Below are 55,623 nucleotides of genomic sequence, written 5' to 3'. Positions count from 1 at the left end.
AGGACGGCCGGTGGTTGCCGCAGGCGCAGTCGTCCGGGTGCATCGTCACGCTGTCGCCGAGGCGGTAACGGATCAGCGGCTGCACGCGGTTCGCCAGATTGGTCAGCAGCACGGAGTCCGACGCGGTGCCGACCGGGACGGGCTGGTCGTGGGCGTCGATGGGCTCCATCCGCACCCAGTCGTCGTTGAGGTGCAGGCGGCCATGCGGACACTCGAAGGCGATGGCCAGGCACTCCGACGCACCGTAGTCGTTGACCACCGGCGCACCGAAGACCGACTCGATCCAGTCGCGGGTACTCGCGGCCAGCCCTTCACCACCGGACCACAGCGCCAGCGGCATCAGACGCAGCCGGCCCGCTTCCTGCTGCCGTGCCAGCTCGACCAGCATGCTCGGGTAGCTGGCGATGAAGGCCGGGCGCCACGCCTGCAGTTCGTCGCAGAGTTGCCCGATCGGCGCCGTGACGGAAAACGCCCGCGACTCGCTGCCCGCCACCGGGTTGAAGCGGCACTGGCGCTTCCAGAACGACACCCCCGCGTAATGCCCATCCAGCGCGGACACCAGCGCGCTGCGCGGCCGCATGCCCCACGGCCCCATCGCCCCGGTCGCCGCCAGCGCCCACCAGCGGTGGGTGGCAAAGCGGCGGTCCATCCGGCTTTCCAGCAGCGTCGAATACACCGACAGTGCGGCACTGTCCTGGAGGAAGATCCCCGGCTCGCCGCTGGTGCCGGAGCTGGTCCAGACCGCGTAGCGGCGCAGAAAATCCGACCCGATCTTGCCGGTATCGGCCAGGAAGGACTGAACGCCCTCGCGCGTGATCGCCGGGTCGGTGACCCAGTCATCGAAATGCTGCATGAGCTGCGGCTTCGTGACCGGCGGCAGATCGGCCCATGCCCGGGGCGCATCGCCGGCAGCGACGCCGTGGTGCTGCCGGTAGAACGCACTGCGGGCATATGCGTGGTCGAGCAGCGAACGCTGCCGCTGTTCGACCACGCTCGGCTCGGCCGCGCGGGCGCCCGAACTGGCGCCGCCCCAGGGATTTCGGGCGGTCCACGGAGCGATCCAGCCCGCCCAGGGTTCGTCTTGCTGCAGTGCCATGCTTGTCTCCTTGACACGGTCCGATCGACCTGTGTCCACATCGTCGTGCCCATCATGGACGAAACGGCTGACAGGGATCAGACAAGCCGGCACTTCCTGCCGGGTCTGCGGGTCAGGACCAGGCGCTGGTGATCACGGGCAACAAGGCCGTTCGGTAGGTGTCCGGCAAGACAGTGGTGCCACTGGACGGTGCGTCGAACGCAGCCATCGCGGTGATGAGGGCATCCACCCGGGAGTTCAGCAGCACGTGCCCGTCGACGGTCCGGAATTTCTCGACCTGGCTGGCAGGACCGGTGTCCCAGTCCATCACGTAGACCCGGTCCCAGCTGCCGATGACGCTGACTTCGAGGAAACCGTCGAGGCGCTTGAACCAGAGCTGGTCGATGCCGATGCCAGCGCCGAATTCGACCGTGTCCTGGTTCCCGGCGGTCTCGTCGTAGTCCCAGATGACGTCCAGGCTCGTGCCGCGGCCCACACGGTAGACGTCGTTGCCAGCGCCGCCCGCCATCGAGTCGGCGCCAGTGCCACCGATGATGGTGTCGTTGCCGGCAGAGCCGATGATCAGGTCGGTGCCGCCGCTGCCGTCGATGACGACGCGGCTGCCGAGGATGCTTGTGCCGCTGAAGTCGAGCACGTCATCCGACCACGAGCCGAGGAGGCGGGTCTGTCCGACCACCGCCCGGGTGTCGACCACCTCGATGCCGCTGGCCGCGTCGAAGCTGAGCATCCCGATGTCCACATCGCCAGCACCTTGGGCGAGGAGGGTGTCGGTGCCGGTGGTGCCGGTGTCGACGTAGGTATCGAAGCCCTGGAAGGAGGCCCAGCCCTCGGCCAGATTGCCAGTGACCCGGTAGGTGTCACCACCGTCGAAGCCATCGAGGCGGTCGTCGCCGCCACCGCCGACGATCTGGTCTGCGCCCGCACTGCCGATGAGGGTGTCATTGCCCCAGGCGCCGTCGATGACGAAGTTGCTGCCCGTCAGGGCCGTGGCGCGGAAGTCGAACACGGTGGCACCGTCGCCGCCGAGCAGTCGGACCGTGCCGGTGGCGCCCGTGCCGTCGATCACCTCGACGCCGGTGTCCTGCCAGGACGCCAGCCCGATGTCGACCGCACCGGTGCCGAGGGCCACTAGCCGGTCGACGCCACCACTGCCGGTGTCGCGGTAGGTGTCGTAGCCGTGGAAGCTGCTCCAGCCACCCGCGGCATTTCCGGTCACGCGGAAGGTGTCACCGCCGCCAGCTCCGTCGATCAGGTCGTCGTTGCCCGCGCCGACGATGGTGTCGGCCCCGGCGCTGCCGAAGAGGGTGTCGTTGCTGTAGCCACCGTCGATGACGAGGTTGGCACCCGTCAGGGTCGTGGTGCGGAAGTCCAGCACATCGGCCGAATCTTGTCCCAGCAGGCGGACCGTGCCCGTCGCGCCGGTGGCGTCGACCCCCTCGATACCGGTGTTCTGCCAGCCAGCGACACCGATGTCCACGTCGCCGGCCCCCAGCGCGACGATCCTGTCCATGCCGCTGGTGCCCGTGTCGGCATAGGTGTCGAAGCCCTGGAAGCTGCTCCAGCCCGACGCCCGGTTGCCGGTCACGCGGTAGGTGTCGCTGCCATTCTGGCCGTCGAGCACGTCAGCGTCGCCACCGCCGTTGATCAGATCGGCACCCGCACTGCCCTTGATGGTGTCGTTGCCATAGGCGCCGTCGATGAGCACATTGCCCCCGACGAAGGTGGTCGCGCTGAAGTCGAGCACGTTGGCGCTGTCGTTGGCCCAGACCCGCACGGTGCCGGTCGCACCCGTGCCATCGATCACCTCGATGCCGGTGCCCTGCCAGTTGATCACCCCGATGTCGACATTGCCCGTGCCGACGGCGGCAAGGGTGTCCGTACCAGTGGTGCCGCTGTCCTTGTAGGTATCGCGGCCGTGGAAACCGGTGGTCGTGTTGCCGGTGACGCGGTAGGTGTCGGCGCCGCCGGCGCCGTCCACGGTGTCGTCGCCGTTGTTGCTGACCAACGTGTCCGCGCCTGCGCTGCCATAGACGACGTCGTTGCCGTTCGCAGCGTCGATGAGCAGGCGGGTGCCGGTCAGCGTCACGGTGCGGAAATCGAGTGTCGAGGCGCTGTTGTCGCCGAGCAGGCGCACCGTGCCGGCCGCACCGGTGGCATCGATCGCCTCGATGCCGTTGGCTGCGCCGAAACTGCCCAGCAGGCCGATGTCCACGTCACCAGTGCCGAGGGCCACGACCGTGTCCATGCCGGAGGCGCCGCTGTCCTTGTAGGTGTCGTAGCCGTGGAAACCTGTGGTCGTGTTGCCGGTGACGCGGTAGGTGTCGGCGCCGCCGGCGCCGTCCACGGTGTCGTCGCCGTTGTTGCTGACCAGCGTGTCCGCGCCTGCGCTGCCGTAGACCACGTCGTTGCCGCCGCCGGCGTCGATCAGGAGGCGCGTGCCGGTGAGCGTCACGCCGCGGAAGTCCAGTGTCTGCGCGCTGCTCTCGCCCAGCAGGCGCACGGTGCCGGTAGCGCCGGACGCGTCGATGGCCTCTATGCCGCTCGCAGGGCCGAAATTGCCCTTGAAACCGATGTCCACATCGCCGGCGCCGAGTGCCACGATCCTGTCGACACCACTGGTGCCGCTGTCGGCATAGGTGTCATAGCCCTGGAAGGCGGTCGCCGTGTTGCCGGTGACGCGGTAGGTGTCCCCGCCACCCGCGCCATCGAACACGTCGTCGCCCCAGCTGGCGAGGACCGTGTCCGCCCCGGCGCTGCCGAAAATGGTGTCGTTGCCATAGTTGCTGTCGATCACGACATTGGTGCCGGTGATCGTCGTGCCGCGGAAGTCCAGCGTCGTGCCGCTCCCGTCGCCATAGAGCCGCACCGTGCCGGTCGCGCCGGTGGCGTCTATCGCCTCGATGCCATTGCCCGCGCCAAAGTTGCCGAGGAAACCGACGTCCACGTCACCCGCGCCAAGCGCCACGATCTTGTCCGTGCCACTGGCACCGGTGTCCGCATAGGTGTCGAAGTTGTGGAAGCTGCTCCAGCCGCCCGCCTCGTTGCCGGTGACGCGGTAAGTGTCGCCGCCTGCGCCGCCATCCAGCACGTCGTTGCCACTGCCACCGACGATGGTGTCGGCCGCTGCGCTGCCGTAAACCGTGTCGTTGCCGTAGCCGGCAGCGATGACCAGGTTGCTGCCGGTGAGGGTCGTGGTGCGGAAGTCCAGCAGATTGGCATCGCCCGTGTCGAGCAGACGCACCACGCCGGTCGTGCCGGTCGAGTCGATCTGCTCGATGCCCGTGGCATTCCAGCCCTTGATGCCGATGTCCACTGCAGTCGTTGCACCGGTCACCACGATCCTGTCGCTGCCGGTCGTGCCGCTGTCCTTGTAGGTGTCGTAGCCGTGGAAACCGGTGGTTTCGTTGCCGCTGACGCGGTAGAGGTCGGCGCCACCGGCGCCGTCGACCGTGTCTTCACCGTTGTTGCTCACCAGCGTGTCGTCGGCTGCGCTGCCGTAGACCACGTCGTTGCCATTGCCGGCGTCGATGAGGAGGCGCGTGCCGCTCAACGTGACGCCGCGCAAGTCCAGCGTCGTGGCGGCGTTGTCGCCCAGGATGCGCACCGTGCCCGCGGCACCCGTCGCGTCGATCGCCTCGATGCCGCTGCCGGCGGCGCTGAAACTGCCCAGCAGGCCGATGTCCACGTCACCCGTGCCTGCGGCCACGATCCGGTCGACTCCAGTGGCGCCGCTGTCCTTGTAGGTGTCGTAACCCTGGTAGGCGGTCGCCGTGTTGCCGGTGACGCGGTAGGTGTCGCCGCCGCCCGCACCGTCCAGCACATCATCGCCGAAGCTGGTGAAGACCGTGTCAGCGCCCGCCGTGCCGTAGACGGTGTCGTTGCCGTAGTTGCTGTCGATCACGACGTTGGTGCCGATGACCGCAACGGCGCGGAAATCCAGCGTCGTGGCGCTGCCGTCACCATAGAGACGTACCGTGCCGGTGGCGCCCGTGCCATCGACCGCCTCGATGCCGCTGCCGGCTCCGAAGTTGCCCAGCACGCCGATGTCCACATCGCCCGTGCCCAGCGCCACGATCCTGTCGGTGCCGCTGGTGCCCGTGTCCGCATAGGTGTCGAAGCCGTGGAAACTGCCCCATCCACCGGCTTCGTTGCCGGTGACGCGGTAGGTGTCGCCGCCTGCGCCACCGTCGAGCACGTCGTTGCCGCTGCCGGCAAGGAAGGTGTCCGCCGCCGCGCTGCCGTAGACCGTGTCGTTGCCGTAGCCCGTGTCGATGACCAGGTTGCTGCCCGTCAGCGTGGTCGCGCGGAAGTCGAGCAGGTTCGCGTCGTTGGTATCCAGCAGCCGCACCACACCGGTGGTGCCGGTGGCGTCGATCTGCTCGATGCCGGTCGCGCTCCAGCCCTTCAGGCCGATGTCCACCGCCAGCGTGCCGCCCATCACCACGATCCTGTCGGTGCCACGGGTACCGCTGTCCCTGTAGACGTCGTAGCCCTGGAAATTCAGGCTGGTGTTGCCGGAGACGCGGACGGTGTCGCCGCCCTCGGCGCCATCCAGCAGATCGTCGCCCTGGTTGTTGTCGATGGTGTCGTTGCCGGCGCTGCCGTAGACCGTGTCATTGCCCCAGCCGGCGTCGAGGACGATGTTGCTGCCCACCAGCGTGGTCGTGCGCAGATCGAAGACGTCTGCCGCGTTGGTGCTGATGAGGCGGACGGTGCCCGTGGCACCCGTGCCATCGATGGTCTCGATGCCGGTGCCGCTCCAGCCGCGGGTGCCGATGTCCACGTCGCCGATGCCAAGCGCGACGATCCTGTCCGTGCCGCTGGCACCGCTGTCGGCGTAGGTGTCGTAGCCCTGGAAGCCCGAGAGCAGGTTGCCGGAGACGCGGAGGGTGTCACTGCCTCCGGCGCCGTCCAACCGGTCATCGCCCTGGTTGTTGGCGACGGTGTCGTTGCCGGCGCTGCCGTAGACCGTGTCGTTGCCCCAGCCGGCATCGAGGACGATGTTGCTGCCCACCAGTGTGGTCGTGCGCAGATCGAACAGCTCGGCCGTGTTGGTGCCGATCAGCCGGACCGTGCCGGTCGCGCCGGACGCGTCAATGGTCTCGACGCCGGTCGCGCTCCAGCCTTTGAGGCCGATGTCCACGTCGCTGGCGCCGAGTGCCACGATCCTGTCGACACCACTGGTACCGCTGTCGGCATAGGTGTCATAGCCCTGGAAGGCGGTCGCCGTGTTGCCGGTGACGCGGTAGGTGTCCCCGCCACCCGCGCCATCGAACACATCGTCGCCCCAGCTGGCGAGGACCGTGTCCGCCCCGGCGCTGCCGAAAAGGGTGTCGTTGCCATAGTTGCTGTCGATCACGACATTGGTGCCGGTGATCGTCGTGCCGCGGAAGTCCAGCGTCGTGCCACTCCCGTCGCCATAGAGCCGCACCGTGCCGGTCGCGCCGGTGGCGTCTATCGCCTCGATGCCATTGCCTGCGCCAAAGTTGCCGAGGAAACCGACGTCCACGTCACCCGCGCCAAGCGCCACGATCTTGTCCGTGCCACTGGCACCAGTGTCCGCATAGGCGTCGAAGTTGTGGAAGCTGCTCCAGCCACCCGCCTCGTTGCCGGTGACGCGGTAGGTGTCGCCGCCTGCGCCGCCATCCAGCACGTCGTTGCCGCTGCCACCGACGATGGTGTCGGCCGCTGCGCTGCCGTAAACCGTGTCGTTGCCGTAGGCACCGTCGATGAGGAGATTCGCGCCCAGCAGCGTCACCCCCCGGAAATCCAGCGTCTGCGCCGTGTTGTCGCCCAGCAGTCGCACGGTGCCTGTGGCACCCGTCGCGTCGACCGACTCGATGCCGCTGGCAGGACCGAAGTTCCCCTTGAGTCCGATGTCCACATCACCGGTGCCGACCGCCGCAATCTTGTCCGTGCCGCTGGCACCGGTATCCGCGTAGGTATCGAAGCCGCTGAACCCGGTCACGGCGTTGCCGGTGACGCGGTAGGTGTCACTGCCCGATCCACCATCGAGCTGGTCGTCTCCGCCTTCGCCGACGAGCAGGTCGTCGCCTGCACCGCCATTCAATGTGTCGTTGCCGGAGCCGCCCCAGAGCGTGTCATTGCCGTCGCCCGCGCTGATCAGATCATTCTGGCCGTTGCCGAATATCTCGTCCACACCGGCCGTGCCGTTGAGGGTTTCGGCAGCCGAGGTACCGGAAACCAGATTGGGCACCAGTGCAGCAGCGGCGGACAGGCCGGCCACAGTGGTCACGGCAGAAGCATTGGTCGTTCTGGAACTCATGGGGAACCTTTTCGCTGTTTTTTTGAATACATCCCGATACGACGGTATTCGACGGTAATTCCAGAAAACTGTCGGAACATATTCAGGCGTTTTTAATTGAAAAACGACTGCGTTTTATAAGCGAAAACACCCCCTTCAGCGAGGGGTCTGTCACCTCGGATCAGGGGGCGTGGAGGGCGATTCGCGTGAATCCATCACGCCAGAGAAGCGGCACATGTAACACGCTCCGGTGTCGAACCAATCGGAGGAGCACGGATTGATTTTCTTGGCGTCAGCATTCAGTCAGCATTGACGGATATCGCCTCAACGTGCACCAAATTGGCCGCAAGCTCGCCGTCAGTAATTTGACGGCAATTTGGTCAGTATTTGGTCAGACTGCACTTCTAGACTGCATTTCGAATTATCTGATTCATCGGTATTTAATAGGAGAAATCCATGGCAGATCCTGTGATCGCCCGCATCAGGTCAAACCCTAAGTATGCGGAACTAAAGCAAAAGCGCAGTGGTTTCGGCTGGATGCTGACGCTGCTGATGATGGTCGTGTACTACGGCTACATCGCGCTGATTGCGTTCAACAAGGAGTTCCTCGGCCAGCGCATCGGCGAGGGTGTGACGACGGTCGGCGTGCCCATCGGCATGGGCGTCATCGTCTTCACGATCATCATCACCGGCATCTACGTGCGTCGTGCCAACGACGAGTTCGATCGCCTGACCCGTGAAATTCTGCAGGAGGTCTCGAAGTGAGCCGCACGTTCAAAACCTTGATGGCCCTGGCGGGCCTGCTGGGCGCGGGTGCCGCGCTGGCCGCCGGCGCCGACATGGGCCAGATTGCCAAGCAAGAGACCAACTGGACCGCCATCGCGATGTTCGCGATTTTCGTGGCCGGCACGCTCTACATCACCAAGTGGGCCGCCACCAAGACCAAGTCGGCTGCCGACTTCTACACCGGCGGTGGCGGCATCACCGGCTTCCAGAATGGTCTGGCCATCGCTGGCGACTACATGTCGGCGGCGTCGTTCCTGGGCATTTCCGCGGCCGTGATGGCCAACGGCTATGACGGCCTGATCTACTCGATCGGCTTCCTGGTCGGCTGGCCCGTCATCACCTTCCTGATGGCCGAGCGCCTGCGCAACCTCGGCAAGTTCACCTTCGCCGACGTGGCCGGCTACCGCTTCAAGCAAGGCCCGATCCGCGCCTTCGCCGCGTCGGGCACGCTGGTCGTGGTCGCCTTCTACCTGATCGCCCAGATGGTCGGTGCCGGCCAGCTGATCAAGCTGCTGTTCGGTCTCGAATACTGGATGGCGGTGGTGATCGTCGGCGGGCTGATGATGGTCTACGTGCTGTTCGGCGGCATGACGGCCACCACCTGGGTACAGATCATCAAGGCCTGCCTGCTGCTCGCCGGTGTGACCTTCATGGCCATCATGGTGATGGCGCAATTCGGCTTCAGCCCGGAAGCGCTGTTCGCCAAGGGCGTTGCGGTCAAGATGGCCATCGCGGTCAACACCAAGGCGGCAGCCGTTGCTGCGGCAGCGGCCAGCGCGGCGATTGCCACGACCCCGGATGCGGTGGCTGCAGCAGCAGCGGCCGCCTCCAAGGCCGACGCGATCAACCCGGCCAAGATCGGCCAGGCGCTGATGGCCCCGGGCAGCTTCATCAAGGATCCGATCTCCGCGATCAGCTTCGGCATGGCGCTGATGTTCGGTACCGCCGGTCTCCCGCACATCCTCATGCGCTTCTTCACCGTCCCTGACGCGAAGGAAGCCCGCAAGTCGGTGTTCTGGGCCACGACCTGGATCGGCTACTTCTACATCCTGATCTTCATCATCGGTTTCGGTGCGATCACGCTGGTGCTGACCAACCCCGAATACGCCAATGTCGCCAAGGGCGTCATCAATGGTGGTGCGGGCACGGCCAACATGGCGGCGGTGCTGGTGGCCAAGGCGGTCGGCGGCAACGTGTTCTACGGCTTCATCTCGGCCGTGGCCTTCGCGACGATTCTGGCCGTGGTGGCAGGTCTGACCCTGTCCGGCGCGTCGGCGGTGTCCCACGACATCTACGCCACGCTGATCAAGAAGGGCAACGCCGACAGCGCCTCGGAGCTGAAGGTGTCGCGCATCACCACGCTGTGCCTGGGTGTGCTGGCGGTGACGCTGGGCATCGTGTTCGAGAAGCAGAACATCGCCTTCATGGTGTCGCTGGCCTTCGCGATCGCGGCCTCGGCCAACTTCCCCGTGCTCTTCATGAGCGTGCTGTGGAAGGACTGCACCACCAAGGGTGCCGTGACCGGTGGTTTCCTGGGCCTGTTCTCGTCGGTCGCACTGACCGTCGTGTCGCCGTCGGTGTGGGAAGCCACGCTCGGCAACCCGAAGGGCTCGGCCTGGTTCCCGTACACCTCGCCGGCACTGTTCTCGATGGCCATCGCCTTCGTGACCATCTGGCTGGTGTCGATCCTGGACCGCAGCGCGCAAGCGACCTCGGAACGCGCCGCCTTCGAAGCCCAGCAGATCCGCTCGGAAACCGGCCTGGGTGCCTCCGGCGCTTCGGGTCACTGATCCTGCCCCTTCATTCCCGCGCAAGCGGGAATCCACAAAACACCCGGCACCCGCCGGGTGTTTTTACTTCAGATGCCGCAACTTGATGAACGCCAGCGCCGCCATGACCGCGTCATTGAGCGCGTCATGCGCTTCGCGCCGCGGCAGGTCCAGCTCGGTCATCAGCGTGTCGAAGCGCAAATCAATGTGCCGGTCCTGCTCAGGCCCGCGTGACAGGCGGCGTTTGTGTTCGTAAAACAACGTCGAAATCTCGATCTTGGGCTGTGGGAGCGCCACACCGAGCATCGGAAACAGCACCCGGTTGATCATCGCCACGTCAAATTCGAGGAAATAGCCCACCAGCGGCCGGCTGCCGACGAAGGTCAGCAACTGGCGCATCGCTTCTTCCGGTTCCAGTCCTTGCGCGACATCCTGTTCGCGCAGACGGTGAATGCGGACGCTGTCGGCAGACACCGCCTTGCTCGGCCGCACCAGCAGCGACAGCGCCTCGCTCGTCATCACGCGATCACCGACGATGCGCACGGCGCCGACGGCAATGATCTCGTCGCGCCGGGTATCCAGTCCGGTGGTTTCGCAATCCAGCGATACCCATTCATTCGGCGGTGGTTCGTCGTAAAGAAACCGCAGCCGCTGATCCGCCAGATGCCACAGCATCCAGGCGCGCTGGAGCGCCACCCACGGGCCGAGCCAGCCGCCGCGTACCCCGGTCATCAGATCACGTCCAGGTGAAAGTGCTGGCGCAGGTGCGCCTTGAAGCGCTTGACCACCGCCAGCGTGTCCTTGAGCAGATCGCGGTCCAGGCTGCCCAGCTTGTCCAGCGCGATGTTCGAGCCGGCCGCCGGGCGGCCCTGCTCCAGCGCCTGCAGCCCGGCGCGCAGCTTCAAGCCCATGAAGAAGTGCAGGCTATCGACCAGATCCGTGCCGAAATCGGCTGGCAGGTGTCCGCCGGCAAGCAGCGCCTCGATGCGGTCCACCGTGCTGGTGGCAGCGATGCGGTGCTCGAACGCGAGGCTGCGCACGCCGTGTACCAGCGGAAAGATGCCGGCCTTCTTCAGGTCGAGCGACTCGTTGCCGCCGTCACCCAGGTGCAGGATGCGGTTCCACCAGCCGCTGCCGGTCTGGAAGGCGTCGATGGCGCCGGCGAAGCGCCCGAGCGTCCCGGCGTTGTCGGTGGCGTAGCGCCAGATCTGTTCGCGCACGCCCGCCAGCAATGCCGCATCACCCGCCACGCTGTGCGCATCAAGGAAAATTGCCAGCGACATCAGGTGGTCCGGGGTCGGTGCAAACAGCCATTCGCGCACGGTGCGGGCGAAATCATCCTCGCTGTGGCGCCACTCCGGGTTGCTGACCATGATGCGGCCCGGGCATGGCGGATAGCCGAACTCGGCGAGCGCGGCCGAGAACCGGTCGCAGATCTCGCCCAGATCGTGCAGGCATTCGTAGTCATTGCGCAGGATCAGGCCGTTATCCTGGTCCGTCTTGAGCAACTGCTCGCCGCGGCCCTCGCTGCCCATCACGAAGAGACAGCTGTTGGCGATCAGGTCCGCGGGCGCGACGAGCTGCCAGGCGCGCTCGAACAGCGTCGCGTTCAGCTCCTGCACCAGCCGGGCGATCATGCCGACCTTGGTGCCGCTGTGTTCCAGCACGCCGATCAGGCGCGTGATCTGCTCGGCTGCGGTCTTGAGCGTGGCGATGTCATGGGCCTCCAGGATCTGCAGCGTGATCAGGTAGGAATGGTTGGACAGGTAGCTGAGCAGGTCGAGCTGCTGCAGAAAACCCAGGATCTGCTCGCCCTCGGCCACCACGAGCCGGTGGATGCGGTGGCGGATCATGAGCGCCAGCGCGTCGAACAGCGGCGTGCTCGGGCGGATGGTCACCAGCTTGAAGTTCGCCAGTTCGCGCACCGGCAAGCGGTCCAGCGGCACGCCGCTCATGATCGCCTTGGGCAGGCTGGTCACGGTGAAGATGCCCAGCCGCGGCGGCGTGCTGGCCGTGTCCCGCACCAGCACGTTGGTGGTGCGCAGTTCGTGGAAGGCGCGGGCGACCGTGGCCACATCGTCGTCCGCATCCACGAAGTGGACCGGCCGCAGATACGCCTGGTCCACCCGCGCCATGGTCAGCGCCTGCAGCTCATGCTGGCTGCGCCGCTCGGCGAGTGCCCCGAGCTTGTTCGACAGATCGGCGAACAGCAGTGCGCCGAACGTGGCGTTGATGGCGATCAGCGCCATGACGGCCGTCCTGGAGAGCCGGTACAGCACGACCTCCTCGCTGGCGACAAAGCGGCTGCTGACCCGACCGGCCACCAGGCCGCGGCCGTCAAAGCAGTCGTCCGGGCCGAAGGTGGTCTGCTGCTCGTCACCGTCCCACTGTTGGACATGGCCCTTGATGAGCACGAACAGGTGGGTCGGCTCGATGCCGGGCGCCAGGATGGTCGCGCCCTCGCGGAAGTACTCGATGTCCACGCTGCGCCGCACGAGCTGGCGCTCCTCGGCCTGGAGGGCGTCGAAGGGTGACGCGGCAAAGTTGAAGGCACTGGGCATTCCGCGATTGTCGGGGGCGATACGGGACAATCGCCAGATGTTCTCGACCCTGATCTCCCCTCCTGTTGCCCCGGCTGCACGCGCACGGTTTCTGCAACTGCTGGACACGGCACTGACGACCCGGCAATTTGTCCGTCTGACGCTGGGCAAGTACCGCGGCAGCGAGCCGGGGTTGGAGCGGCTGCTGGTGCGGCCGGTGCAACTGCGCGGCGATGCCTGTCTGCAACTCGTCTACCGCCACACCACGAAGGACATCACCAAGAACCACCCGATGTCCGAGGCGCTGGCGGTGCTCGACGACCTGCTCGGCCCGGCCTTCCAGAACGCCCACCTGCACACGCGCACCCAGGAGGTCCAGCTCACGGTCAAGGAAAAAGGCGGGCGTGACAAGAGCCTGCTGCGGGTGGGCAAGGCCACGTCCGTGGAAGATGGCGCAGCGGACGATGCATCCGACGACGAGGATGGCGCCCCCGCGCACAACCGCGAGAAACACCGCCTGCTGTCGCTGGACCGACCGTTCTGGACCGACCTGGGTGTCACCACCGCCCAGCACCAGCTCATCCCGGCCATGTCACGCAAGTGGCGCCAGATCAACAAGTTCACCGAGGTCTTCGCCAGCGCGATGGCAGCGTCCCCCTTGGCGAACGCGCCAGCGGACCGGCCGATCGGCGTGTTCGACTTCGGCTGCGGCAAGGGTTACCTGACCTTCGCGATGCACGACTGGCTGCGCGCGCAGGGACGCGTGCCGCAGGTCACAGGGGTGGAGCTGCGCGAGGAACTGGTGGCGCTCTGCAACGATGCGGCGGCTCGGCACGGGCTCGACGGCCTGCGCTTCGACGCGGGTGATGTGCGCCACTACACGCCGGTCGGGCTGGACGTGATGGTCGCGCTGCACGCCTGCGACATCGCCACCGACTACGCCATCGACTTCGGCCTGCGCGCCGGAGCGTCGATCATCATGTGCTCGCCCTGCTGCCACAAGCAGATCCGCCCGCAGATGAAAACCCCGCCGCTGCTGCGCCCGATGCTGCAGCACGGCGTCCACCTGGGCCAGGAAGCCGAGATGGTCACCGACAGCCTGCGCGCGCTGCTGCTGGACGCGGCCGGCTACGACACGCAGGTCTTCGAGTTCGTCTCGCTGGAGCACACGAACAAGAACAAGATGATCCTGGCGATCAAGCGCGCCGAGACCCCGGACGGCCACGCCGACACCGTGCGGGCGCAGATCGCGGCGATCAAGGCGTTCTACGGGATACGGGAGCAGTGCCTGGAGACGCTGATGGCAGCCCGAACCCCAACCCCCCACTGACCGCACTGACTAGCAAAGCAACCACCATGTCCGACCACCATTTCCACGTCCACGGCCCGCACGACCACGAGCTGGAGCACGTCGCCCACCACGGCAGCAGCGATGCCTCGACCAATTCCATCGCTGTGGCGACCGCGGTGATTGCCACCGTCGGTGCCATTTTTTCGTACATGGGCGGCGCGACCCAGTCGAACGCCGGTCTGTACAAGAACAACGCCGCGATCAAGAAGACCGAGGCGGGCAACCAGTGGAATTTTTACCAGTCCAAGAGCAGCAAGCAGAATCTGGCAGAACTCGGGTTGCAACTGACCGTCGGCGAGGTCAAGGACAACTTCGCCAAGGAAGCCCAGCGTTACAAGGGAGAAAAGGAAGAGATCAAGGTCAAGGCCGAAGCCCTTGAAAAGGAATCCGCCGATTGGGACCACCAGTCGGACGAGCAGCTGCACATCCACCACCGCTGGGCGCAGGCCACCACCGCGCTGCAGATCTCGATCGCGCTGGCCGCCATCTCGCTGCTCACGAAGCAGGGCTGGCTCAAGATCGCCATGTATGCGGTGGCAGGCGGTGGCGTCCTGCTCGGCGCCGCTGCCTGGATGCACCGGTAATCCTCCCGTCGGCAGCGGCTCAGGTCCGCCCGCAGCAGGCCTTGAACTTCTTGCCGCTGCCGCACGTGCACGGATCATTGCGCCCGGGTTTGACGCCCGTGCGGCGGAAGGTCAGCGCCTGTCGATCGGCCCGCGACGCGGCGCGGCGGGCAGGGGCAAAGTGGCGGTAGAGCTGCGCCGCGCCCATCACCATCGCCTCGACCACCTCGGCGCGCACCGTGTCGTCGAACGGCGGAGGGCGCATCGCCTCGTCGGGGTCATGCTCGTGGTGCAGCATCATCATCGGCACCAGCACCTCGCCGGCCTGCTCGTCGCCGAGGACCTCCTGCCAGCCTTCCGGCGCAACCTGCATGCCCCGCGTGAAGCCGGTCGCCCAGGCGTTGCCGGAGACACGGCCCTGTGCATCGGCGCTCAGGCGCGGAACACGGGGTGCATCCGACGCATCGGCCTTGACGAGTTCCTCGGCCACGGCGCTCCAGTGGCGCGTCACCAGTCCGACGATCGCGCGGGCCTGGCCCTCGTCGTCGAACGAGGCTTCGGCGTCCGCCGTCTCGCCCCAGACCAGTGGCAGCCACACGGCCGGGCCGACCAGATCGGGTGTGCAGTGCAGCGCGCAGAAGAAGCCGTCGAGCATCTCGACGTTCATCGCGCCCGCGGGCAGGCTGGCGAGGAAGGTGTCGAGCGTGTCGAGTTCGGCGGCACTCAGTGGCGGCGTCGAGGCCGCAGCAGCGGGGGCAAGGGGCAGATCGGTCATCCGCCGAGCGTAGCGCATGTGGCGCAGCGCCCCGCGTGTTTCCCCCAGGTAAAGCGGCGGGATCCTGTCAGCCTGTTCGGCGTTTGACCGGCATCCGTGCCCGATAGGCTGACCGGATGCAGACTGCGCCTTCTTCGACCATGGAACATTCCTTTTCTTGGAGCACCGCCTCACCGCCGCACGGGCAGGCCGGATGGCACCTGGTGCTCGCCGGCCTGCCCGCCACCGACACCCGCCGACTGCAGACGCTGATGCGCGGCTATGGGCACCGCGTCAGCATCGCGCAGGGACTGGCAGAAGTCCGTGCACAGCTGACCGAGGCACCAGTGGACGTGTTGTTGCTGGGCGAAACCGGTGCGCCGACGCTTCTGGATGCCATGACGCTTTCGGCTTCGGGTCGGGCGGCACCGGCATGCATCTGCCTCATCGAGGAAGACGACGCCTGCGCCCGCATCACGTTCGGCAACTGGCGCTACGACAGCGGACAGCGGCGGCTGTGCGTGCCGGGCGGGCCGGAGGTGGAGCTGTCGCCGGCCGAGTCGCGCTTGCTGCTGACCTTCCTCGACCACCCGGGCGCGGTGCTGAGCCGCGACGCGCTGATGTCGGTGGCGCACGGCCAGGGCTTCGACGCCTACGAGCGCAGCATCGACCTGCTGGTGTCGCGGCTGCGCCAGAAGTTGCGCGATGACGCCCGCCAGCCGCGCTGCATCCGCACGGTCCGTGGCGTGGGCTATCTGTTCGAGGGCATGTAGCCGCACCGCAACCAAGACGACAACAGACAGATACCTCGGCGGCGCAAGCTCTGTTCTGCGATCACCAAAAGGAACCCGCCCATGAACGTCAATCTCAGCAGCCTGTCGTCGTCCTGCGGCAGCACCCGCACCTCGCAGACCCAGCGCACCGGCCCGACCGATGCCGAGAAGGCGAAGATGTTCGCCGACATGGACAGCGACAGCGATGGCAGCGTCAGCAAGAGCGAATTCGAGGCGTTCAAACCGCCCGAAGCACCGAGCCAGTTCAATGTGCAGCGTTCCACCTCGCAGCTTGCGCAGCAGTCGGGCCACGGCGGGCCTGGCGGCCCTGGTGGTGCCGGCGGTGACCCGATCCAGTCGCTGGACAGCGACTCGGATGGTTCGGTTTCCAGCGATGAATTCGGTCTCGACTCCGCCAGCGACGAGGTGAAGAAGCTCTACGCCGCCATCGACAGCGACAGCGCCACCACGTCGATCAGCAGCACAGGCACCCGGTCCAGCCAGCGCCCCGACGCCTCGGAGATGATCCGCATGATCGCCGCCCGCTACGCCGAGATGCAGAGCAGCACCTCGACCGAATCGCTCAGCCTGACGGCGTGAGCGCAGCCAGCGCGGGCGTCCGCACGGTGATTTCCAAGCCCGGCACAGCCGCCCGCGCCACCAGCCGGCCGCCGTGCGCCTGCGCCACCAGTCGGCAGAGGTACAGCCCCAGCCCCACTCCGCCGCTGCTGCGCCCGCGCGCCGCATCGGGCCGGTAGAACGCCTCGCCAAGCTGCGCCAAGGCCTCGGGCGCCACACCGGGGCCGTGGTCGCGGACAGTGAAGACCAGTTCGTCCACTTCCCGGTGCAGACGCACGTGCAGCGGCGGCTGACCATGGCGCAGCGCGTTGCCGACGAGGTTGCGCACCAGCAGCCGCCAGCGCGCCGGATCGACCGCCACGGTGCCGAGATCGGCGTCCAGATCGAGTTCCAGCGCCACGTCCGCGGGCACCTGTTCGTGCACGGTGATCTCGACCAGCGCCGCCAGATCGACCGGCTCACGCTGCAGCGCCGCGTGGCCGGCGGCCAGGCGCTCGCTCTCCAGCAGGTCGCTGATCAGCTCGCGCATCTCGCCGAGGTCGCGCAGCAGCGCGTCCCGCGAGGGCCCTTCATCGACCAGCTCGGCATTCAGCCGTGCCCGCGTCAGCGGCGAACGCAGCTCGTGGCTGATCGACAGCAGCAGCGCCCGCTTGGCGTCGAGCATGTGGCGCAGCTCCCCCGCCATGGTGTTGATCTGCCCGGCCAGCCGGCCGAGTTCATCGGCGCTGCGCACGGGGATGGGCGTGTCGAACTGCCCCTGCCCATAGCGGACCGCCCCGCTGCGGATCTCGCCAAGCGGGCGCAGCCAATGGCGCATCACCGCGTAGGCCAGCGCCGTCAGCCCCAGCAGCAGCGCAAGCGTGAACCAACCGATCGCGCGCGGTCGGTGGCGCCACGGCACGTCGCCGAGGCCGAACTGGAGCGTGTGGCCATCCGCGGTGGTGCGGGTCAGCAGCAACCAGCCACGTTCGGTGTCGTCGCCGGCGGCTGGGGCGTCGTCGTCCTCGGGATGCATCAGCCGGTGCATGGGGGGCATCGGGGGTCGGCCGTGCCGCGGGCCGCTGGCGAGCCATGGCGGCAGACCACTGCGCTGCTGTTCGCGCAGGGCGCGCAGGTGCGGGTGCGAGTCCCAGCGGACCTGCGGCCCGTCGATGCGCACCGACAGCGGCAGCCGCTCGACCAGCGCCTTGGCGCGCTCGACATCGGGTGGCGATCCCAGTTCATCGGCAAGCCGGTCCACGTAATCGGCCACCAGCGGACGCACCAGCCCGCGCCAGCCGCCGCCGATCGCCCGCTGCATCCCGCCCGTGAACACGGCTGTCAGCGCCAACGCCAGCACCAGAAACAGCAACACCAGCCGCACACCGAGCGCCCCGGTGAAGCGCCGCAGCGTCTGCACGGCCGCGGCGGCCGTCATGGCTGACGGGCTCCGGCGAAGGTGTAGCCGGCGTTGCGCAGCGTCTTGATGCAGTCCAGCGGCTCCAGTTTGCGGCGGATGCGGCTGATGAGGATGTCGATGGCGCGGGTGTAGACGTCCGCATCGTGGCCGCGCAGGCGGGAGAGGATCTCGTCGCGGGTGAAGACCTTGTGCGGCTCGCCGGCCAGCAGCGCGAGCAACTCGAACTCGGTGCCGGTCAGCTCCACCTCGGCGCCACCACGCAGCACCTGCCGGCGGTCCAGGTCGATCTCGATGCCGTTGAAGAGCAACCGCCGACCGTTTTCCGGCGGCGCCACGGCGGGCACCGCCGGCTGGCGGCGGCGCAGGATGGTCTGCAGGCGGGCGGCAAGTTCGCGCGGCTCGAAGGGCTTGGGGAGGTAATCGTCGGCACCGAGTTCGAGGCCGATGACGCGGTCCATCACGTCGCCGCGGGCGGTCAGCATCAGGATGGGCAAACCAGCCAGCGCGGGATCCCGCCGGATCTCGCGACAGACGTCAAAGCCGTCCATCTCGGGCAGCATCACGTCGAGGATGGCGGCGTCAAATCCGCCAGCGCGCAACTTCGCCAGACCGACGCTCGGGCGCAACGCGCTCTCCAGCGTGAGGTCGAAGCGTTTCAGGTAGGCCGCCAGCGGGGCGGCCAGGTGTTCGTCGTCGTCGATGAGCAGCAGGCGGGGCATGGCCGGATCCTAGCGCCGTGTGTCCGTCTGCTGCCAGCCCGTCGACGTCCGGTCAACCGCCGTGGCGACCCATCATGCCGCGGCCCATCGGACCACGTTCCATGAAGGTGCGGACCTTGGCCTGCTGCTCGGGCTTGAGGCTGTCGTAGAAATCGCCCATGGCGGTGATGACGTCGGGGGCGGACGCGCGCATGGTGCTGGTCTTCTGGTCCACGAGGGCCTGGGCCGCGGCGCGGTCGAACTTGTCGCCCTTGATGAGGGCCTGCATCTCGGCGCGCGGCATCATGTCGCCCTTGCCTTGGCCCATCTGCCCACCATTGGCAGCCATCATCGCCGTGCGCTTGGCGTGCATGGTGTCCATCAGGGTGACGAGCTTGGCCTTCTGGGCGGCGTCCAGCGACAGTTCGCTGGTGGCGCGTTCGATCATCTTGTCGCGGTGCTTCTGCATGTCGGCGGCGCTGTGTTCGCCGCGGCCCATGCCCATGTGGTGTTCACCGCGGTCACCGCGGCCTTCACCGCTGAACGGGGTGTGGCCACAGGCGGACAGACCGACAACGAGACCGGCAGCGGCGAGGGCGAACAGGGAGCGCTTGATCAGGGGACGCATGGTGAGGGTTCCTTCTGCGGAGTGGGTTCGGTGGGTGGTGCTGCCCGGTCAGAGACCGGCTGCAACATGGACTCCATCGTGCCTGCCCGACGCTGTGCTGTCCTTTCCCGCAGGTATCGTCGTGTTTCGTTTTATGTCGCGGCCGGGCCAGAACCCGTGCCGTGGCGCGCCATGAAACCGCGGTCGATCCGGTCCTTCCAGCGCCAGACCCAGCGCCCCTGCACCGCCAGCGGCCCCCAGGCGGCGATGGCGCTGCGCTCGCCGAGCGAGAGCAGGTTGAGCGTGCGCCCAGGGGCCGCCCACGGCACGGGCGCCCTCCCCGCCAACCGGCCGAGCACATTCGCCGCCAGCACAGCACCCGCCCGCACCGCGTGAACACCGCTCTTCGGCAGCGGCTGGTCGAGGCGGCTGGCCACATCGCCCGCGGCGAACACCTCCGGGTGCGACACGCTCTGCAGCGTCGGCAAGGTCACCAGACCGCCATCCGGCGCCAGCGCCAGCCCGCTGCCCTGCAGCCAGCGTGGCGCGACCGTGCCGGTGGCCAGCACGATTTCGTCGGCCGCCCAGATCCGGCCGTCCACGGTCACCACCGCATCGGATGCGATCTCGCGCGCAGCGCCCTCGATGCACCGCACACCCCGTTCGGCCAAGGCCCGCACGCCCAGCCGCCGCACGGCGGCGGGATAGTTCGCCAGCAGCCCGGTCCCGCCCGTGACAATGGCCACCTCCGCCGCCACGCCCAGCCGGTGCCGCCATGCCAGCGCCAGCTCGAACCCCGCCGCACCGCCACCGACCACGACCACCTGCCTCGGCGGAGCCACGGCCAGACGGCGGGTGGTCCGGGCCAGCCAGTCCTCGATGGGCCGCAGCGTCGGCACGCCAGCCGTTCCCCAGGCACTCGGATCCTGCACCGGACCGGTGTTGACCGACAGCACGTCGTAGCCGAGTACACCCCCGTCGTCGAGCTGCACCGTGCGCGCGGCCGCATCCAGCCCGATCGCCGCCGCCTGCCGCAGCGTCACACCCGCCGCGGCGGCCAGGGGCGCCAGCGCGATCACGCACTGCGCCTCGGTGTAGTGCCCGGCCAGCCAGCCGGGCAGCATGCCGGAATAGACCAGCCGCGGCGCCGGGGTGACGAGCACGGCCTCGACATGCGCCGGCCGCTGCCGCGCCAGCGCCTGCAGCACCGCCAGTTGCGCGTGGCCGCCGCCCAGCAGCACCAGCCACTGCCTCTCAGCCACCGCCGCGGCGCCAGGCGTGGTAGCGCGCCAGCCAGCGCAAGGCCCCTTCCGGCTTGTGCGCGTCCTTCCAGCGCCCGGCGGTCAGCTTGGCCGCGTCCGACCAGCCCGGATAGGGGTGGACCGTGCCGAGGATCTTGTTCAACCCCAGCCCGTGCTGCATCGCCAGCGTGAACTCGGCGAGCACCTCGCCCGCATGGGCGCCCACGATGGTGACCCCGAGGATCCGGTCGCGCCCCGGCTCGGTCAGGACCTGGATGAATCCGGTGGTCTCGCGCTCGACGATCGCGCGGTCCAGATCGTCCAGCGGGTAGCGCGTCACGTCGACCGCGACGCCCTGCGCCGCCGCCTCGCGCGCGTTCAGGCCGACGCGGGCGATCTCCGGATCGAGGAAGGTGATCGCCGGCATCGCCCGGCCATCGACCCGGAACCGCTTGAACTGCCCGAACAACGCATTCACCGCGGCGGACCACGCCTGGTGCCCGGCTGCGTGCGTGAACTGCCACGGGCCGGCGACGTCGCCGCAGGCGTAGATGTTCGGGTGCAGGGTTGCGAGGAACTCGTCGGTTTCGATGGTGCGCCCGACCGGGATGCCGAGTGCTTCCAGCCCGAAGCCCTGCAGCCGCGCCGAGCGGCCAACCGCGACCAGCAGCCGGTCGAAGGCCACCGCCGAGCCGTCCGCCATCTGCAGCACGCCGTCCGGTGCCCCGGCGACACGGGCCTCGGCCCTTTGCACGGCCACGCCGAGCCGCAAGTCCACACCCGCCGCGCGCAGGCTGTCGGCGGCCAGCGCGCTCACCTCGTCGTCCTCGCGCACCAGCAGCTGCGGCGCCTGCTCCACCAGCGTGACCCCGCAGCCCAGTCGGGCCAGCGCCAGCGCCAGCTCGCAGCCGATCGGACCTCCGCCCAGCACCGCGAGCCGCCGCGGCGCCGCACGCAGTCCCCACAGCGTGTCGGTGGTCAGGAAGGACACGTCCTGCAAGCCCGGCAGCGGCGGCACGGTGGGCGCCGCGCCGGTGGCGATGACGATGGCGCGGGTGCTCAGCACCTCGCGTGTACCGTCCGCCGCAGTGATCTCGACGTGCCACGGATCGACCAGCCGCGCGTGGCCCTGCCGCACATCGACGCCCAGCGCCGTGTAGCGCTCGACCGAGTCGTGCGGCGCCACGCCCCGCACCGCCTCGGCGACCCGGTCCATCACGGCCGCAAAATCGACCGTGGCCGGCACCGCCGTCAGACCGAACTCGCCCGCGCGTGTCACCTCGTGGGCCAGCCTGGCGGCGCGGATGAGCGCCTTGCTCGGCACGCAGCCGGTGTTCAGGCAGTCGCCGCCCATCTGGTGCACCTCGACCAGCGTCACCCTGGCACGCACGGCGGCAGCGATATAGCTCGTCACCAGCCCCGCGGCGCCGGCACCGATGACGACCAGATTGCGGTCGTAGCGCTTCGGCCGCTGCGCCGCCCAGGGCTGCTGCACCTGGCGCGCCTGCCAGCCGCCGAGCACCACCCGCGCGATCCACGGAAACACCGCCAGCAGCGCAAACGCTCCGAGCAACGGCAGCGACACGATGCCCGACAGCGACTGCAGCCCGCCCAGCGCCGTGCCCGCATTCACGTAGACCAGCGTGCCCGGCAGCATGCCGAGCTGGCTGACCCAGGCGTAGCGGCGGGCTGGCATCTTCGTCAGGCCCATCACGAGGTTGATGACGAAGAACGGCACCAGCGGGACGAGGCGCAGCGTGAAGAGGTAGAACGCGCCGTTGCGGTGGATGCCGCGGTGGACCTCGTCCAGCCGAGCACCGAAGCGGCGGCTGACGCTGTCGCGCAACAGGTAACGGGCGGCGAGAAAGGCCAGCGTCGCGCCCGCGGTGGACGCGAAGGACACGACCACCAGCCCGGTCCACAGCCCGAACAGCGCCCCACCGGTCAGCGTCAGGATCACCGCGCCGGGCAACGACAGCGCGGTGACGGCGATGTAGACCACCAAGTAGACGGCGATCACGGTCAGCGGGTGGGCGGCGTAGAGGGCCAGCAACTCTGCCTGGCGTGCCTTCAGCGTCTCCAGACGCAGCCAGTGGCCCAGGTCGAAGCACCAGAACGCGGCGGCCAGCGCCACCACGGTCAGCAGGATCAGCCATTGGCGTCGGGTCATGGGAGAGTGTCCTTGTTCGGTGCGGTGTCCAGCAGCATCCATCCCGCGACCACTCGGGTGCAGATCGTCAGGCCGCACAGCGCGGCAAAGCCCAAGGCCAACGCCGGGAACGCCATCGGCCACAGGCACATGGCCGCGAAGCACAGCAGCGTCTCGGTGCCTTCGGTCAGGCCGCCGAGGTAGTAGAAGCCTTTTTGCGGATACGCCGCGCTGTTCAGTCCTTGCCGCTCGGCCAGGATGGCAAAGCCGAGAAAGCTCGACCCGGTGCCGATGAACGCCGCCAGCAGTACAGCGGCCGCCAGCGCGTTGCGCGCCGGATCCAGCATGGCGAACGCCAGCGGCACGCTGGCGTAGAAAAGGAAATCGAGCGTGATGTCGAGGAAGGCGCCCCGTGACGTCGGGGTCGTCAGGCGCGCGACGGCACCGTCCAGCCCGTCTGCCAGCCGGCCCAGCGCCATCAGCAGCAGCCCCGCCATCGGATGCCCCCATGCCACCAGTCCGCTGCCCGACAGGCCGACTGCCGCGCCCGCCAGCGTCACCGCATCCGCCGACACGCGACGCCGCACCAGCGCCCCCGCGATCCGCTGCACCGTCGGCGCAAGCCACGCCAGCACCAGGCGGTCAAGCATCCGCACCTCCGTGGTATTCGATGCCGGGACCGGACAGTGCCAGCACCTGCGCGCCGGGCGGGATGTCGGCCGGATCGTGTGTGACCAGCACGGCAGGCAGGCCGTGGCGGGCCAGCGTCTGCCAGACCAGCGTGCGCATCGCGGCGCGCAGCGGCACGTCCAGCCGCGAGAACGGTTCGTCCAGCAGCAACGACCGTGGCGCGGCCAGCAAGGTCCGCAGCAGCGCGACACGCTGGCGCTGGCCGCCGGAGAGCTGGTGCGGACGGTGGCCGGCGTGGGCCGCAAGTCCGGCCTCGGCCAGTGCCGCCTCGGCGCGGGCCACGCGCTCGCCGCGCCGACCAGCGGGCACGGCGAACAGCAGGTTGTCCAGCGCGGTCAGGTGGGGGAACAGCAGGTCGTCCTGGAACATCAACCCGAGCCGGCGTGCCTCGACCGGCAGCGTGTGCAAGGGCAGTTCGCCTTGCCACAGCCCGCCGGTGGCCTGCAGCGGCGGCGCGGCCAGTCCGGCCAGCGCCTGCAGCAGCGAACTCTTGCCGCAGCCGCTCGGCCCGGTGACCACCAGCACCTCACCAGGCGCCACCACCGCGTTCACCGGCCCGACCAGACCGCGGCCGTGCAGCGTGACGGTCACATCGACCAGGCGCAACGCCGCGGACGCGATCGGGGCATGCGCGCCGGCGTTCATGGCCGCACCGCCTGCGCCCGCCCGACGATCCCGGCCAGCGCGAACCCCAGCAGCGGCAGCAGCGCCTGCAGCACGGCAAACGCCGCCCCGGTCGCCCGCTGCCCACCGGCGGACAGCGTGACCGCCTCGGTCGTGACGGTGGCGAGCCGACCTGCACCGATGAACTGCGTCGGCAGGTACTGCCCCACGCTGACCGCGAAGCCCACCGCCAGCGCCGAGGCCAGCGGCGCTGCCAGCAGCGGGCGCTTCACCTGCCAGGCGAATGCCAGCCACGACCGACCGAGCGTCTGCGCCACCCAGGCGTGCCGCGGGTCGAAGCGCCGCCACGCCGGCAGCAGCATGACCAGCACATAAGGCAGTGCCATCCAGAAATGGACCAGCACCAGCCCGGCGAGCGTGCCGTCCAGCCGCAGCGCCAACGCGATCCGGTAGACGCCCGCCATCAGCAGCAGGCCTGGCACGACCACCGGCACCAGCGCGACGGCGGTGGCGGCGCGGTCCCAGGCGGGCGGGGTCGCCTCCAGCCACAGCACCACCAGCGCGACCGACAGCCCGGACGCTGCCAGCGCCACGCGCAGCGTCGTCCACAGCGTGCCTGTCGCGGCGCCGACCTGCGTCCAGGCGGCGGGCGTCCACACCGTCGGCCACAGCGCCGGGAAGCGCCAGACACCGCTCACCGAAGCCACCACGAGCGCCAGCCCCGCCGCCAGCCAGAGCCCCGCCATCCCGTTCTCCGTCCTCCCCGCGACGGCGGAGAGGACCGGAGCGGGGGCGAGGGCGAGGGCAAGGGCGGGACCACGAACATGACGGGCTTGCAGCATCGGCCCGGTCACCCGACGAAGCGCCATCCACCCCGCTGCACCGATGACCATCACGCCCGCCAGCACACACGCCGCCGCCGCCCCTTGCGCGTTGCGAAGCGGATCGGCGTCCAGCAGCCACTGCCAGGCCAGCACCGCCAGCGTCGGCGGCGCCCCCGGCCCGAGCACCAGCGCCATGTCCACCACCGTGAGCCCGTACGCCGCCACCGCCGTGACGGGCCACACCAGCGCCCCGCTCCACCCCGGCCACACCACGCGCCACCAGACCTGCGCGGGCGCATACCCGAGGCTGCGCCCGAGCGCCAGTTGCTGCCGCAGGCGCAGCGCGACATCCGGCTGCGCCAGCAGCGCCGCGATCGTCCAGAGCAGGAACGGCGTCTCCTTGAGCACCAGCGCCAGCGTGAGGGCCAGCGCCTGCGGGTCGTTCATGGTGACCCAGTCGGGCGGAGCGTCCCAGCCGGCCAGCGGTGCGACGAGCCGGGCGATCCAGCCGCCGGGCATCCACAGCAGCGCCAGCCCGATTGCCAGCGCCGCGTGCGGCACGGCCAGCATCGCCGGCAGTCGGCGCTGCAGCGATGGCCAGCGCGGGTGGTCCCAGAGCTGCGTGGTCAGCCACAGGCTCAGCGCGGTGGCGGCCAGCGTGCTGCCCAGTCCGGAGACCAGACTGGACACCAGCGCCGGGCCGGTCCGGGGATCCTCCAGCAGCGCCTGCCAGGCGGACACCCGCGCCGCTTCGGCCAGCGCGGCGACCAGCGCGACGGCCAGCGGCAACGCCACGAGCCCCAGGCCGGACAGCCGGGCAGCCCGGCGCGCCCACTGCCGGCCGATCGGCTGCGGCGCACACAGCGAGGTCGATGACGTCACCGCCACCGGGGGTCAGCGGCCGTAGCGCCGCAGCCATTCCTGTTCGAGTGGATTGACCCAGGAACCGTGCGGCTCCGGCCACGCCGGCGCCGGATGACGCACGGTGCCCGGCAGCGCGTTGCCCTGGAACAGCGCCCGCTCGGCCGCGGGCAGCCGGTCCAGCGCCAGCACCGTCGGATCGCCCCACTGGCGCACATCGGCCTTGCGCGCCTGCGCCGCGGGCGACAGCAGGAAATTCGCCACCACCTGCGCGCCCGCCTTGGCACGGGCGTTGAACGGAATCGCCACGAAGTGGGTGTTGCCGATCGTGCCGCCGCTGTGCTGGTAGCTCACCACCGAGGACGACAGCTTGCCAGCCAGCATCTCGCTGGCCGCCTCGTTCGGGTTGAACGTCAGACTGATCCACAGCTCGCCGTCCGCCAGCATCTGGCGCGCCACCGCATCACTGGCAGGAAAGAGCCGACCCTGGCGCCACAGATGCGGGTGCAGCGCGTCCAGCGCCTTCCACAGCGGGGCAGTCACGCGGGCAAACGCATCGGCAGTGTGCGGACGGGTCAGCGCAGCGCGGTCGGCCGTGGTCTCCATCAGCACCTGCTTGACAAAGGTGGTGCCGTGGAACTGCGGCAGACGCGGATAGGTGAAGCGCCCCGGGTGGCGCAACGCCCAGGCGGTCAGCTCGGTGATGTTGTCGGGCACCGTGGACACGCGCTGTCCGTCGGCGAAAAAGGTGAGCTGCGCCATGCCCCAGGGCGCTTCCAGCCCCTCGACCGGCTCGGAGAAGTCGAGCCGCGTCGTCGGCTTTCCGGCCACATCGATCGCCGCGAAGGACGGCAGCGACTCCGCCCACGGGCCAAACAGCAGCGCCTCGCGCTTCATCGTCAGGAAGTTCTCACCGTTGATCCAGAGCAGGTCCGCCGAGCCATCGCCGACACGGCCGGCCGCCTTCTCGGCCCGCACGCGGCGGATCACTTCGGCGGCATCGGTGATCTTGACGTGCTGGAGCGTCACCCCGTGCAGCCGCTGCAACTCGACCGCCGCCCATTGGAGGTAGGCGTTGATGCGCTCGCTGCCAGCCCAGGCATTGAAATAGACGGTCTGGCCGCGCGCTTCGGTTTCGAGGCGTTTCCAGGTCGGGGTATCCGCGGTCACGGCGCGGGCCGGCAGCGCACCCGAGGCCAGTGCGACGGACAGGAAGGTGCGTCGGGACAGTTGGCGAGCAACAGGGGCTTGGTTCACGGAGTCCTCGGACAGTGGCAGTGGCAGTGGCAGTGGCAGTGGCAGTGGCAGTGGCAGTGGCAGTGGCAGTGGCAATGGCACCAGCCAGTCGGGCACCAGCGGCCGATCATGCCAGCGCCGGATGCCCCGCGAACAGACGCCGTCCGAAGACCGCATCCATCGACCACTTCCCCGGCCCCCAGAGCACCAGGCCAGCCAGCAGACTGCCCCAGAACACATGCAGCGCAAAGGCCGCTTCCGGCATCTCCGGCACGCTCAGCACCGCAACCACATTCATCACCGACAGCGCCAGCGCCGCAAAACGCCCGCCCAGCCCGAGCACCAGCAGCACGGGCAGAACGATCTCGCCCGCAGTTCCGGCGAACGCCGCCACCTCGGGCGACAGCAGCGGCACATGGTATTCGTCGGTGAACAGCGCCACTGTCGTCTCCCAGTCGCGCAGCTTGGTCAGGCCGGACAGGAAAAAGACCTTGGCGACAAACAACCGCGCCGCAAGTTGCGCCAGCGGCTGCAGCGATTCGCACAGATCGACCACACGGGCGTAGCCGCGGCAGAGGGTATCGGTCAGCATCGTGGTTCTCCAGGCAAGGGTTCAGGCAATCACATCGATCCGCGCCAGCAGGCCATCGGCGACGGCCGGAGCGAGCCAGGCCTCGACATCGAAGCCCGGCACGTCGAGCGCCTCGGCCAAGGGCCGCGCTTGCAGCAGGGCACGGCGCAGAAAGTCGGCGGTGGGAGCCTCCACCGCAGCCACCTGCACCCGCCAGCCCTGGCGCCAGACCAGCGCCGTCTCGGCACGCCGACCGTCCAGCGCCACGCGAACGTCGGCCAGGGGATCGGGCTGCGCCATCTGCACAGGGTCATGGTGGGCGCGCCAGATCGACACGACCGGGTGCGCACTGTGCAGAAGCGCCAGACCCGCCGTCGGACGCAGCAGGAGACGGTCGGGGGCGGTGTCGCCCAGGCGCATCAGGGTCATCAGATCCGGCGCCACATCGGCCGCGCCTTCGGCCTGCGCAACCGCGGCGTCCAGCCGCGCCATGTCGGCCAGATACGGCAATTCGGCGAGTTGCTCGGCTTCGGCGAGGAAGTCGGGCAAGGGGTCGCCCCACTGCGCCAGATCACCCCGCTCCGGTGGCCACTGGCGCCAGAAGGCGCGCGCCATCGGGCCGAAGGTTTCCTCGCCAAGCAGGGCCTGCACGGTCGGGTACCGCGCACCCAGTGCCCGTTCGGCGTTGACGGCGGCATTGGCCGTGTAGACCGCCAGACCACGGGCCAGATCGGCGCGCGCCGGGGTGCGGGTCCAGCCGGTGAGCGCGCCGGCCTGTCCGCTGCGCAGCGCCTGCATCAGCAGGCGCTGGCGGATCTGCTCGCGCTCGAACGCTTCGGTGGTCGTCATGCGGTCACCCCGTGCAGCACGGTGTCGGCGTGCGCGGCTTCGTCCAGCAGGACGGCCAGCGTCGGCAGGTCGGTGTCCCACTCGATCAACGTCGGCACCGGGCCGTGGCGCTGCACGGTGTGTGCATAGACCTGCCAGACGGGTGGATGCACGCGGCTGCCGTGGTCGTCGATGACGAGGGTGGCCGTTTCGACATAGCCGGCCAGGTGGATCTCGCCAGCCAGCCCGGGGGCGAGCCGGTCGACCCAGGCGCAGGCACGGCGCACGGCAGCGGCCTCGTCGTCGCCGGCGTTCAGTGCGTTGACGACGAGGTTGTTGACATCCAGCAGCACACCGCAACCGCTGCGGCGCGACAGTGCGTTGAAGAAATCGGGTTCGGCCAGCGCATCGTCGGCCCAGCCGAGGTAAGCGCTCAGGTTCTCGACCAGGATCGGCCGCCGCAACCGCTCCTGCACCTGCTGCACATTGCGCACCATGATGGCGAGCGCGGCATCGGTGAACGCGATCGGCAGCAGATCGCTGCCGTGCCAGACCGGTGCACCCCGCCCGGGATCCACCCGGGCAAAGCTGGCGTGGTCGGACACCCGCACCGGCTCGACCGCCGTGACCAGTTCGGCCAGCCGGTCGAGGTGCCACGGATCCAGCCCGCAGGCGCTGCCCAGCGACAGACCGACGCCGTGCAGGCTGATGCTGTAGTTCTGGCGCAGGTCCATGAGCACGGCACGGGCGGCTCCACCCGGCGCAAAGTAGTTTTCGCTGTGGACTTCGAGGAAGCCCAGCGGCGGGCGCTGCTGTCGCAGCAGGGCCGCGTGGGGTTGGCGCAGGCCGATGCCTGCAGAGGTCGGTGCAGGCATGGCGGGCGGCTCACTTCTTCATCATGCCCATCTTGGCCTCTTCGGCCGTCATGCCCTTCAGGTCCTTGCAGGTGCCCTTGGGGACGTACTTCCATTCGTCAGCACCCATGTCGGCCTTGCTCTGGCCGGCACAGGAGTGGGTACCCGAGAGGTTGGCGCAGTCGTTCTGGCCGACCTTGGCGATGCCGAAGCACTTTTCCTTGGCCTTGTCCTGCGCGGCGGCAGGTGCAATGACACCCAGTGCGAGGACAGACGCGAGGGCAGAAGAGAGGATGAGGCGTTGGTTCATGTAGGTTCTCCGTGTGGTGGACTGTGTCGCTGTTCAGCAGACAGGACTCTGTCGCACAGGAGACCGGATTCCTTACACTGGGTCCACGAAATTTTTTCCGGCCTCGCTCGCCGCCCCGAATGACCGACTTCGCCCACCAGATCCAGGCCCTGCGCCCCCAGTTGCTGCGCTATGCCCGCAACCAGCTGCGCAACAACGCCTGGGCGGAAGACGCCGTGTCCGAGACGCTGCTGGCGGCGCTCGAGAAGCCGCTGGCCTACACCGGCGCGGCACAGCTCAAGACCTGGCTGACCGGCATCCTCAAGCACAAGGTGATCGACCAGATCCGCCGGCACCGGCGCGAGGTGTCGACCTCGACCGACGACGACCACGAGGATCTCGACGACCTGCTGTTCAAGTCCAACGGACATTGGCAAGAGATGCCCGCGGACTGGGGCCATCCGGGTGCGGCGCTGGGGCAGCGACAGTTCTTCGACGTGCTGGAAGCCTGCATGGAACACCTGCCTGGCCAGCAAGGCCGCGTCTTCGTGATGCGCGAGTGGCTCGAACTCGACACCGAAGAAATCTGTAAGGAAACCGGCATCAGCGCGACCAACCTGTTCGTGCTGCTGCACCGCGCCAGACTGCGGTTGCGCGAGTGCCTCCAGGTGAACTGGTTCACCGGCCAACACACGCCGAACTGAACGGAACACGCCATGCGACTGCGTCTGACCTGCAAGGAAACCACCCGCCTCGTGCTTGAAGGCGAGGACCGCGTGCTGCCGCTGGGCGAGCGCGTGCTGATCCGCATGCACCTTGGCTACTGCAAGGGCTGCACCCGTTTTTCGAAGCAGGTGAAACTGATGCATGGCGCCATGGACGGCTGGCGCCGCTACGCAGACGGCCGCGACACGGCGCCGCCGGCCCACCCGCCTACCTCTTGAGCAACTGGGCCAGTGCGGCATCGGTCACTGTCTGACCATCGCTGCGTTCGTCATACAGCGGCGCCGTTGGTTTCATGACACGACGCAACGCCTTGTGCAGGGCCGTTGCCGGTGACAGGCGACCGGACAGCAGGCGCTGAACGACGTCCATCCCCCGGATCCAGCCACTGTAAAGACGCCGTGCCGTCGCGTCCCCTGGCGCAATCCGGGCCAGCACCAGCCTTGGCCAAGCGCCCCACAGCCCGCGCTGCCACGCCGCTGCCTGCCGCAGGTAGCCAATGGCCTCCTGCCGCAAGCCGAGCGCCAGTGCGCGGTGCCCCGCCGCCAGACAGTAGTGACGGCGCAGCCGGAGCGTCTCCTCGTCGGTGCAGTCCGGCCCGGCAAACAGCTCGTCGAAGAACCCCAGCTTGTTCACCTCGAAACGGTAGGCCCCGCTACCAGTGGCCAGGTGTGCCTGCGCAAGCGGCTGGTTGCCGACGGCCCGCTCGTACTTGATCGCCGACGGCACGGCGATCATGCTGGCCGGAAATGCCCGCGCCAGACGCGCCAGGAAGTGGTAGTCCGCCGCACTGCGGGTGTGGGTCGCGAAGGGACCGATCTGGGCGATGGCTTCGCGGGTGCACAGCGTCACCGGCAACCAGTTCAGATAACCCCAGCGCATGTGGGGAAAGAGGCTGCCCTGGTAGAGCATCGCGTCCGGCTGCCCGATCGACTCGACGATGCCCCGGCCCCACTCGCCGACGACGCGCTTGCGCTCGTAGACCCGCAGATAGTCATCCTTGACCCCCGTAGGCAGCAGCAATGCACGCGAGCGGACCGCCCGGGCAAAGCCGCAGTACAGAACGCCGATATCGTGACGATCATGCAGGATCGGGGTGGAGCCGTCCCCAAGGTCCTCAACAAACTCGGTGGTCACCCAATGCCGATCCGGATGCGCCCGCAGGAAAGCCGTCGTCAACGCCAGAAAATGCGGCAGCCACTCGTCATCGGAGTCCAGAAAGGTGACGAATCGCCCACGGACCGCCTTCAATCCAGTGTTGCGGGCGGCATACACGCCTTGGTTGGGTTGTTCGATGTAACGGATCCGCGGGTCGAGTCCGTCCAGACGGGCACGGGTGCTGTCAGTCGATCCGTCATCGACCACGATCAACTCCCAATCCGGGAAAGACTGCCTCAGGACGCTGGAAACAGCACGTCCGATCACATCCACCCGATTGAAGGTTGGCAATACGATGGAAACTTCAGGCATTTGTCAAGATCACGGTCGCCAAACACAAGCAGATTTCGTCAACCTGATCACGAATCAGGCTACTTTGCTTGTTTCCATTGATCCTAGTCGCAACAATTGTGGCGGTCTACAATGTTCTGGCACCGAAAGCGGGGTTTCATTTTGGATTCAGACTTGCATCAGTCAGTCCGATTGATCCCAAGCGCGAAAGCCCGCTCTCGAATACGAAAACTCTGGCGATATCTCCGTGCCAATATCGCAGGCAGGCTTCACAATGCGTCCGCCTTGCGTGGGCGATCCCTTCTGTCCGGGTTTCCCCACGGATACTTGTCAGCGCACCCTGCCATTCATGCCCGAACACGTAAATTTCATTTACGTTGCAGACCACTGCGTTTCGGTGCCCGACTTGTGGGACGATCGCCCACCTCAATGGAAACGTTTGGTTACGTTACGGATAATATCAATGCCACGGGAACGCTACCCGGGGAGTGGGAGTAACTCGAATGATCAGGATTTCTCGTCCGATTGCGCGCTGGTTCGTACAAGCACGGTATCCGTCGGGCACCAACTTGCTGCCTATCCTGATGTACCACCGGGTACTGGCCGAACCAGACCCCTTGCAGCCGGATGTGCCGCACCAAGCCTTGCTGGCCGAGCAGTTCCGCACACTGGCGGGTGCCTTCAACGTGCTGCCACTGCACGAGGCGGCCGAGTTGCTGCAGCAAGGCGGTCTGCCGCCGGGCGCTGCCTGCATCACGTTCGATGATGGCTACCGCGACAACCACGACCTCGCACTGCCGCTGCTGCGCGAATACAAGCTGCCTGCCACCGTGTTCGTGGCCACCGGCTACCTCAACGGCGGCCGCATGTTCAACGATTCGGTGGTCGAGACCGTGCGCCGCCTGGACACCGGCGAGATCGATCTGTCAAGGGTCGGGCTCGGCAAGCGCCTCGTCAGTGACGTGGCCTCGCGCCGCACCCTGATCGGGGATCTCACCAAAGCCGTCAAGTACCTCGATCCGGCCGAGCGCGACGAGTTCTGCGAAGAACTGTGTCGCCGTGCGGACTCGCGCCTGCCGACCGACCTGATGATGGACGACGCACAGGTCAAGGCCATGTCCGACGCCGGTGTCGACATCGGAGGCCACACTGTCAGCCACCCGATCCTGGCCCGTATCGACGGTGACACGGCCCAACGCGAAATCGAGACCAACCGCGACCAGATCACGGCCTTGACCGGCAAGCAGCCACTCTGTTTTGCCTACCCGAACGGCAAGCCGAACCTGGACTACACCTCTGCGCACGCCCGCATGGTCAGCAAAGCCGGCTATCGAGCTGCAGTTTCCACTGCGGTCGGTGTCGCATCGGACGATGCGGACCCCTTCCAGCTACCCCGTTTCATGCCACGCGAGCGCAGTGCCGCGCAGTTCGTCGCACGCATGGTGCGCATGGCGACGCACCGTCATAGACAGGTGGCCGATTGACATACACTTTGTTACTTTCAGACTCCACGGAGACCATCGGGTCCGATTGATGGCAGGGATTTCTATGGCAGCGGGTCTGACACCCCTGCCGGACAGGGCACTACGATGAGCAACCAGTTCGGCGCCAAGGCAATGCTGCGTTCGGCGCTGCTGATGACCGGCTCCACCTATGTGGCCTACGCTGCAGGTCTCGTGGCCAGCATGCTGGTGGCCCGGGCACTGGGTCCGGCTGACTTCGGCCGGTACGCCTACCTGATCTGGCTCTCGGGTGTGCTGGTGCTGCTGATGAACCACGGGCTGACCACATCCGCCATCCGCTTCGTTTCGGAGTCGCTGGGGCGCGGCGACCATGCGGGTGCACAGGCTCTGCACCGCTGGTTCCAGAAGCGTCAAGGCTGGTCGATTTTGGCCGTTGGTACCGTGTTTCTGGCGGGGCTGCCCATCCTCAAGCCGGCCGGCTGGGAGGGCCATCTCGCTTTTTTCGCCTTGGTCGCGCTGTCGGCTTCGGCCACCAAGGCCTGGTACCTCTTCAGCATCTCCGTGGCAAAGGGCCATGGGCGCTTCGGCGTCGAGGCCAGCTCGGTCAGCGCGCTCAGCCTGGTCAACCTGATCGGCGCCGGTGTGCTGGCCTGGATCGGTGTGCCACTCGAAGGTTTCATGCTGCTGTTCCTCGTGGTGTCGATCGCCCACCCGGTCATGGCGACGATCCAGCTGCGCCGTGCCGACATCCGCAAGGGCGGGCGCGACTGCGAGGAAACGCTGCTCCAGCGCGTGCGGCCGCACCTCTTCTGGACGATGGTCAGCACCTTCGTCTTTGCCTTCAGCAACAAGTCGGTCGAGACCTTCCTGCTGAACAAGCTCGCCGGGCCGGAGGCAGTGGGTTTCTTCACGATTGCAGCGACCCTGACACGGGGTGGCGTCGAACTGCTCTCTACCGGCCTCACTACCGTGCTGATGCCGATGATGGCCAACGCCTTCGGTGCCGGGGGACGCGACCGGGTCAACCGCATCGCAGGCGATGCCGTCCGCTACTTCCACTTCCTGGGGCTGCTGCTGACCGGGGTGGGGTTCTTCTGGGCCGCGCCGGTCATTGCGCTCATGTACGGCGACAAGTACGCGCCGACGGCCTTCGCCTTGCAGATGATGGTGATCATCCGCGGCTTCACGCTGTCGCACGCCGCGTTTGGCGCCCTGCTCTCGATCACCGACAACCAGCGCCTGCGGGCCGCAGAGTCGATCTTTGCCGTCGTGGTGAGTGCGGCAACCGCGCTGTGGCTGGTGCCGCGTTACGGCCTCATGGGGGCCATCTTTGCCCACATGCTCTCGACAGCGGCCGTGTTCCTGTTCTCGTTCGCATGTGTACGCATCGTGCTGAAGGTGCCGCTGCCGTACGGGGATATGGCGCGGATGACCGCCGCAGCCGTGAGCGCAGCCGCCGTCTCGATGGGTGCGCTGATTGCCACTGACGCGCCCTCCTCACTGCACCAGATTCTGGTCGGCGTGCTGTACGTGCTGACCTATCTGGCCTGCACCCTGGTCTTCAAGGTCTGGAACCAGTACGACCTGGCCATGCTCGGCAATCTCGGCAACCGGATTCCCGCCTTCAAGCGCTTGGCGTTTCTGCTGATTCCCTGGGCGCGGCACGTCTGAATATTGACGCATTCGCAGCCGATATTACCCATACCTTTAATGGAACTGAATTCAGTGGCTTGCAGTGTTCGATCTACGTCGATTCCAGGTGGGAAAACTTCCCTTTTTGTGTGACTTCTGAAATCATTCGCCACACCACGAACAGAACCACACTGCCCGAATGGGCACCCTGGAGCCCAAAGCCATGTCAGGAGTTTCTGTCAGTCCACCCGGCCTGATCAGCGTCGTCATACCGGCGTACAACGCCCAGCACTCCTTGCGCGCCACGCTGGACAGTGTCTTTGCCCAGACTTGGCCCCACGTCGAGATCATCGTGGTGGACGACGGATCCACCGACCACACCGCCGACCTGCTCGCCGCCTATGGCGAGCGTGTGAGGACCATCTGCCAGCCCAACGGTGGTCTCGCCAGCGCACGCCGCACCGGGGTGGCCGCGGCCCGCGGCGAGTTGATCGCATTGATGGACGCAGATGACCTCTGCCGCCCGGAACGTCTGGCCGTGCAGGCCCGGGTGCTGCAGCGCTGGCCGGAGGTGGTGCTGTGCTGCAGCGATTTCGATGCGTTCGACGAGCAGGGGGGAGTCGACCGGGCCCATGCAAGCCGCTACTACGCGACCATCAGCCGCGCACCGCAAGGCATCCGCTCGCTGCTCGATCAGGTCGACACCCTGGATCTCCAGGGCTGCTTGCCCGAGGAAACCAGCGATCCAGCCCCATCCACGACTGTCTGCCGCGGCAACGCTTACCGCGCGATCGCCCACGGCAACTTCATCCACCCACCGACCATCCTGTTTCGCCGCCATCTGCTGGAGACGGTCGGCAGCTTCGATCCTGAAGCCGGTTCGATGTGCGACTGGGACTGGGTGGCCCGCGCGGCCGAAGCTGGATCGGTCGCCTTCGTGGAGCGCCCGCTGCTGGACTACCGGCTCTCATCGACGCAGATGTCCTCGCCACGGCACCGCATACGGGCCAGCATCGACACGCTGCGGGTTGCCGAGCGCATCTGCCGGCGGGACGAGGCACTGTATCTGGCCGAATTACCCCGCTTCCGGGCCGATCTGGGTTTCTTCTGCGCCGATGCCGCCGATGCCGAAATCGACAACGACAAGCGCAAGGCGGCGCAGCTGCTGCTGCGCAGTGTCGTGCGCTTCGGGCGGGTGGATGCGATGACCTTGCGTGTGCTGCTCAAGCTGCTCACCCCCGGCTGGGCGCTGGCCGCCAAGCGCCAGCGCCAGGCCTTGTCGGGAACGTGATCAGTCCACGGCGGCAGGCGCCGCGGCGGTATCCGCCACCGCAGTCGCTTGCTGCCGTTGGCGCCGCCGACGCAACGCAGCCTCCAGATCAAACCGCCACGCCGAGGTCCGCAGCGTCGTCCAGGTCATCTGCTCGTCGAGCGTGGCCAGGTTGACCTTGTAGCGCGACTCGCCAGCCATGAAGTCATAGACATCGTGCCCCTGGGCGGCGTTGTACTGGGCTGCCAGCACATGGGCGACCAGACCGGGACGTGCGTGTTTCTCGATCAGGCCGTACTCCAGTCCCGACTGGTAGAAGTACACCCGCCCGCCGCGCACGAAGCTGTAAAGAAAGGCCAGATCCTGCTCGCCCACGGCCACGCGCAGCAGTTGCACGCCCCCATCCAGCAGATGCCGCTCCACCAGCGTGCGGTGGAAGCGGGTGAAGAACGCATTGCTGAACGCCCCCGGCTGGCCCTGCGCCACCCAATGCGCCTGGTGCAGCGCAGCCAGCCGGTCCAGCCAGCCGAGACCCTGCGCCACCGTGGTCGCGGCCTCCAGCGTGATGGCACCGAGGCGCCCGTATTCCTTCATGCTGCGGCGGATCTGCGACCGGGTGTTGGCGCTGATCAGCGTCAGGAAGTCGCCACCCGCCTCGCGCACGGCGGGCAAGCCCACCGCATACGAGCAGCGCACCCAATCCTCGCGTGTCACCTTGCGCCGCCCCGCCCGCTCGACTTCGGCCGGCCAGCCCCCACCCGCCAGCCCCGGCAGCGTCACCTCGGTCACGCCCCGAAGCTGGCCCAACCAATGGCCCAGCATGGCAGCGCGCACCGCCGGTGCATGGTCCCGGTCGAGCAGGAAGTCGTTGTGCTCGACGGTGAGGATGTCCAGCTCGGGTCGGCCAGTCGCGTGCAGAAAGGCGGTGCGGCAAAACGGCAAACCGAAGCGCTGGCGCACCGGTCCGTCCACCACCAGCGCCAGCCCCACCACCCGCGCGCCCTGGCGGGCCTGCAGCAAGCGGGGCTGGATCGCCGCGGGCAGCGTCTCCAGCCAGACCCCCATCCAGGCCCATGAGGTGAAGAAGCTCGCCTGAGCGCGGGCTTCGAGGTCACGCCACAGCACCTGCAAGGTGTCCAGGGCGGGCAAGGGATCCAAGGTCAGTCGGCAAGCATCAGCATCGGTCATGCCCTGGATTGTCGCCGTCACCGCTCACTTGCGCATGAGCGTGCTCTTGCCGAAAAGGCTTTCAATCAGATCGACCGCCAGTTCGGCTGTGCGGTTACGCAAGTCAAACGCGGGGTTCAGCTCCACCACATCCAGCGAGGCCAGACGCCCGGTGTCGGCGATCATTTCCATGCAGAGCTGCGCCTCGCGGTAGGTGGGACCACCCGGCACTGTCGTGCCCACCCCCGGCGCGATGTCCGGGTCGAGGAAGTCCACATCAAAGCTCACGTGCAAGTGGGTGTTCCCATCGAGCGTGGCCAGCGCCAGCTCCATGGCGTGGCGCATGCCCATCTCGTCGATGAAGCGCATGTCGAACACCTCCAGATCCTGCTGGTGCACGAAGCGCTTCTCGCCTTCGTCCACGCTGCGGATACCGATCTGGCGGATCACCTTGGGCGAGATCGCCGGCACATGGCCGCCGATGCCGGTCAGCGCATCCGGACCGAAGCCGCACAGACACGCCACCGGCATGCCGTGGATGTTGCCGCTCGGGGTGATGGCGCTGGTGTTGAAGTCGGCATGGGCATCGAGCCAGAGCACCCGCAGCTTGCGGCCCTGCTCGCGGCAGTGGCGCGCCACGGCGCTGATCGAGCCGATGCCCAGGCAGTGGTCACCGCCGAGCATGATCGGCAGGCGCCCGGCACGCAGCTCGGCCAGCACGGCGTCGTGCGTCAGGCGGTTCCATTCGGCCACTTCGGACAGGTGGCGGTAGCCATCGACCGGAGGCAGCCAGGGATTGGCCGGGCCGCTGAGGTTGCCGGTGTCGTGGACCGTCAGCCCGTGGGACTCCAGCCGCTCGCGCAGACCAGCCACGCGCAGCGCCTCCGGCCCCATCGACGCACCACGCGCCGAAGCGCCTGCATCGGTCGGCACGCCGATCAGGGAAACCTCGGGCTTGGGCGTCTGAACCATGGTCACATGTCCTCGGCAAATTTGCCGGTCTGGGTATCAGGAAGGTCAAAGCCGTAGTGGGATGACAGGCAGGACCAAGCCTCCTCCGCGGTTTCGACGAAGTGGAACAGCTCGGTATCACGGGGGCCGATCATGCCGGTCTCGATGAGCCAGTCAAAGTCGATCAGCCGGGTCCAGAACTCGCGCCCGAAGAGCAGGATCGGCCGGCGGCGCGACTTGCCGGTCTGGACCAGCGTCATGGTCTCGAACAGCTCGTCGAGCGTGCCGAAGCCACCGGGGAAGCACACCAGTGCGATGCTCCGCATCAGGAAGTGCATCTTGCGGAGCGCGAAGTAATGGAACTGGAAGCACAGCTCGGGGGTGATGTACGCGTTCGGCTCCTGCTCGTGCGGCAGCACGATGTTCAGGCCGATGCTGCGCCCGCCGACCTCGTAGGCCCCGCGGTTGCCCGCCTCCATGATGCCTGGCCCGCCGCCGGTGACGACGTGGATCGGCGTGTCCAGTCGAGACGACTCGCGGGTGACGATGGCCGCGAAGCGCCGCGCCTCCTCGTAGTAGCCGCTCATCTGCACCTGCATGCGGGCACGGGCGATCGCCACCGCATCCCCGCTCGCTTCGGCGTCACTGTAGCGGCGCGCGGCCACGTTCAGCGGCAGGATGCGGGCGCTGCCGAAGATCACGATGGTCGACTCGATGCCCTGCTCGCGCTGCACCAGCTCGGGCTTGAGCAGCTCCAGCTGCATCCGTACCGGCCGCAACTCGTCGCGCAACAAAAACTCGTTGTCGGTGAACGCGAGTCGGTAAGCGCTTTCCGGGCCGCTGTACCGCGAGACCGGCTGGACGGCAAGGGCTTCTTCCTCCGCGCTGGGGAAGTTGCGGGCTTTCAGGTCAGGATGAGAGGGGTCCATGGTGTTCATTGTGGCGATCCGCGCAAACGGGGCACGCGGGGTCGCGGCCCATGCGGATCTCGGTCCATTCCATGCGGCGCACGTCGAGCATCTGCAGCCGTCCGGCCAGAGAAGTGCCGAAGCCGCTCAGGATTTTCAATGCCTCGGCCGCCTGCATCGTGCCGATGATGCCGACCAGCGGAGCGAACACGCCCATCGTGGCGCAGCGCACCTCGGGCACTTCGGCTGACGGCGGGAACACGCAGGCGTAGCAGGGATCGGCGGTACCGCGGGCGTCCCAGACCGAGATCTGGCCGTCCAGCCCGATCGCGGCGCCCGAGACCAGCGGTTTGCCATGGCGCACACAAGCCGCGTTGACGGCATGCCGCGTCGGAAAGTTGTCGCTGCAATCGAGCACCACGTCGGCCTCGGCCACCAACCGGTCGAGCAGAGCGGCGTCGGCCCGTTCGCTGATCGCCCGCACGCGCACCTCCGGATTGATCGCCGCCATCGAGGCCGCAGCGGACGTGACCTTGGGCTGGCCGACGCGCTCCTCGGTGTGGGCAATCTGGCGCTGCAGGTTGGTGCGGTCCACGGTATCGTCGTCCACGACCGTCACCGTGCCCACGCCAGCGCTGGCGAGATAGAGCAGCACGGGAGAGCCCAGCCCACCCGCGCCGATCACCAGCGCGTGCCCGGCCAAAAGCCGCTGTTGGCCTTCCACCCCGATCTCGTCGAGCAGGATGTGCCGACTGTAGCGCAGCAACTGGTCGTCGTTCATGTCGTCCATGTCGTCCACGCGCACGCCCGGTCAGTTCGACTTCGGCTCTTCGACTTTGCGCTCGATCTGCGTCTTCGAGGCCACCACCGGCTTGCCCTTGAGCCGGTTGAGTGCCTGCTGGAGCGGGAAGTCCTCAGGCGCGCCGTACTCGGGCAGGCGCAGCACCTTTTCCTTGCCATCCTTGGCCTTCGCGTTGGCCTCTTCGAGCTTCTTGAGCGCCTCCTCGCGGGCCTTCTCGCGGGCGGCGTCCTTCTTCTCGTCGCCATTGTTGAGGTGCTTGTCCAGATCGGCCTCGCGCATGCGCAGCGCGGCGTACGGACTGCCTTCGGCGGTTTCGTCCACCGGCACGTCCGGCAGGATCCCCTTGGCCTGGATCGACTGGCCGGACGGCGTGTAGTAACGCGCCGTCGTGATCTTCAGCGAGGTGTTAGGCATGGGCAGTCGTGCCATCTCGCTCTGCACCGAGCCCTTGCCGAAGGTCTGCGAGCCCATGATGATGGCGCGCTTGTGGTCCTTGAGCGCGCCGGCCACGATCTCGCTGGCCGAGGCCGAGCCCTCGTTGACCAGCACCACCACCGGCACCGACTTGATCAGCGCCGGCAACCCCGCCAGCACATCGCTGCCGTCCCGCGAATAGAACATCGGCGACGCCTTGAGCACGCTGCGCGACTCGGCGATCTGGCCGTTCGTGGACACCACCACCGCGTCCTTGGGCAGGAAGGCCGCCGAGATGCCGACCGCGCTGTCGAGCAGGCCGCCCGGGTCGTTGCGCAGGTCGAGGACCAGGCCCTTCAGGTTTGGCTCGGCGCGGAAGATCTCCTTCAGCTGCTCGACGAAGTCACGCAGCGTCGGCTCCTGGAACTGGTTGACGCGGATCCAGGCGTAACCGGGCTCCATCACCTTCGAGCGCACGCTCTTGGTCTTGATTTCCTCGCGGATGATCGTGACCGGGAAGGTGCGGTTCTCGGCCTTGCGGTAGACGGTCAACAGTACCTTGGAGCCGCTCGGGCCGCGCATGCGCTTGATGGCCTGGTCCATGTTCAGGCCCTTGACGGCCGTGTCGTCGATCCGCGTGACCAGATCTCCAGTCTGCAGTCCGGCACGGAACGCCGGCGAGCCTTCGATGGGCGAGACCACCTTGACGAGCCCATCCTCCATCTCGATCTGGATGCCCACACCGGTGAACTTGCCGCTGATGCCTTCGTGGAATTCCTTGTACGCCTGGCCTTCGAAATACGCCGAATGCGGATCCAGTCCGGACACCATGCCGCCGATCGCGTCGCGGATCAGTTTCTTCTCATCGACCGGCTCGACATACGACCGCTTGACCAGGTCGAACACCGCGGCGAGCTGCTGCATGTCCTCCAGCGGCAGCGGCGAGAGCGCGCTGCGCGCCGTGGCCTGCAACTGCATCGTGGCCAGCGCACCGGCGACGGCCCCGACAGCCACCCAACCCGCAACCTTCAATTTGCTACCCATTTCGGACACCTCTTGCGTTGCAGGCCACGCCAGCCTGCACACCATGAATCGTTCGGTCAGTATAGGACGGGCCATGTGCGCCACCACTGAACGGCCCGCCATGCCCCTGCACACATCCGGCGAGAAGCGGGGAAATGCGGCCATTCGCCGCACTGCCGCCCGGAAAAGGCCGGACGCCCGGAAGTCGCTAAACTGTGCGGCCACCCCCGATCGTCCTGCCGAGTCACCCCGATGCACACCGCCAGCCTCTCCAGCAAAGGCCAGATCGTCATCCCCAAGGCGCTGCGCAGCGAGTTGAATCTGGCGCCCGGTACCCGTTTCGCGCTGACCATCGACGCGGGACGCCTCGTCCTTGAGCCGCTGCGCGAGCCGGAGTTCGACCTGGACGCGATCCATGCCGCCGTCGATGCACTCGCAGCTTGCCTCGGACGGAATCCGCCATGATCTACCTCGACAGCTCGGTGCTGGCCCGGCTCATCCTGCGCGACCAGCCCGCCGCCTACGTTGCAGCGCGCGAGTTGCTGCGCCAACCAAAACGTTTTGGCGTCACCGGCACCGTGCTGCTGGAGCTGGTCTGGCTGCTGCAGCGCCAGCACATCAGCCACAACGACCTCGGCAGCGTCATCGCCGCCATCCTCGCCCTGCCCAATCTGCACTGCCCCGACATCGAAGCGGTCTGGACCGCCCAGATGGCCCACACCGCCGGCATGGACTTCGCCGACGCGCTGCACCTGGCGATCAGCGCCGAGGCAGGCGCCACCGGTTTCGTCACCGCCGATCCACTGCTGGCCCGCCATGCCCAACGCCTGGGGCTGCAGCCGCCGGTCGAGCTGCTTGGCTACCATCCCGAACCATGACCGCCCAAGACCACGTCCACACCGACCCCGCCGACTCGCCCCTGGGCAAGGCCGTTGCCACCTACCGCGACACCTACGCCCCCGAACTGCTCTATCCGATGTCGCGCGCACCGAAGCGCGAGGAGATCGGCATCACCGCCGCCAACGCCGGTGGCCGCCTGCCCTTCATGGGCGCCGACCTCTGGACCGCGTTCGAACTGTCGTGGCTCACCCCGCGCGGCAAGCCCGAGGTGGCACTGGCGACCTTCACCGTGCCCTGCGACTCGCCCAACATCATCGAGAGCAAATCGTTCAAGCTCTACCTCAACAGCTTCAACATGACGCGTTTCGACTCGATCGACGCGGTGCGCGAGGCGCTGGTGCGTGACCTGGGCGCGGCGGCCGGCGCCTACGTCGGCGTCAGGCTGGTCCTGCCGGAGCAGTTCGATGCACAACCCCTCCACGAACTCTCGGGCCTGTGCCTGGACCGGATGGACATCGACTGCGACGTGTTCCACCCCGCGCCCGAACTGCTGACTGCCGCCTTCGACGAACTGCCCGTCACCGAGACGCTCACCTCCAACCTGCTCAAGAGCAACTGCCTCGTCACCGGCCAGCCGGACTGGGGCAGCGTGCAGATCACCTACAGCGGCCCGCAGATCGACCAGGCCGGCCTGCTGCGCTACCTGGTGAGCTTTCGCGGCCACAACGAGTTCCACGAGCAGTGCGTCGAGCGGATCTACATGGACATCCTGACCCGCTGCCGGCCGGTGAAGCTGCAGGTCTACGCCCGCTACACCCGCCGCGGCGGACTCGACATCAACCCCTGGCGCACCAGCCACCCCGCCGCGGCGCCGGCCAACGTCCGCAACGCCCGCCAATGACCACCCCGACCGACCCGACCACTGCCCTGACCCTGTACGGTATCCCGAACTGCGACACCGTCAAGAAGGCCCGCGCCTGGCTGGCCGAGCGCGGCGTGGCGGTCACGTTCCACGACTTCAAGAAACAAGGCGTCCCCGAGACCGCGCTGGACAGGTGGATCGCCCAGGTCGGCTGGGAGACGCTGCTCAACCGCAGCGGCACGACCTGGCGCCGGCTGGACGACGCCACCAAGGTGGCCGTCACCGAGGCCGCCAGCGCCCGCGCACTGATGCAGACCCAGGCCAGCGTCATCAAGCGCCCGGTCGTGCAATGGCCGGACGGCAGCGTCACCGTCGGATTCAGCCCGGAACGGTTCAGCCAGAAACTGGCTTGACATCCCCGCCCCGCAGGTCAAAGACTGCGGAAGCCACCACCGCGCCGTTGATCTGCAGCGCCACCGGGTGCGCACCGCGATGGTAGACGCGGGTCGTGATCGGTCGCACCGCATGCTGCTTGACGAGCGTCCGCGTCTCGCCCGGTGCCAGCGTCAGGGTCCAGCCCTTGAAGACCTTGGGCGACGTGCTGCCGTTGGCCTTCACGTGGTGGATGACGTAGTCGACCACCAGCGCCTGCGGCTGGCGGGACAGCGAGGTCAGCGTCGCCGAAACAGTCAGGCGGTCGCCCAGCGTGATCTGCGCTGGCGTGACTGTCAGCTCGGCGCGGCCCTGCAGTGCCTCGCCCTGCCCCCAGGCCGCCAGCACCGCCGCATCGCCGGCCTTGATCAGCGACCGGCTGGCGTGGCGCAGCAGCGCGCGGCGCTCGACCGACGCCCCTGGCAAGTGGCGCTGCAGCCATCCCGCGACGACCGCGGGATGGTCCTTGGCGATATCGTTGAGGTGATTGGCCACCGATCGACGCACATACGGACTCGGGTCGTCCTGCAACGCGGCAAGCAGTGGCAGCGTCGGTGCCGGATCGGCGATCAGCGGCCGCAGTTGCAGGCCCCAGGGCAGACGCGGCCGGCTGCCCTCGCTGACGAGGCGGCGCACGTGCGGGCTGGGGTCGTCGCACCAGCGCTGCAGCGTGGCGAACACCGTGTCCGGATGCCGCAGCAGCAGGGGCCGGATCGCCCACTCGGCGGTGAACCGCTGCGTCAAGGCGTGCAGCGCCTGCAGCGCGCGGTGCGGATCCTCCAGCCCGCGTCGCGCCACCCATTCGCCCATCGGCCAAAGCGCCCAGCCGGCAAGCCCCTGCGGGCCGGTCCGCAAGGCACCCAGGTCGGCACCGGCAACCACGGGCACGAGTGCCGCTTCCAGGATCTCCACGCCCGCCGCGAACCCGGCGGGCAAGGTCGATTCCAGCGCATCGGCCAGATGCATCGCGCGGGCCTTGAGTTCCAGCGCCTCCAGCCCGTCAAGGGCCAGCTGCTCGAAACGCGGGCGGTCAAACACCGGCGCGACCCGCTGGAGGTGCGCACCGATGGCCCGGACCACGGCAGGGTCCAGCAACAACTTGAAAGGTTCGGTCATCTGCTTGGCGGAAAATGGACGCCAGTGTGTACTGAAAAACCCTCATCCCATTCCTTAGGCGAGGATCGGCCGGTCGCAGCGGCAGCTAAAGTCGTCTCGCCCATCCACTCCGCCCGTCCTCCCTGCGCCCTGCCGTGAAGCCGATTCTCTCCATGCACCGGCGCCGGTGGCAGGCCGTGCGCACGACGGGCAAGATCGTGTTCGGTCTCGTGCTGGCGATTGCACTGGTCGCCATTCTGGCGCTCGGAACGGCGATTGTCCGGCTGTGGCCCGACCTGCCCCCGCTCGACAAGGTCACCCACTACGAACCGCAGCAGCCGCTGGTCGTCTACACCGCCGACGGCGTGCAGATCGGGCAGTTCGGCGCAGAGCGGCGCCAGTTCGTGTCGATCGCGGACATTCCCGCGATGCTGCAGGGTGCGGTGCTCGCCATCGAGGACACCCGCTTCGAGCAGCACTTCGGCATCGATCCGCTCGGCATCGCCCGCGCCCTGCTGGCCAACCTCGGTGGCGGCATGCGCCAGGGCGCGTCGACCATCACGCAGCAGGTGGCGCGCAACTTCTTCCTCTCGCCCAGCAAGACGCTGGAGCGCAAGCTCAAGGAAGCCCTGCTGGCGCTGCAGATCGAGCGCAGCCTCAGCAAGGCGCAGATCCTGGAGCTGTACATGAACCAGATCTACCTCGGCCAGCGCGCCTACGGCTTCGCTGCAGCGGCCCAGGTCTACTTCGGCAAGCCGCTGTCGGCGCTGTCGATCGCCGAGTCGGCCATGCTCGCCGGACTGCCGCAGAACCCGAGCTACGCCAACCCGGTCACCAACATCACCCGCGCCCGCGCCCGGCAGGCGCTGGTGCTCACCCGCATGGAGAAGGTCGGCCTGATCACGCCGGAAGAACACGCCGCCGCGCTGACCGACACCCTGGCCATCCGGCTGCCCACGCACACCGAGGTCCACGCCGAATACCTCGCCGAGATGGTGCGTCAGGCCGTGATCGCCCGCTTCGGCGAGACCGCGAACACGCAGGGCTACAAGGTCTACACCACCGTGCGCGCGGCCGAGCAGCAGGCTGCCTACGCCGCGCTGCGCGCCACCGTGATGGACCACGAGCGCCGCCAGCCCTGGCGTGGCCCCGAGGGTCACGAAACGCTGCCTTTCCTGCGCGGTGCCGAGCTGGAGCGCGCAGCGGCCCAGGCCTTGCGCGACCACCAGGACGACACCGACCTGCGGCTGGCCATCGTCACCGAGTCGAACCAGCGGGGCGTCACGGCGCAGCTCGCCACGGGGGAGTCGGTCCAGCTGACGGGCGCCAGCCTCACCCGCGTGCGGGCCGCGCTGCTGCCGGATGCGCCCGAGGAACTCGCGATCCGCCGCGGTGCCGTCGTCCGGCTGGAGTGGCGCGACGCCGGCTGGGCCATCGGCCAGTGGCCGCAGGTACAAGCTGCGTTCGTTGCGCTGGAGCCGGGCAGCGGCAGGCTGCAGGCCCTCGTTGGCGGCTTCGACTTCACGCGCAGCCCCTTCAACCGGGCGACGCAGGCGTGGCGGCAAGCGGGCTCCAGCATCAAGCCCTTCCTCTATTCCGCTGCCCTGGAACAGGGTGTGATGCCCGGCACCCTCGTCAATGACGCGCCGTTCCTCGCCTTGGGTGACACAGCACCCACCAGCTGGCAGCCACGCAATGCCGACGGAAAATTCGACGGCCCGATCACCGTGCGGCAGGGTCTCGTGCGGTCCAGGAACCTGGTCAGCGTGCGCCTGCTGCAGCAGATCGGGCTGGACAGTGCCCGCGACTGGATGGGCCGCTTCGGTTTCGATCCCGCGCGTCTGCCGAACGACCTGACGCTGGCGCTCGGCTCCGGCAGCACCACGCCAATGCAACTCGCACAGGCCTACGCGCTGCTGGCCAACGGCGGCCAGGACACCACCCCGGTCTTCATTGACCGCATCACCAACGCGCAGGGCGTGGTCGTGTTCCAGCCGCCGCGCCTGCCGCCCCACGAGGCCGACAGCCACGCCATTCCGGCGCGCAATGCCTTCCTCGTCAATTCGATGCTGCAGGACGTCACCCGCACCGGTGGCACGGCCGCACTCGCCCAGCGCACGCTGCAGCGCAACGACCTCTACGGCAAGACCGGCACCACCAACGACGCCGTCGACGCCTGGTTCGCCGGCTTCCACCCCAGCGTCGTCGCGGTGGCCTGGGTGGGCTTCGACGAGCCGCGCAGCCTGGGCGAGCAGGCCTCCGGCAGCGCGCTGGCCCTGCCGATCTGGATCGGTTTCATGGAAAAGGCACTCGCCGGACTGCCGGACATTCCGCCGGTCGTGCCAGACGGCATCGTGCGCGTAGGCAACGACTGGCGCTATGCCGAGTGGGCGCAGGGTGGACAGGTCGAGCGCATCGGCATCGAGCCACCGACGGCAGCGAGCGAGCCGCAGGCGATGCCTGCCGCGTCCGCCGTGCCAGCCCTACCGACCGTCACGCCGGCGCTGTGACGGAGGCCAGCCCCTCGCCGGGCACCACAGCGGCCGCCGTGCGCTGGTCCAGGTGCGTCAGGTACAGCCGCAGGTCGAACTCCAGCTGGTGGTAGTCCGGCGCCATGTGGCAGCACAGCGCGTAGAAGGCCTTGTCGTGCTCGCGCTCCTTCAGATGCGCGAGTTCATGCACCACGATCATCTTCAGGAAGTTCGCCGGCGCCTCGCGGAACAGGCTGGCGACCCGGATCTCGCGCTTGGCCTTGAGCTTGCCGCCCTGCACGCGCGAGATGGTGGTGTGGGTGCCGAGCGCGTGCTGGATGACCTTCAGCTTCGGGTCATAGACGACCTTGGCCAGCGGCTCGGCGCTGCGCAGATAGCGGCTTTTCAGCGCCTGCGTGTAGTCGTACAGCGCGCGGTCGGTGCGCACCTCGTGGGGCTCGGGGTGGCGCCTGGCCAGCAACGCACCGAGCTGGTCCTGCGCGACCAGGTCCAGCACCTGCGCCTGCAGATCGGCCGAGTAGCCGCGCAGGTACTTCAGGGTGGTCGCCTCGCCGGGCGCGGGAGTCACTTGCCGCCGCCCTGGTAGACGTCACGCGGATCGTCGAGCGAGGCCGCGTTCAGCACCTTGCCGTCGAAGTCGAAGGTGACGCGGAACACTTTGCGCGTCTGGACATCGAGCCAACGCCAGTCCCAGACCTCTTCCTTCTTGAGCTGGAAGGCCTGCTTCTCGGCAGGCTGACCGAGCAGGCGGCGCACCTCGGCCACCGCCATCCCCGGCTGGACCTTGCCGAAATACGCCGGGTGCAGCACCTGGCGCAAACCGGTCATCTTGCCGTCCGGGCCGATGGTGATGTAGTAGTTGGTGCTGCCTTCCGGCTGGCGCGTGTACTCGAAGACACGCGTACCGTCCTCGGCGCGCTGGATGTCGAGCGGCGTGCCGAACTCGCGCATCACGTCCATCTCGGTCGCCACGCCCTCTTCGAGTTTGGCGATCTTCTGCTGGTCGCAGCCGGCCAGCAGCGCCGCGGCGGCCAGCATCAGCGGCAGCACGCCGCGGGTGAACAGGTGTTTCATGGTGGTGGTGCGTTCTGCGTTCAGATGGACGGAATCGGCTTCAGCAGCCCGGTGAACGATTCTCGCGCCGGGGGCGCGGACAAAGGTTCGAACTCGATGAGCTGTTCGGGCACGTCGCAGTCGGGCAACTGGTCCAGCAGGTGCCGGATCAGCGTCAGCCGGCCGCGCCGCTGGTCGTTGAAGTCCACCAGCGTCCACGGCGCCTGCTGCGTGTGGGTCGCGTCCAGCATCGCGTCGCGGGCCATGCCGTAGTCGCGGTACTTCAGGCGTGCCTTCAGGTCGATCGGCGAAAGTTTCCAGCGTTTGAGAGGATCGTCACGGCGCTCGGCGAAACGTGCCTCCTGTTCGGCCTGGTCCACCGTGAGCCAGTACTTGAACAGCAGGATGCCGTCATCGACCAGCAGCTGCTCGAACGCCGGTGCCTGCTTCAGGAAGCGCTGCACCTCGTCCTCGCTGCAGTAGCCCATCACCTTCTCGACACCGGCGCGGTTGTACCAGCTGCGGTCGAACAGCACGATCTCGCCGGCCGCGGGCAAGTGCGCGACGTAGCGCTGGAAGTACCACTGCGTGCGCTCGACTTCGGTCGGCTTGGGCAAGGCAACGACGCGGCACTGGCGCGGATTCAGGCAATCGCTGACCGCGCTGATCGCCCCGCCCTTGCCCGCGGTGTCGCGCCCCTCGAAGACCACCAGCACCCGCTTGCCGTGGTGCGCCACCCAGCGCGCCAGCCGGTTGAGCTCGACCTCCAGCGGCTCCAGCGCGTCGGCGTAGTCGGATTTGCCGAGGCGATCCGTGGCCTTCTTGCTGCCTTTGCTGTCCTTGTCCTTGCCCATGGTGTGCGCTCCTTGTGTCAACCCATCAACCCGTCAACCGCGTGCAGCAAACTCGGCCAGCACGTCCTTGAGCATTCGCGCCTTCGCCTTGCGGCCCTTGAGGTTGCCCTTGCTCAGCCGTTCCGCGGCCTGACGCGCCACCTTGGTGTCCACGGCGACGTAGGTGTGGAAATCGGTGACGTTGATCTTGCCGATCTGCGCCGACACGTAGCCGGCCTCTCCGGTGAGCGCGCCCAGCACGTCGCCGGGCCGGATCTTGTCCTTGCGACCACCGAGGATCTGGATGGTCTGCATCGGCGGCACCAGCGGCGGCGCGTCCTCGACCTCGGCGTTGAACAGCTCGGCCAGCGGCGACCACACCGTCTCGCGGCCCTGCAGCACCTCGATGCGGCCGACACGCCCCATCTCGTCGAGGCTCGCCAGACTGAAGGCCAGCCCCTCCTCGTCGGCGCGCCCCGTGCGGCCGACGCGGTGGGTGTGGACCTCGGTGTCCGGCGTGATGTCCACGTTGATGACCGCGCCGAGTTGCGCAATGTCCAGACCACGCGCCGCCACGTCGGTCGCCACCAGCACCGAGGCGCTGCGGTTGGCGAACTGGATCAGCACCTGGTCGCGGTCACGCTGCTCCAGATCGCCGTGCAGCGCCAGCGCCTCGAAGCCGGACGCCACCAGCACGTCCACCAGATCACGGCAACGCTGCTTGGTGTTGCAGAAGGCGATCGCGCTTTCGGGGCGGTATTTCTTCAGCAGCAGCGTCACGGCGTGCAGGCGCTGCGACTCGGCCACCTCGTACCAGTGCTGGAGGATCTTGCTCGGCGCATGGACTTCCTTCAGCTTGACCTCCTGCGGATTGCGCAGGAACTCGCGGCTCAGGTTGGCGATGCCTTCCGGGTACGTCGCCGAGAACAGCAGCGTCTGGCGCTGGCGCGGACACTGGCGGGCGATGGAGGCGATGTCGTCGTGGAAGCCCATGTCGAGCATCCGGTCGGCCTCGTCCAGCACCAGCGTGTTGAGCACCCCCAGCACCAGGCTGCCACGCTCCAGGTGGTCGCCGATGCGGCCGGGCGTGCCGACCACGATGTGGGCACCGTAGGCGAGGCTGTCGATCTGCGGGCGCATGGTCGAGCCACCGCACAGGGTCAGGATCTTGATGTTGTCCTGCGCGCGGGCGAGGCGGCGGATCTCCTGGGTGACCTGGTCGGCGAGTTCGCGGGTCGGGCACAGGACCATCGCCTGCACGTCCTGGCGCGCGACATCCAGCCGGGCCAGCAGCGCCAGCGCAAACGCCGCCGTTTTGCCACTGCCGGTCTTGGCCTGTGCGATCAGGTCGTGGCCGGCGAGCGCGAGCGGCAGGCTGGCGGCCTGGATCGGGGTCATGCGGGTATAGCCGAGTTGCTCCAGGTTGGCGAGCATGGCCGGCGACAAGGGCAGGCGCGAGAAAGAGTCGAGAGCGTTCGTGGGTTCTTGCATGGGGCGGATTATCCGGGCAGGCGAGAATGCGCCCCCATGCACCGCACCATCTTCGACACACCCGGCGTCAACAGCGCTTTCCGAGCCCTCTCCGCGACGGTATTGCGCCTGTCGGGTTGGACGGTGGAAGGCACCCTGCCGCCCGAGGCCACCAAGTGCGTGATCATCGCCGCGCCACACACCAGCAACTGGGATCTGCCGTACACGCTGATGGTGGCGTTCGTGCTGAACCTGCACATCTACTGGATGGGCAAGTGGCAGATCTTCCGCGCGCCGTTCGGTGGGCTGATGCACTGGCTGGGGGGCATCGCGGTGCGGCGGGAGACCTCGAACAACCTCGTCGCCGCGTCGGCGCAGGCGCTGGCGGACGCCGAAGGGCCGGTGCAACTGATCGTGCCGCCGGAGGGCACGCGCAGCAAGGTGCGCTACTGGAAGACGGGCTTCTACTACATCGCGCTGCAGGCCCGGGTGCCGATCGTGCTGGCCTACCTCGACTACCACCGCAAGGTCGGCGGCCTCGGCCCGGTGTTCCACCCCACCGGCGACATCGAGCGCGACATGGTGACGATCAAGCAGTTCTACGCCGGCATCCGCGGGCGCAATGCGGAGCAGTTCGATGCGCAACTTTAAGCACGCCCGCACCCACCGAGGCGCGGCATGGCTCGCTGTCCTGCTGCTTCCGCTGGCGGCGGGTGCTGCTGATCGGGTGCGCTGCCACATCGACTACGGCGGCGAGGCGCGGCAGCTCGACGCCACGCCCGTTGCCAGCCCGCTGGGGGTGGCGCCGGTCGAGGTGGGGTCGTACTTCCGCTTCCGGCTGGTGCTGCTGCGCACGGCGGGGATGCCGGACGAGTTGCGTGTCGAGACCTTCGCTGACCGCGACGACGGACCAGTGCTGGTCCACCAGGGCCGCTACACCGCCCCGCTGCAGGGCGCCGGCCGCAATGGCGGCTTCACCGGACACCAGACGGTCTACGAACCCGTCCGCGACGGCGAGTTGCACTACTGGTGCGAATGGAAGGCATCCCGATGAACTGCCTGCTCCGCTTGGGCGCCGCACTGGCGTTGGGCACCGTCTTCTTCTGTGCCGCCGCCCCCACGGTCCACGCCACCAAGCCCCGGACACCGGAAGCCACCGTGCGCCTGGTCTTTGCCGGCGACGTGATGCTCGACGACGGCCCGGGGCGCACCATCGCGGCGGGTGGCGATCCGCTGGCGGCGTTCGACGCGGTGCTGCGCGACGCCGACTACACCATCGGCAACCTCGAATGCCCGATCGCCACCACCGGCCAGCCGATGGACAGCAAGATCTTCACCTTCCGTGCCGATCCGCGGGTGCTGCCGGTGCTGCAAGGACGGTTTGATGCGCTGGCGGTCTCCAACAACCATGCCGGCGACTACGGGCGGGCAGCGTTCATGGAAACCGTGCAGCGCGTCCAGGCGGCCGGCATCGCGGTGTTCGGTGGTGGAGAAAACCTGCGCGCTGCACACGCGCCGCTCTGGATCAGGCGCAACGGTCTGCGCATCGCGGTACTCGGCTACAACGAGTTCAAGCCGCGCGCCTTCGAGGCAGGCGCGCACTGGCCGGGCGTGGCCTGGAGCGATGACCGGGAAGTGGTGGCAGACATCCGGGCCGCGCGCAAGGCGGGGGCGGATGTGGTGATCCCGTTCATGCACTGGGGTTGGGAGCGAGAGCCGCACACCAGCGCCCGGCAGCAGCAACTCGCCCGGCGGATGATCGACGCAGGCGCCGACGCCGTGGTCGGCGGGCACCCGCACGTCACCCAGGGCGCCGACACCTACAAGGGCAAACCCATCGTCTGGAGCCTGGGGAATTTCGTGTTCGACGGCTTCGACCTACCCCCGGCGCGCATTGGCTGGGTGCTGCGCCTGACGGTGGACCGGCGCGGTGTACGGGCCTGGGACACGGTGGAGGCGCAGATGGACGATGCCGGCACGCCCACACCGCGCTGGGACCGTCTGACGCCCTGCGGTTGGCGGGGCGAGTCGACGGTCATGCGCTGTCAGGCACCGCCACCGGTGCGCTGACTGTCGAAACTGACACGCGGCCCCTCTGGCAATTCGATCTTGACTTCGAGCACTTCGAGGTTGTCGTGTCGCTCCAGATGGACCTTGATGTCGTTCGGGTTGATCGACACGTATTTGGTCACCACGGCCAGCAGCTCGCGCTGCAGCGCCGGCAGGTAATCCGGGCTGGCACTGCGCGAGGTGCGCTCGTGGGCCAGGATGATCTGCAGGCGTTCCTTGGCCACCGTCGCGGATTTCTGCTTTTCACCGAGCATGAATGATAGAAACCCCATGGGGTCACCTCGCGCCAAACAACCGCTTGAAGAAACCCGGCTTCACCAGATCGATGAAGCGCATCGGTTTTTCCTCGCCGAGAAACCGCGACACCACGTCCCTGTAGGCCTCTGCAGCGTCCGAATCTGCCATGTGGATCACGGGTACGCCCTGGTTCGACGCCTGCAGCACCGCCTCTGACTCCGGAATCACACCGATCAGCTTGATGCGCAGGATCTCGTGGATGTCCTCGATCGACAGCATCTCGCCGCCCTGCACGCGGGTCGGGTTGTAGCGGGTGATGAGCAGATGCTCCTTGACCGGCTCGCGGCCTTCGATGGCGCGCAGGGTCTTGGAGGCCAGCATGCCGAGGATGCGGTCCGAGTCGCGCACGGAAGACACCTCGGGATTCGTCACCACCAGCGCCTCGTCGGCGAAATGCATCGCCATCATCGCACCCGTTTCGATGCCGGCTGGCGAGTCGCAGACGATGTATTCGAACCCCATCTCCGCCAGTTCCTGGAACACGCGACCCACGCCATCCTTGTTCAGCGCTTCCTTGTCACGGGTCTGGGAGGCGGCCAGCACGAAGAGATTCTCGCAGTGCTTGTCCTTGATCAGGGCCTGCTGCAGATGCACTTCGCTGTTGATGACGTTGATGAGGTCATACACCACGCGGCGCTCACAGCCCATGATGAGGTCGAGGTTGCGCAGGCCGACATCAAAGTCGATGACAACCGTCTTGTGTCCCCTGATCGCCAGTCCTGAAGCAAAGCTGGCGCTGGTGGTTGTTTTTCCGACGCCCCCCTTCCCGGAGGTCACAACAATGATCTTGGCCATCCGTCGAGGTCCTTTCTGTTGACTTGTTTGTTATTTACTGACTTGGGGAAACATCAAACCTTGATGGGTTCGATGATCAAGGTATCGCCGTCGAGCCGAACCTGCGCGGATTTACCGCGCACCTCCAAAGGCAGCGGCGGATCTGTCGTCTGATATATCCCGGCGATGGAGATCAATTCAGGTTCCATGCAGGTCGTGAATATCCGGGCATTCACATCCCCTGTGGCACCCGCAATTGCCTTGCCGCGCAGCGGAGCATAGACATGGATGCTGCCATCGGCGATCACTTCGGCGCCGTGGTTGACGAGGGCAAGGATGACCAGATCGGACCCCTTGGCATAGACCTGCTGGCCGGAGCGCAGCGGCCGATCGATCACCATCACCGACGACGCGCGCGGCTGCACGGGTGCCGCAGCGGCCACACGTGCTGGTGGCGGACCTTCCTGCGGCGGTACCTCGCACAGACCGGCCGCCTGGGCCGCGGCCATCTGCGCCGGCGATCCGCCGCGCACAGCCACCGGCACCATGCTGTAGCTGCGCATGAGTTCGATCAGTCCGCGAAAATCGATCGCTTCCAGAGAATCCTGAATGTGTGCCAGATCGATCAGGACCGGATCGTGATTGAAAAATTCTGTCGATGGCCCCAGACGGACTCGCAGTTGTTCAGCCAGATCCGGCAAGCGGGGAGACTTCACCACCAGAGCGACCAGCGTGAGCGTTGCACTTTTCAGATCAAACACGGCGGGTGAGTTTCCCGGAGACGCTAGGGCCATGTGACAGCAATCGGCATCAGGTAATACGACAAGTGTACCCACTGGATGACACCGCCAAGAAGCACGGCGCCACGATAATGAGAACTGTAGAGAGATTGAATGATTGAATGGTCAAACAGGTGAATTTTCACCGATGCATTCGGTTTCATCCTCACCCAGAAAACCCCCACTCTGCCGCGCCCATAGCCGGGCGTAGAGCCCCCCCTGCGCCAGCAAGTTGCGGTGGTCGCCCTGCTCGACGATGCGCCCCTGGTCCAGCACGATCAGCCGGTCCATCGCGGCGATGGTCGACAGCCGGTGGGCGATGGCGACGACGGTCTTGCCCTCCATCAGCGCGTACAGGCTGGCCTGGATGGCGGCTTCGACTTCGGAATCGAGCGCGCTGGTGGCCTCGTCGAGCAGCAGGATCGGCGCGTCCTTGAGCATCACGCGCGCAATGGCGATGCGCTGGCGCTGACCGCCGGAGAGCTTGACGCCGCGTTCGCCCACATGGGCGTCGTAGCCCTGCCGGCCGGCGGGATCGCTCAGCGTGCGGATGAACTCGGTGGCCTCGGCGCGCCGGGCCGCGTCGATCATCGCCGCGTCGCCCGCGTCGGGTCGGCCGTAGAGGATGTTGTCGCGCACCGAGCGGTGCAGCAGCGAGGTGTCCTGCGTGACCATGCCGATGTGCTCGCGCAGACTGTCCTGGGCGACGTGGGCGATGTCCTGCCCGTCGATCACGATGCGCCCCGACTGCACGTCGTAGAAGCGCAGCAGCAGGTTGACGATGGTGGATTTGCCCGCACCGGAGCGCCCGACCACACCGATTTTCTCGCCGGGCCGGATGCGCAGGGACAGGCCCTGGATCACCGGCGGGCGATCGGCGGCGGCGGCACCATACGAGAAGGTGACGTTCTCGAACACGACCTCGCCACGCGGCACGTCCAGCGGCGGTGCATCCGGTCGGTCGAGGACAGCGCGTGGGCGCGACAGCGTGCCCATGCCGTCCTGCACCGTGCCGATGTGCTCGAACAGCGAGGTCATCTCCCACATCACCCAGTGCGACATGCCGTTCAGACGCAACGCCATCGCCGTGGCGGCCGCGAGCGCGCCCACGCCGACCTGCCCCTGCGTCCACAGCCACAGCGCCGCGCCGGTCGTGCTCGCGATCAGCAGCATGCTCAGCACGTGGTTGACGATCTCGAACGCGGTGACGAGCCGCATCTGCGACTGCACCGTGGTCAGAAACTCCTGCATCGCCGAGCGCGCGTAGCCGGCCTCGCGCTTCGAGTGCGAGAACAGCTTCACCGTCGCGATGTTGGTGTAGGCATCGGTGATGCGGCCGGTCATCATCGAGCGCGCATCGGCCTGCGCCTTCGCGACCTTGCCCAGCCGCGGCACGAAGTACCACAGCGCTGCGCCGTAGCACAGCAACCAGCCGGTGAACGGCGCCAGCAGCCAGCGGTCGAAGCCGCCGAGCATC

The 55,623-nt window shown here is 67.7% G+C and carries 52 protein-coding genes (1 of these 52 only partly in view); 19 read left to right on the top strand and 33 right to left on the bottom strand.

Going from position 1 to position 55,623, the window contains the following annotated elements; translation table 11 throughout:
• Together RMP06_RS11600 and RMP06_RS11595 are read right to left on the bottom strand one after the other, a co-directional pair.
• Positions 1 to 1,096, bottom strand: the 5' portion of a protein-coding gene (locus tag RMP06_RS11600) for a phenylacetate--CoA ligase family protein (RefSeq protein ID WP_310461939.1). 332 nt of this gene lie to the left of the window's left edge; 1,096 of the gene's 1,428 nt are visible here — the first part of the coding sequence; it begins with the start codon at positions 1,094 to 1,096; its stop codon lies beyond the left edge, outside the window.
• A gap of 112 nt (positions 1,097 to 1,208) precedes the next feature.
• A complete protein-coding gene (locus RMP06_RS11595) occupies positions 1,209 to 7,352 on the bottom strand; it encodes a calcium-binding protein (protein WP_310461938.1) in 6,144 nt (2,047 codons plus the stop codon).
• A gap of 465 nt (positions 7,353 to 7,817) precedes the next feature.
• On the opposite strand from RMP06_RS11595, the gene RMP06_RS11590 reads away from it, so the two are divergent.
• Together RMP06_RS11590 and RMP06_RS11585 are read left to right on the top strand one after the other, a co-directional pair.
• A complete protein-coding gene (locus RMP06_RS11590; protein ID WP_310461937.1) occupies positions 7,818 to 8,126 on the top strand; it encodes a DUF485 domain-containing protein in 309 nt (102 codons plus the stop codon).
• Between the two features lie 20 nt (positions 8,127 to 8,146).
• Positions 8,147 to 9,937, top strand: coding sequence for a cation acetate symporter (locus RMP06_RS11585; protein WP_310462062.1), 1,791 nt, complete (start codon positions 8,147 to 8,149; stop codon positions 9,935 to 9,937).
• 63 nt (positions 9,938 to 10,000) lie between these two features.
• On the opposite strand, the gene RMP06_RS11580 is transcribed toward RMP06_RS11585, so the two are convergent.
• On the bottom strand, positions 10,001 to 10,648 hold the full coding sequence (locus tag RMP06_RS11580; RefSeq protein ID WP_310461936.1) for a 3'-5' exonuclease: 648 nt from the start codon (positions 10,646 to 10,648) through the stop codon (positions 10,001 to 10,003).
• Positions 10,648 to 12,477, bottom strand: coding sequence for a putative nucleotidyltransferase substrate binding domain-containing protein (locus tag RMP06_RS11575; RefSeq protein ID WP_310461935.1), 1,830 nt, complete (start codon positions 12,475 to 12,477; stop codon positions 10,648 to 10,650). Before RMP06_RS11575 ends, RMP06_RS11580 begins: the two co-directional genes overlap by 1 nt.
• A 37-nt stretch (positions 12,478 to 12,514) precedes the next feature.
• Here RMP06_RS11575 and RMP06_RS11570 point away from each other — a divergent pair, with 37 nt between their 5' ends.
• A complete protein-coding gene (locus RMP06_RS11570; RefSeq protein ID WP_310461934.1) occupies positions 12,515 to 13,786 on the top strand; it encodes a class I SAM-dependent methyltransferase in 1,272 nt (423 codons plus the stop codon).
• A 26-nt stretch (positions 13,787 to 13,812) separates the two neighbouring features.
• Positions 13,813 to 14,391: a DUF4337 domain-containing protein gene (locus RMP06_RS11565; RefSeq protein ID WP_310461933.1), complete on the top strand. Its 579-nt coding sequence runs from the start codon at positions 13,813 to 13,815 to the stop codon at positions 14,389 to 14,391.
• 19 nt (positions 14,392 to 14,410) lie between these two features.
• Here the strand turns inward: RMP06_RS11565 and RMP06_RS11560 are convergent, their stop codons facing one another.
• A complete protein-coding gene (locus tag RMP06_RS11560; protein WP_310461932.1) occupies positions 14,411 to 15,145 on the bottom strand; it encodes a UPF0149 family protein in 735 nt (244 codons plus the stop codon).
• A 140-nt stretch (positions 15,146 to 15,285) separates the two neighbouring features.
• On the opposite strand from RMP06_RS11560, the gene RMP06_RS11555 reads away from it, so the two are divergent.
• Positions 15,286 to 15,897: a winged helix-turn-helix domain-containing protein gene (locus RMP06_RS11555; protein WP_310461931.1), complete on the top strand. Its 612-nt coding sequence runs from the start codon at positions 15,286 to 15,288 to the stop codon at positions 15,895 to 15,897.
• Positions 15,898 to 15,978: 81 nt separating this feature from the next.
• Positions 15,979 to 16,497, top strand: a complete 519-nt coding sequence (locus RMP06_RS11550) for an EF-hand domain-containing protein (RefSeq protein ID WP_310461930.1) — start codon at positions 15,979 to 15,981, stop codon at positions 16,495 to 16,497.
• Here the strand turns inward: RMP06_RS11550 and RMP06_RS11545 are convergent.
• The 13 genes from RMP06_RS11545 to RMP06_RS11485 form a co-directional block, all read right to left on the bottom strand.
• Entirely contained in the window at positions 16,481 to 17,893 is a 1,413-nt protein-coding gene (locus tag RMP06_RS11545) for an ATP-binding protein (RefSeq protein ID WP_310461929.1), read from the bottom strand. The two genes, RMP06_RS11550 and RMP06_RS11545, sit on opposite strands and share 17 nt — an antisense overlap.
• Positions 17,890 to 18,594: a response regulator transcription factor gene (locus tag RMP06_RS11540; protein WP_310461928.1), complete on the bottom strand. Its 705-nt coding sequence runs from the start codon at positions 18,592 to 18,594 to the stop codon at positions 17,890 to 17,892. Before RMP06_RS11540 ends, RMP06_RS11545 begins: the two co-directional genes overlap by 4 nt.
• Positions 18,595 to 18,646: 52 nt before the next feature.
• Positions 18,647 to 19,201, bottom strand: a complete 555-nt coding sequence (locus RMP06_RS11535) for a Spy/CpxP family protein refolding chaperone (RefSeq protein WP_310461927.1) — start codon at positions 19,199 to 19,201, stop codon at positions 18,647 to 18,649.
• 131 nt (positions 19,202 to 19,332) lie between these two features.
• On the bottom strand, positions 19,333 to 20,442 hold the full coding sequence (locus RMP06_RS11530) for an FAD-dependent oxidoreductase (protein WP_310461926.1): 1,110 nt from the start codon (positions 20,440 to 20,442) through the stop codon (positions 19,333 to 19,335).
• Entirely contained in the window at positions 20,435 to 22,591 is a 2,157-nt protein-coding gene (locus RMP06_RS11525) for an FAD-dependent oxidoreductase (RefSeq protein ID WP_310461925.1), read from the bottom strand. Before RMP06_RS11525 ends, RMP06_RS11530 begins: the two co-directional genes overlap by 8 nt.
• Positions 22,588 to 23,220 carry a CDP-alcohol phosphatidyltransferase family protein gene (locus tag RMP06_RS11520; RefSeq protein ID WP_310461924.1) on the bottom strand — a complete coding sequence of 211 codons (633 nt, stop codon included), beginning with the start codon at positions 23,218 to 23,220 and terminating at the stop codon, positions 22,588 to 22,590. The genes RMP06_RS11525 and RMP06_RS11520 overlap by 4 nt, the downstream gene beginning before the upstream one ends.
• On the bottom strand, positions 23,213 to 23,905 hold the full coding sequence (locus RMP06_RS11515) for an ATP-binding cassette domain-containing protein (RefSeq protein WP_310461923.1): 693 nt from the start codon (positions 23,903 to 23,905) through the stop codon (positions 23,213 to 23,215). The genes RMP06_RS11520 and RMP06_RS11515 overlap by 8 nt, the downstream gene beginning before the upstream one ends.
• The gene (locus tag RMP06_RS11510) at positions 23,902 to 25,590 is read right to left on the bottom strand and encodes an ABC transporter permease family protein (RefSeq protein ID WP_310461922.1); all 1,689 of its coding nucleotides are present in this window, start codon (positions 25,588 to 25,590) and stop codon (positions 23,902 to 23,904) included. The genes RMP06_RS11515 and RMP06_RS11510 overlap by 4 nt, the downstream gene beginning before the upstream one ends.
• A 12-nt stretch (positions 25,591 to 25,602) precedes the next feature.
• A complete protein-coding gene (locus RMP06_RS11505) occupies positions 25,603 to 26,922 on the bottom strand; it encodes an ABC transporter substrate-binding protein (protein ID WP_310461921.1) in 1,320 nt (439 codons plus the stop codon).
• Between the two features lie 10 nt (positions 26,923 to 26,932).
• On the bottom strand, positions 26,933 to 27,397 hold the full coding sequence (locus tag RMP06_RS11500; protein ID WP_310461920.1) for a DoxX family protein: 465 nt from the start codon (positions 27,395 to 27,397) through the stop codon (positions 26,933 to 26,935).
• Positions 27,398 to 27,418: 21 nt separating this feature from the next.
• Positions 27,419 to 28,225 (bottom strand): HvfC/BufC family peptide modification chaperone, encoded by an 807-nt coding sequence (locus RMP06_RS11495; RefSeq protein ID WP_310461919.1) that lies wholly within the window; start codon positions 28,223 to 28,225, stop codon positions 27,419 to 27,421.
• Positions 28,222 to 29,079, bottom strand: coding sequence for an MbnB/TglH/ChrH family RiPP precursor modification enzyme (locus tag RMP06_RS11490; RefSeq protein WP_310461918.1), 858 nt, complete (start codon positions 29,077 to 29,079; stop codon positions 28,222 to 28,224). Before RMP06_RS11490 ends, RMP06_RS11495 begins: the two co-directional genes overlap by 4 nt.
• A 10-nt stretch (positions 29,080 to 29,089) precedes the next feature.
• A complete protein-coding gene (locus RMP06_RS11485) occupies positions 29,090 to 29,368 on the bottom strand; it encodes a BufA1 family periplasmic bufferin-type metallophore (RefSeq protein ID WP_310461917.1) in 279 nt (92 codons plus the stop codon).
• A 119-nt stretch (positions 29,369 to 29,487) separates the two neighbouring features.
• Here RMP06_RS11485 and RMP06_RS11480 point away from each other — a divergent pair, with 119 nt between their 5' ends.
• Positions 29,488 to 30,051: a sigma-70 family RNA polymerase sigma factor gene (locus RMP06_RS11480; RefSeq protein WP_310461916.1), complete on the top strand. Its 564-nt coding sequence runs from the start codon at positions 29,488 to 29,490 to the stop codon at positions 30,049 to 30,051.
• A gap of 12 nt (positions 30,052 to 30,063) precedes the next feature.
• Positions 30,064 to 30,291 carry a zf-HC2 domain-containing protein gene (locus RMP06_RS11475; protein WP_310461915.1) on the top strand — a complete coding sequence of 76 codons (228 nt, stop codon included), beginning with the start codon at positions 30,064 to 30,066 and terminating at the stop codon, positions 30,289 to 30,291.
• Here RMP06_RS11475 and RMP06_RS11470 read toward each other — a convergent pair.
• The gene (locus tag RMP06_RS11470; protein WP_310461914.1) at positions 30,281 to 31,540 is read right to left on the bottom strand and encodes a glycosyltransferase family 2 protein; all 1,260 of its coding nucleotides are present in this window, start codon (positions 31,538 to 31,540) and stop codon (positions 30,281 to 30,283) included. The genes RMP06_RS11475 and RMP06_RS11470 overlap by 11 nt on opposite strands.
• 563 nt (positions 31,541 to 32,103) lie before the next feature.
• Here RMP06_RS11470 and RMP06_RS11465 point away from each other — a divergent pair.
• From RMP06_RS11465 to RMP06_RS11455, 3 genes are all read left to right on the top strand, one after another.
• A complete protein-coding gene (locus RMP06_RS11465; protein ID WP_310461913.1) occupies positions 32,104 to 33,003 on the top strand; it encodes a polysaccharide deacetylase family protein in 900 nt (299 codons plus the stop codon).
• A gap of 105 nt (positions 33,004 to 33,108) precedes the next feature.
• Positions 33,109 to 34,653, top strand: coding sequence for a lipopolysaccharide biosynthesis protein (locus RMP06_RS11460; protein ID WP_310461912.1), 1,545 nt, complete (start codon positions 33,109 to 33,111; stop codon positions 34,651 to 34,653).
• 184 nt (positions 34,654 to 34,837) lie between these two features.
• Positions 34,838 to 35,905, top strand: coding sequence for a glycosyltransferase family 2 protein (locus RMP06_RS11455; RefSeq protein ID WP_310461911.1), 1,068 nt, complete (start codon positions 34,838 to 34,840; stop codon positions 35,903 to 35,905).
• On the opposite strand, the gene RMP06_RS11450 is transcribed toward RMP06_RS11455, so the two are convergent.
• From RMP06_RS11450 to RMP06_RS11430, 5 genes are read right to left on the bottom strand one after another with little or no spacing between them, the layout of a single operon-like run.
• Complete coding sequence (locus RMP06_RS11450) at positions 35,906 to 37,072, bottom strand: GNAT family N-acetyltransferase (protein ID WP_310461910.1); 1,167 nt, start codon at positions 37,070 to 37,072, stop codon at positions 35,906 to 35,908.
• Between the two features lie 24 nt (positions 37,073 to 37,096).
• Entirely contained in the window at positions 37,097 to 38,023 is a 927-nt protein-coding gene (gene rocF / locus RMP06_RS11445; protein WP_310461909.1) for an arginase, read from the bottom strand.
• 2 nt (positions 38,024 to 38,025) lie between these two features.
• The gene (locus RMP06_RS11440) at positions 38,026 to 38,931 is read right to left on the bottom strand and encodes an LOG family protein (protein ID WP_310461908.1); all 906 of its coding nucleotides are present in this window, start codon (positions 38,929 to 38,931) and stop codon (positions 38,026 to 38,028) included.
• Positions 38,912 to 39,691 carry a HesA/MoeB/ThiF family protein gene (locus tag RMP06_RS11435; protein ID WP_310462061.1) on the bottom strand — a complete coding sequence of 260 codons (780 nt, stop codon included), beginning with the start codon at positions 39,689 to 39,691 and terminating at the stop codon, positions 38,912 to 38,914. Before RMP06_RS11435 ends, RMP06_RS11440 begins: the two co-directional genes overlap by 20 nt.
• Positions 39,692 to 39,721: 30 nt before the next feature.
• Positions 39,722 to 41,170: a S41 family peptidase gene (locus RMP06_RS11430; protein ID WP_310461907.1), complete on the bottom strand. Its 1,449-nt coding sequence runs from the start codon at positions 41,168 to 41,170 to the stop codon at positions 39,722 to 39,724.
• A gap of 231 nt (positions 41,171 to 41,401) precedes the next feature.
• On the opposite strand from RMP06_RS11430, the gene RMP06_RS11425 reads away from it, so the two are divergent.
• The 4 genes from RMP06_RS11425 to RMP06_RS11410 are packed head-to-tail and all read left to right on the top strand — an operon-like array spanning position 41,402 to position 43,264.
• The gene (locus RMP06_RS11425; protein ID WP_310461906.1) at positions 41,402 to 41,614 is read left to right on the top strand and encodes an AbrB/MazE/SpoVT family DNA-binding domain-containing protein; all 213 of its coding nucleotides are present in this window, start codon (positions 41,402 to 41,404) and stop codon (positions 41,612 to 41,614) included.
• Positions 41,611 to 42,027, top strand: coding sequence for a type II toxin-antitoxin system VapC family toxin (locus RMP06_RS11420; RefSeq protein WP_310461905.1), 417 nt, complete (start codon positions 41,611 to 41,613; stop codon positions 42,025 to 42,027). The genes RMP06_RS11425 and RMP06_RS11420 overlap by 4 nt, the downstream gene beginning before the upstream one ends.
• Positions 42,024 to 42,890 carry an NADPH-dependent 7-cyano-7-deazaguanine reductase QueF gene (gene queF / locus RMP06_RS11415; protein WP_310461904.1) on the top strand — a complete coding sequence of 289 codons (867 nt, stop codon included), beginning with the start codon at positions 42,024 to 42,026 and terminating at the stop codon, positions 42,888 to 42,890. The genes RMP06_RS11420 and queF overlap by 4 nt, the downstream gene beginning before the upstream one ends.
• Entirely contained in the window at positions 42,887 to 43,264 is a 378-nt protein-coding gene (locus RMP06_RS11410) for an ArsC family reductase (protein WP_310461903.1), read from the top strand. Before queF ends, RMP06_RS11410 begins: the two co-directional genes overlap by 4 nt.
• Here RMP06_RS11410 and RMP06_RS11405 read toward each other — a convergent pair.
• Positions 43,245 to 44,399: a DNA alkylation repair protein gene (locus RMP06_RS11405; protein WP_310461902.1), complete on the bottom strand. Its 1,155-nt coding sequence runs from the start codon at positions 44,397 to 44,399 to the stop codon at positions 43,245 to 43,247. The genes RMP06_RS11410 and RMP06_RS11405 overlap by 20 nt on opposite strands.
• Positions 44,400 to 44,551: 152 nt before the next feature.
• Here RMP06_RS11405 and RMP06_RS11400 point away from each other — a divergent pair, with 152 nt between their 5' ends.
• Complete coding sequence (locus RMP06_RS11400; RefSeq protein ID WP_310461901.1) at positions 44,552 to 46,888, top strand: penicillin-binding protein 1A; 2,337 nt, start codon at positions 44,552 to 44,554, stop codon at positions 46,886 to 46,888.
• Here RMP06_RS11400 and RMP06_RS11395 read toward each other — a convergent pair.
• Genes RMP06_RS11395 through dbpA form a run of 4 tightly spaced genes read right to left on the bottom strand, consistent with a single transcriptional unit; the run spans position 46,872 to position 50,247 of the window.
• Positions 46,872 to 47,438: a YgjP-like metallopeptidase domain-containing protein gene (locus RMP06_RS11395; protein ID WP_409050149.1), complete on the bottom strand. Its 567-nt coding sequence runs from the start codon at positions 47,436 to 47,438 to the stop codon at positions 46,872 to 46,874. The two genes, RMP06_RS11400 and RMP06_RS11395, sit on opposite strands and share 17 nt — an antisense overlap.
• Complete coding sequence (locus tag RMP06_RS11390) at positions 47,435 to 47,944, bottom strand: outer membrane protein assembly factor BamE (protein WP_310461900.1); 510 nt, start codon at positions 47,942 to 47,944, stop codon at positions 47,435 to 47,437. The genes RMP06_RS11395 and RMP06_RS11390 overlap by 4 nt, the downstream gene beginning before the upstream one ends.
• 20 nt (positions 47,945 to 47,964) lie before the next feature.
• Positions 47,965 to 48,777 (bottom strand): polyphosphate kinase 2, encoded by an 813-nt coding sequence (ppk2, locus tag RMP06_RS11385; protein WP_310461899.1) that lies wholly within the window; start codon positions 48,775 to 48,777, stop codon positions 47,965 to 47,967.
• A 33-nt stretch (positions 48,778 to 48,810) separates the two neighbouring features.
• Positions 48,811 to 50,247, bottom strand: coding sequence for an ATP-dependent RNA helicase DbpA (gene dbpA / locus RMP06_RS11380; RefSeq protein WP_310461898.1), 1,437 nt, complete (start codon positions 50,245 to 50,247; stop codon positions 48,811 to 48,813).
• A gap of 36 nt (positions 50,248 to 50,283) precedes the next feature.
• On the opposite strand from dbpA, the gene RMP06_RS11375 reads away from it, so the two are divergent.
• From RMP06_RS11375 to RMP06_RS11365, 3 genes are read left to right on the top strand one after another with little or no spacing between them, the layout of a single operon-like run.
• Positions 50,284 to 50,877 (top strand): 1-acyl-sn-glycerol-3-phosphate acyltransferase, encoded by a 594-nt coding sequence (locus RMP06_RS11375; RefSeq protein ID WP_310461897.1) that lies wholly within the window; start codon positions 50,284 to 50,286, stop codon positions 50,875 to 50,877.
• Complete coding sequence (locus RMP06_RS11370; RefSeq protein ID WP_310461896.1) at positions 50,864 to 51,280, top strand: hypothetical protein; 417 nt, start codon at positions 50,864 to 50,866, stop codon at positions 51,278 to 51,280. The genes RMP06_RS11375 and RMP06_RS11370 overlap by 14 nt, the downstream gene beginning before the upstream one ends.
• Positions 51,277 to 52,296, top strand: a complete 1,020-nt coding sequence (locus RMP06_RS11365; protein ID WP_310461895.1) for a CapA family protein — start codon at positions 51,277 to 51,279, stop codon at positions 52,294 to 52,296. Before RMP06_RS11370 ends, RMP06_RS11365 begins: the two co-directional genes overlap by 4 nt.
• Here RMP06_RS11365 and minE read toward each other — a convergent pair.
• The 4 genes from minE to RMP06_RS11345 all read right to left on the bottom strand — a co-directional run.
• A complete protein-coding gene (gene minE, locus RMP06_RS11360) occupies positions 52,272 to 52,568 on the bottom strand; it encodes a cell division topological specificity factor MinE (protein WP_310461894.1) in 297 nt (98 codons plus the stop codon). The genes RMP06_RS11365 and minE overlap by 25 nt on opposite strands.
• A 4-nt stretch (positions 52,569 to 52,572) precedes the next feature.
• Positions 52,573 to 53,388 carry a septum site-determining protein MinD gene (gene minD / locus RMP06_RS11355; RefSeq protein ID WP_310461893.1) on the bottom strand — a complete coding sequence of 272 codons (816 nt, stop codon included), beginning with the start codon at positions 53,386 to 53,388 and terminating at the stop codon, positions 52,573 to 52,575.
• Positions 53,389 to 53,441: 53 nt separating this feature from the next.
• The gene (gene minC, locus RMP06_RS11350) at positions 53,442 to 54,161 is read right to left on the bottom strand and encodes a septum site-determining protein MinC (RefSeq protein ID WP_310461892.1); all 720 of its coding nucleotides are present in this window, start codon (positions 54,159 to 54,161) and stop codon (positions 53,442 to 53,444) included.
• 111 nt (positions 54,162 to 54,272) lie between these two features.
• Positions 54,273 to 55,623 (bottom strand): ABC transporter ATP-binding protein (locus RMP06_RS11345; RefSeq protein WP_310461891.1); only part of this gene is annotated, 1,351 nt, incomplete at its 5' end.

Origin of the sequence: Sphaerotilus sp. (assembly GCF_031429695.1) — a bacterium.
GTDB lineage: Bacteria > Pseudomonadota > Gammaproteobacteria > Burkholderiales > Burkholderiaceae_C > Sphaerotilus.
Note: the sequence above shows the minus strand (reverse complement) of the source record. Positions and strands in the feature narration are given on the sequence as shown.

Excerpts from the sequence above, each read along its gene's own strand:
- RMP06_RS11580 (WP_310461936.1), bottom strand. The coding sequence starts at position 10,648 with ATGACCGGGGTACGCGGCGGCTGGCTCGGCCCGTGGGTGGCGCTCCAG.
- RMP06_RS11465 (WP_310461913.1), top strand. The coding sequence starts at position 32,104 with ATGTACCACCGGGTACTGGCCGAACCAGACCCCTTGCAGCCGGATGTG.
- RMP06_RS11515 (WP_310461923.1), bottom strand. The coding sequence starts at position 23,905 with ATGAACGCCGGCGCGCATGCCCCGATCGCGTCCGCGGCGTTGCGCCTG.
- RMP06_RS11390 (WP_310461900.1), bottom strand. The coding sequence starts at position 47,944 with ATGAAACACCTGTTCACCCGCGGCGTGCTGCCGCTGATGCTGGCCGCC.
- RMP06_RS11365 (WP_310461895.1), top strand. The coding sequence starts at position 51,277 with ATGAACTGCCTGCTCCGCTTGGGCGCCGCACTGGCGTTGGGCACCGTC.
- rocF (WP_310461909.1), bottom strand. The coding sequence starts at position 38,023 with ATGGTTCAGACGCCCAAGCCCGAGGTTTCCCTGATCGGCGTGCCGACC.
- RMP06_RS11560 (WP_310461932.1), bottom strand. The coding sequence starts at position 15,145 with ATGACCGATCTGCCCCTTGCCCCCGCTGCTGCGGCCTCGACGCCGCCA.
- RMP06_RS11550 (WP_310461930.1), top strand. The coding sequence starts at position 15,979 with ATGAACGTCAATCTCAGCAGCCTGTCGTCGTCCTGCGGCAGCACCCGC.
- RMP06_RS11575 (WP_310461935.1), bottom strand. The coding sequence starts at position 12,477 with ATGCCCAGTGCCTTCAACTTTGCCGCGTCACCCTTCGACGCCCTCCAG.
- ppk2 (WP_310461899.1), bottom strand. The coding sequence starts at position 48,777 with ATGGGCAAGGACAAGGACAGCAAAGGCAGCAAGAAGGCCACGGATCGC.
- RMP06_RS11470 (WP_310461914.1), bottom strand. The coding sequence starts at position 31,540 with ATGCCTGAAGTTTCCATCGTATTGCCAACCTTCAATCGGGTGGATGTG.
- RMP06_RS11570 (WP_310461934.1), top strand. The coding sequence starts at position 12,515 with ATGTTCTCGACCCTGATCTCCCCTCCTGTTGCCCCGGCTGCACGCGCA.
- RMP06_RS11440 (WP_310461908.1), bottom strand. The coding sequence starts at position 38,931 with ATGGACCCCTCTCATCCTGACCTGAAAGCCCGCAACTTCCCCAGCGCG.
- RMP06_RS11435 (WP_310462061.1), bottom strand. The coding sequence starts at position 39,691 with ATGAACGACGACCAGTTGCTGCGCTACAGTCGGCACATCCTGCTCGAC.
- RMP06_RS11410 (WP_310461903.1), top strand. The coding sequence starts at position 42,887 with ATGACCACCCCGACCGACCCGACCACTGCCCTGACCCTGTACGGTATC.
- RMP06_RS11565 (WP_310461933.1), top strand. The coding sequence starts at position 13,813 with ATGTCCGACCACCATTTCCACGTCCACGGCCCGCACGACCACGAGCTG.
- RMP06_RS11545 (WP_310461929.1), bottom strand. The coding sequence starts at position 17,893 with ATGACGGCCGCCGCGGCCGTGCAGACGCTGCGGCGCTTCACCGGGGCG.
- minE (WP_310461894.1), bottom strand. The coding sequence starts at position 52,568 with ATGGGGTTTCTATCATTCATGCTCGGTGAAAAGCAGAAATCCGCGACG.
- RMP06_RS11425 (WP_310461906.1), top strand. The coding sequence starts at position 41,402 with ATGCACACCGCCAGCCTCTCCAGCAAAGGCCAGATCGTCATCCCCAAG.
- RMP06_RS11585 (WP_310462062.1), top strand. The coding sequence starts at position 8,147 with ATGGCCCTGGCGGGCCTGCTGGGCGCGGGTGCCGCGCTGGCCGCCGGC.
- RMP06_RS11370 (WP_310461896.1), top strand. The coding sequence starts at position 50,864 with ATGCGCAACTTTAAGCACGCCCGCACCCACCGAGGCGCGGCATGGCTC.
- RMP06_RS11500 (WP_310461920.1), bottom strand. The coding sequence starts at position 27,397 with ATGCTGACCGATACCCTCTGCCGCGGCTACGCCCGTGTGGTCGATCTG.
- RMP06_RS11455 (WP_310461911.1), top strand. The coding sequence starts at position 34,838 with ATGTCAGGAGTTTCTGTCAGTCCACCCGGCCTGATCAGCGTCGTCATA.
- RMP06_RS11485 (WP_310461917.1), bottom strand. The coding sequence starts at position 29,368 with ATGAACCAACGCCTCATCCTCTCTTCTGCCCTCGCGTCTGTCCTCGCA.
- queF (WP_310461904.1), top strand. The coding sequence starts at position 42,024 with ATGACCGCCCAAGACCACGTCCACACCGACCCCGCCGACTCGCCCCTG.
- RMP06_RS11400 (WP_310461901.1), top strand. The coding sequence starts at position 44,552 with ATGCACCGGCGCCGGTGGCAGGCCGTGCGCACGACGGGCAAGATCGTG.
- dbpA (WP_310461898.1), bottom strand. The coding sequence starts at position 50,247 with ATGCAAGAACCCACGAACGCTCTCGACTCTTTCTCGCGCCTGCCCTTG.
- minD (WP_310461893.1), bottom strand. The coding sequence starts at position 53,388 with ATGGCCAAGATCATTGTTGTGACCTCCGGGAAGGGGGGCGTCGGAAAA.
- RMP06_RS11475 (WP_310461915.1), top strand. The coding sequence starts at position 30,064 with ATGCGACTGCGTCTGACCTGCAAGGAAACCACCCGCCTCGTGCTTGAA.
- RMP06_RS11590 (WP_310461937.1), top strand. The coding sequence starts at position 7,818 with ATGGCAGATCCTGTGATCGCCCGCATCAGGTCAAACCCTAAGTATGCG.
- RMP06_RS11525 (WP_310461925.1), bottom strand. The coding sequence starts at position 22,591 with ATGACCCGACGCCAATGGCTGATCCTGCTGACCGTGGTGGCGCTGGCC.
- RMP06_RS11430 (WP_310461907.1), bottom strand. The coding sequence starts at position 41,170 with ATGGGTAGCAAATTGAAGGTTGCGGGTTGGGTGGCTGTCGGGGCCGTC.
- RMP06_RS11495 (WP_310461919.1), bottom strand. The coding sequence starts at position 28,225 with ATGACGACCACCGAAGCGTTCGAGCGCGAGCAGATCCGCCAGCGCCTG.
- RMP06_RS11405 (WP_310461902.1), bottom strand. The coding sequence starts at position 44,399 with ATGACCGAACCTTTCAAGTTGTTGCTGGACCCTGCCGTGGTCCGGGCC.
- RMP06_RS11555 (WP_310461931.1), top strand. The coding sequence starts at position 15,286 with ATGGAACATTCCTTTTCTTGGAGCACCGCCTCACCGCCGCACGGGCAG.
- RMP06_RS11375 (WP_310461897.1), top strand. The coding sequence starts at position 50,284 with ATGCACCGCACCATCTTCGACACACCCGGCGTCAACAGCGCTTTCCGA.
- RMP06_RS11540 (WP_310461928.1), bottom strand. The coding sequence starts at position 18,594 with ATGCCCCGCCTGCTGCTCATCGACGACGACGAACACCTGGCCGCCCCG.
- minC (WP_310461892.1), bottom strand. The coding sequence starts at position 54,161 with ATGGCCCTAGCGTCTCCGGGAAACTCACCCGCCGTGTTTGATCTGAAA.
- RMP06_RS11460 (WP_310461912.1), top strand. The coding sequence starts at position 33,109 with ATGAGCAACCAGTTCGGCGCCAAGGCAATGCTGCGTTCGGCGCTGCTG.
- RMP06_RS11450 (WP_310461910.1), bottom strand. The coding sequence starts at position 37,072 with ATGACCGATGCTGATGCTTGCCGACTGACCTTGGATCCCTTGCCCGCC.
- RMP06_RS11480 (WP_310461916.1), top strand. The coding sequence starts at position 29,488 with ATGACCGACTTCGCCCACCAGATCCAGGCCCTGCGCCCCCAGTTGCTG.
- RMP06_RS11490 (WP_310461918.1), bottom strand. The coding sequence starts at position 29,079 with ATGCCTGCACCGACCTCTGCAGGCATCGGCCTGCGCCAACCCCACGCG.
- RMP06_RS11420 (WP_310461905.1), top strand. The coding sequence starts at position 41,611 with ATGATCTACCTCGACAGCTCGGTGCTGGCCCGGCTCATCCTGCGCGAC.
- RMP06_RS11520 (WP_310461924.1), bottom strand. The coding sequence starts at position 23,220 with ATGCTTGACCGCCTGGTGCTGGCGTGGCTTGCGCCGACGGTGCAGCGG.
- RMP06_RS11535 (WP_310461927.1), bottom strand. The coding sequence starts at position 19,201 with ATGCGTCCCCTGATCAAGCGCTCCCTGTTCGCCCTCGCCGCTGCCGGT.